Source organism: Paenibacillus glacialis (assembly GCF_001637205.1).
In the GTDB taxonomy this organism is placed as follows: domain Bacteria; phylum Bacillota; class Bacilli; order Paenibacillales; family Paenibacillaceae; genus Paenibacillus_AQ; species Paenibacillus_AQ glacialis.
In genome coordinates this window covers 173,014-230,684 of sequence record NZ_LVJH01000029.1, presented here as the reverse complement: position 1 = coordinate 230,684, position 57,671 = coordinate 173,014, and the positions used below count along the sequence as shown (strand labels likewise).

General features: G+C 40.5%; 52 protein-coding genes and 1 riboswitch (2 of these 53 only partly in view). Of the genes, 14 read left to right on the top strand and 38 right to left on the bottom strand.

The genetic code is table 11. The features are described from left to right. The 3 genes from PGLA_RS17070 to PGLA_RS17060 form a co-directional block, all read right to left on the bottom strand. Positions 1–1,168 carry the 5' portion of a serine hydrolase domain-containing protein gene (locus PGLA_RS17070; protein WP_068535051.1) on the bottom strand. 731 nt of this gene lie to the left of the window's left edge, so only the first 1,168 of its 1,899 coding nucleotides appear in the window; the start codon lies at positions 1,166–1,168; its stop codon lies off the left edge, out of view. Positions 1,169–1,279: 111 nt separating this feature from the next. Beyond that, complete coding sequence (locus PGLA_RS17065; protein WP_245700022.1) at positions 1,280–2,359, bottom strand: sensor histidine kinase; 1,080 nt, start codon at positions 2,357–2,359, stop codon at positions 1,280–1,282. Continuing rightward, a complete protein-coding gene (locus PGLA_RS17060) occupies positions 2,349–3,050 on the bottom strand; it encodes a response regulator transcription factor (protein WP_068535050.1) in 702 nt (233 codons plus the stop codon). The genes PGLA_RS17065 and PGLA_RS17060 overlap by 11 nt, the downstream gene beginning before the upstream one ends. Positions 3,051–3,369: 319 nt before the next feature. On the opposite strand from PGLA_RS17060, the gene PGLA_RS17055 reads away from it, so the two are divergent. Together PGLA_RS17055 and PGLA_RS17050 are read left to right on the top strand one after the other, a co-directional pair. After that, the gene (locus PGLA_RS17055; protein WP_281197402.1) at positions 3,370–4,062 is read left to right on the top strand and encodes a futalosine hydrolase; all 693 of its coding nucleotides are present in this window, start codon (positions 3,370–3,372) and stop codon (positions 4,060–4,062) included. Continuing rightward, positions 4,059–4,907 (top strand): 1,4-dihydroxy-6-naphtoate synthase, encoded by an 849-nt coding sequence (locus PGLA_RS17050; RefSeq protein WP_068535049.1) that lies wholly within the window; start codon positions 4,059–4,061, stop codon positions 4,905–4,907. Before PGLA_RS17055 ends, PGLA_RS17050 begins: the two co-directional genes overlap by 4 nt. Before the next feature lie 163 nt (positions 4,908–5,070). Here PGLA_RS17050 and PGLA_RS17045 read toward each other — a convergent pair whose 3' ends face one another. The 14 genes from PGLA_RS17045 to PGLA_RS16980 form a co-directional block, all read right to left on the bottom strand. Continuing rightward, a complete protein-coding gene (locus tag PGLA_RS17045; RefSeq protein ID WP_068535046.1) occupies positions 5,071–6,249 on the bottom strand; it encodes an AI-2E family transporter in 1,179 nt (392 codons plus the stop codon). Positions 6,250–6,328: 79 nt separating this feature from the next. Then, on the bottom strand, positions 6,329–7,084 hold the full coding sequence (locus PGLA_RS17040; RefSeq protein ID WP_068535043.1) for an ABC transporter permease: 756 nt from the start codon (positions 7,082–7,084) through the stop codon (positions 6,329–6,331). Beyond that, positions 7,072–7,818: an ABC transporter ATP-binding protein gene (locus PGLA_RS17035; protein ID WP_068535040.1), complete on the bottom strand. Its 747-nt coding sequence runs from the start codon at positions 7,816–7,818 to the stop codon at positions 7,072–7,074. Before PGLA_RS17035 ends, PGLA_RS17040 begins: the two co-directional genes overlap by 13 nt. A gap of 196 nt (positions 7,819–8,014) precedes the next feature. Beyond that, the gene (locus PGLA_RS17030) at positions 8,015–8,947 is read right to left on the bottom strand and encodes an SPFH domain-containing protein (RefSeq protein WP_068535037.1); all 933 of its coding nucleotides are present in this window, start codon (positions 8,945–8,947) and stop codon (positions 8,015–8,017) included. Continuing rightward, the gene (locus tag PGLA_RS17025; RefSeq protein WP_068535033.1) at positions 8,947–9,381 is read right to left on the bottom strand and encodes an NfeD family protein; all 435 of its coding nucleotides are present in this window, start codon (positions 9,379–9,381) and stop codon (positions 8,947–8,949) included. The genes PGLA_RS17030 and PGLA_RS17025 overlap by 1 nt, the downstream gene beginning before the upstream one ends. 408 nt (positions 9,382–9,789) lie before the next feature. Next, positions 9,790–10,986, bottom strand: coding sequence for a Ger(x)C family spore germination protein (locus tag PGLA_RS17020; RefSeq protein WP_245700020.1), 1,197 nt, complete (start codon positions 10,984–10,986; stop codon positions 9,790–9,792). Further along, the gene (locus PGLA_RS17015; protein ID WP_068535030.1) at positions 10,979–12,085 is read right to left on the bottom strand and encodes a spore germination protein; all 1,107 of its coding nucleotides are present in this window, start codon (positions 12,083–12,085) and stop codon (positions 10,979–10,981) included. Before PGLA_RS17015 ends, PGLA_RS17020 begins: the two co-directional genes overlap by 8 nt. Positions 12,086–12,111: 26 nt before the next feature. Next, entirely contained in the window at positions 12,112–13,809 is a 1,698-nt protein-coding gene (locus PGLA_RS17010) for a spore germination protein (protein ID WP_068535027.1), read from the bottom strand. 194 nt (positions 13,810–14,003) lie between these two features. Further along, a complete protein-coding gene (locus tag PGLA_RS17005; protein WP_068535024.1) occupies positions 14,004–15,083 on the bottom strand; it encodes a lactonase family protein in 1,080 nt (359 codons plus the stop codon). Between the two features lie 32 nt (positions 15,084–15,115). Then, positions 15,116–16,414, bottom strand: coding sequence for a beta-N-acetylhexosaminidase (gene nagZ, locus PGLA_RS17000; RefSeq protein ID WP_068535021.1), 1,299 nt, complete (start codon positions 16,412–16,414; stop codon positions 15,116–15,118). A gap of 182 nt (positions 16,415–16,596) precedes the next feature. Then, positions 16,597–17,247: a bacillithiol biosynthesis deacetylase BshB2 gene (gene bshB2, locus PGLA_RS16995; protein WP_068535018.1), complete on the bottom strand. Its 651-nt coding sequence runs from the start codon at positions 17,245–17,247 to the stop codon at positions 16,597–16,599. 23 nt (positions 17,248–17,270) lie between these two features. Beyond that, positions 17,271–17,615: a YojF family protein gene (locus PGLA_RS16990; protein ID WP_068535015.1), complete on the bottom strand. Its 345-nt coding sequence runs from the start codon at positions 17,613–17,615 to the stop codon at positions 17,271–17,273. Positions 17,616–17,809: 194 nt separating this feature from the next. Then, positions 17,810–18,409 (bottom strand): nitroreductase family protein, encoded by a 600-nt coding sequence (locus PGLA_RS16985; RefSeq protein WP_068535012.1) that lies wholly within the window; start codon positions 18,407–18,409, stop codon positions 17,810–17,812. A gap of 200 nt (positions 18,410–18,609) precedes the next feature. Beyond that, positions 18,610–19,446, bottom strand: coding sequence for a DegV family protein (locus PGLA_RS16980; protein WP_068535009.1), 837 nt, complete (start codon positions 19,444–19,446; stop codon positions 18,610–18,612). Positions 19,447–19,607: 161 nt separating this feature from the next. Here PGLA_RS16980 and PGLA_RS16975 point away from each other — a divergent pair, with 161 nt between their 5' ends. Then, positions 19,608–20,213: a pentapeptide repeat-containing protein gene (locus tag PGLA_RS16975; RefSeq protein WP_068535006.1), complete on the top strand. Its 606-nt coding sequence runs from the start codon at positions 19,608–19,610 to the stop codon at positions 20,211–20,213. A gap of 54 nt (positions 20,214–20,267) precedes the next feature. On the opposite strand, the gene map is transcribed toward PGLA_RS16975, so the two are convergent. The 5 genes from map to PGLA_RS16950 form a co-directional block, all read right to left on the bottom strand. Next, positions 20,268–21,020, bottom strand: coding sequence for a type I methionyl aminopeptidase (map, locus tag PGLA_RS16970; protein WP_068535002.1), 753 nt, complete (start codon positions 21,018–21,020; stop codon positions 20,268–20,270). 189 nt (positions 21,021–21,209) lie between these two features. Continuing rightward, positions 21,210–22,109, bottom strand: a complete 900-nt coding sequence (locus tag PGLA_RS16965; RefSeq protein WP_068534999.1) for a DMT family transporter — start codon at positions 22,107–22,109, stop codon at positions 21,210–21,212. 33 nt (positions 22,110–22,142) lie between these two features. Further along, positions 22,143–23,762 carry an S-layer homology domain-containing protein gene (locus tag PGLA_RS16960; protein WP_245700017.1) on the bottom strand — a complete coding sequence of 540 codons (1,620 nt, stop codon included), beginning with the start codon at positions 23,760–23,762 and terminating at the stop codon, positions 22,143–22,145. A gap of 95 nt (positions 23,763–23,857) precedes the next feature. Next, positions 23,858–25,657, bottom strand: coding sequence for an oligoendopeptidase F (gene pepF, locus PGLA_RS16955; protein WP_068534996.1), 1,800 nt, complete (start codon positions 25,655–25,657; stop codon positions 23,858–23,860). A gap of 34 nt (positions 25,658–25,691) precedes the next feature. Next, positions 25,692–26,249, bottom strand: coding sequence for a GNAT family N-acetyltransferase (locus PGLA_RS16950; RefSeq protein WP_068534993.1), 558 nt, complete (start codon positions 26,247–26,249; stop codon positions 25,692–25,694). A gap of 136 nt (positions 26,250–26,385) precedes the next feature. Here PGLA_RS16950 and PGLA_RS16945 point away from each other — a divergent pair, with 136 nt between their 5' ends. Continuing rightward, entirely contained in the window at positions 26,386–27,750 is a 1,365-nt protein-coding gene (locus tag PGLA_RS16945; RefSeq protein WP_068534990.1) for a TrkH family potassium uptake protein, read from the top strand. 46 nt (positions 27,751–27,796) lie between these two features. Here PGLA_RS16945 and PGLA_RS16940 read toward each other — a convergent pair whose 3' ends face one another. Together PGLA_RS16940 and PGLA_RS16935 are read right to left on the bottom strand one after the other, a co-directional pair. Then, the gene (locus PGLA_RS16940) at positions 27,797–28,474 is read right to left on the bottom strand and encodes a response regulator (protein ID WP_068534988.1); all 678 of its coding nucleotides are present in this window, start codon (positions 28,472–28,474) and stop codon (positions 27,797–27,799) included. After that, entirely contained in the window at positions 28,471–29,310 is an 840-nt protein-coding gene (locus PGLA_RS16935; RefSeq protein ID WP_068534985.1) for a sensor histidine kinase, read from the bottom strand. The genes PGLA_RS16940 and PGLA_RS16935 overlap by 4 nt, the downstream gene beginning before the upstream one ends. Positions 29,311–29,578: 268 nt before the next feature. Between PGLA_RS16935 and PGLA_RS16930 the strand changes: the two genes are divergently transcribed. Next, entirely contained in the window at positions 29,579–30,655 is a 1,077-nt protein-coding gene (locus tag PGLA_RS16930; protein ID WP_068534981.1) for a DUF418 domain-containing protein, read from the top strand. Positions 30,656–30,819: 164 nt separating this feature from the next. Beyond that, positions 30,820–31,710, top strand: a complete 891-nt coding sequence (locus PGLA_RS16925) for an ATP-dependent DNA ligase (RefSeq protein ID WP_211269568.1) — start codon at positions 30,820–30,822, stop codon at positions 31,708–31,710. A 98-nt stretch (positions 31,711–31,808) separates the two neighbouring features. Here PGLA_RS16925 and PGLA_RS16920 read toward each other — a convergent pair whose 3' ends face one another. The 3 genes from PGLA_RS16920 to PGLA_RS16910 form a co-directional block, all read right to left on the bottom strand. After that, positions 31,809–32,603 carry an ABC transporter ATP-binding protein gene (locus PGLA_RS16920; RefSeq protein ID WP_068534975.1) on the bottom strand — a complete coding sequence of 265 codons (795 nt, stop codon included), beginning with the start codon at positions 32,601–32,603 and terminating at the stop codon, positions 31,809–31,811. Beyond that, the gene (locus PGLA_RS16915) at positions 32,603–33,523 is read right to left on the bottom strand and encodes an ABC transporter permease (RefSeq protein ID WP_068534972.1); all 921 of its coding nucleotides are present in this window, start codon (positions 33,521–33,523) and stop codon (positions 32,603–32,605) included. The genes PGLA_RS16920 and PGLA_RS16915 overlap by 1 nt, the downstream gene beginning before the upstream one ends. A 98-nt stretch (positions 33,524–33,621) precedes the next feature. Then, a complete protein-coding gene (locus tag PGLA_RS16910) occupies positions 33,622–34,671 on the bottom strand; it encodes an ABC transporter substrate-binding protein (protein ID WP_068534969.1) in 1,050 nt (349 codons plus the stop codon). 305 nt (positions 34,672–34,976) lie between these two features. Between PGLA_RS16910 and PGLA_RS16905 the strand changes: the two genes are divergently transcribed. Next, positions 34,977–35,303, top strand: coding sequence for a DUF3889 domain-containing protein (locus tag PGLA_RS16905; RefSeq protein ID WP_068534966.1), 327 nt, complete (start codon positions 34,977–34,979; stop codon positions 35,301–35,303). Between the two features lie 223 nt (positions 35,304–35,526). Next, positions 35,527–35,693, top strand: a riboswitch (cyclic di-AMP (ydaO/yuaA leader). 117 nt (positions 35,694–35,810) lie between these two features. Next, a complete protein-coding gene (locus PGLA_RS16900) occupies positions 35,811–36,251 on the top strand; it encodes a hypothetical protein (protein ID WP_068534963.1) in 441 nt (146 codons plus the stop codon). A 166-nt stretch (positions 36,252–36,417) separates the two neighbouring features. Here the strand turns inward: PGLA_RS16900 and PGLA_RS16895 are convergent, their stop codons facing one another. The 8 genes from PGLA_RS16895 to PGLA_RS16860 form a co-directional block, all read right to left on the bottom strand. Next, complete coding sequence (locus PGLA_RS16895) at positions 36,418–37,449, bottom strand: ABC transporter substrate-binding protein (RefSeq protein ID WP_068534960.1); 1,032 nt, start codon at positions 37,447–37,449, stop codon at positions 36,418–36,420. A 27-nt stretch (positions 37,450–37,476) separates the two neighbouring features. Continuing rightward, a complete protein-coding gene (locus PGLA_RS16890; RefSeq protein ID WP_068534957.1) occupies positions 37,477–38,538 on the bottom strand; it encodes an ABC transporter ATP-binding protein in 1,062 nt (353 codons plus the stop codon). A 37-nt stretch (positions 38,539–38,575) separates the two neighbouring features. Next, on the bottom strand, positions 38,576–40,231 hold the full coding sequence (locus tag PGLA_RS16885) for an ABC transporter permease (RefSeq protein ID WP_068534953.1): 1,656 nt from the start codon (positions 40,229–40,231) through the stop codon (positions 38,576–38,578). 28 nt (positions 40,232–40,259) lie between these two features. Then, positions 40,260–41,306, bottom strand: a complete 1,047-nt coding sequence (locus PGLA_RS16880) for an ABC transporter substrate-binding protein (protein ID WP_245700015.1) — start codon at positions 41,304–41,306, stop codon at positions 40,260–40,262. Between the two features lie 170 nt (positions 41,307–41,476). Continuing rightward, positions 41,477–42,739 (bottom strand): PTS ascorbate transporter subunit IIC, encoded by a 1,263-nt coding sequence (locus PGLA_RS16875; protein WP_068534947.1) that lies wholly within the window; start codon positions 42,737–42,739, stop codon positions 41,477–41,479. Positions 42,740–42,759: 20 nt separating this feature from the next. Further along, on the bottom strand, positions 42,760–43,050 hold the full coding sequence (locus PGLA_RS16870) for a PTS sugar transporter subunit IIB (protein ID WP_068534942.1): 291 nt from the start codon (positions 43,048–43,050) through the stop codon (positions 42,760–42,762). Then, positions 43,047–45,134 (bottom strand): BglG family transcription antiterminator, encoded by a 2,088-nt coding sequence (locus tag PGLA_RS16865; protein ID WP_068534939.1) that lies wholly within the window; start codon positions 45,132–45,134, stop codon positions 43,047–43,049. Before PGLA_RS16865 ends, PGLA_RS16870 begins: the two co-directional genes overlap by 4 nt. A 231-nt stretch (positions 45,135–45,365) precedes the next feature. Further along, a complete protein-coding gene (locus PGLA_RS16860; RefSeq protein ID WP_068534935.1) occupies positions 45,366–47,060 on the bottom strand; it encodes a M3 family oligoendopeptidase in 1,695 nt (564 codons plus the stop codon). Positions 47,061–47,394: 334 nt separating this feature from the next. Here PGLA_RS16860 and PGLA_RS16855 point away from each other — a divergent pair, with 334 nt between their 5' ends. The 6 genes from PGLA_RS16855 to PGLA_RS16830 all read left to right on the top strand — a co-directional run bounded on the left by PGLA_RS16855 (position 47,395) and on the right by PGLA_RS16830 (position 54,679). Continuing rightward, the gene (locus PGLA_RS16855) at positions 47,395–48,144 is read left to right on the top strand and encodes a YheC/YheD family protein (protein WP_068534932.1); all 750 of its coding nucleotides are present in this window, start codon (positions 47,395–47,397) and stop codon (positions 48,142–48,144) included. 5 nt (positions 48,145–48,149) lie between these two features. Further along, complete coding sequence (gene aepX / locus PGLA_RS16850) at positions 48,150–49,049, top strand: phosphoenolpyruvate mutase (protein WP_068534929.1); 900 nt, start codon at positions 48,150–48,152, stop codon at positions 49,047–49,049. Continuing rightward, positions 49,046–50,191 (top strand): phosphonopyruvate decarboxylase, encoded by a 1,146-nt coding sequence (gene aepY / locus PGLA_RS16845; RefSeq protein WP_211269567.1) that lies wholly within the window; start codon positions 49,046–49,048, stop codon positions 50,189–50,191. The genes aepX and aepY overlap by 4 nt, the downstream gene beginning before the upstream one ends. Before the next feature lie 14 nt (positions 50,192–50,205). Beyond that, positions 50,206–51,354, top strand: coding sequence for a 2-aminoethylphosphonate aminotransferase (locus PGLA_RS16840; RefSeq protein ID WP_068534926.1), 1,149 nt, complete (start codon positions 50,206–50,208; stop codon positions 51,352–51,354). Further along, the gene (locus tag PGLA_RS16835) at positions 51,335–52,072 is read left to right on the top strand and encodes a YheC/YheD family protein (RefSeq protein ID WP_068534923.1); all 738 of its coding nucleotides are present in this window, start codon (positions 51,335–51,337) and stop codon (positions 52,070–52,072) included. Before PGLA_RS16840 ends, PGLA_RS16835 begins: the two co-directional genes overlap by 20 nt. Positions 52,073–52,303: 231 nt before the next feature. Beyond that, a complete protein-coding gene (locus PGLA_RS16830; RefSeq protein WP_068534922.1) occupies positions 52,304–54,679 on the top strand; it encodes a YcdB/YcdC domain-containing protein in 2,376 nt (791 codons plus the stop codon). A 98-nt stretch (positions 54,680–54,777) separates the two neighbouring features. Here the strand turns inward: PGLA_RS16830 and PGLA_RS16825 are convergent, their stop codons facing one another. The 3 genes from PGLA_RS16825 to PGLA_RS16815 form a co-directional block, all read right to left on the bottom strand. After that, entirely contained in the window at positions 54,778–55,506 is a 729-nt protein-coding gene (locus PGLA_RS16825) for an AAA family ATPase (protein ID WP_068534919.1), read from the bottom strand. A gap of 193 nt (positions 55,507–55,699) precedes the next feature. Then, positions 55,700–56,041 carry a cupin domain-containing protein gene (locus PGLA_RS16820; RefSeq protein WP_068534916.1) on the bottom strand — a complete coding sequence of 114 codons (342 nt, stop codon included), beginning with the start codon at positions 56,039–56,041 and terminating at the stop codon, positions 55,700–55,702. Between the two features lie 247 nt (positions 56,042–56,288). After that, positions 56,289–57,671 carry the 3' portion of an ABC transporter permease gene (locus PGLA_RS16815; protein WP_068534913.1) on the bottom strand. Its footprint extends 1,086 nt past the window's final position, so only the last 1,383 of its 2,469 coding nucleotides appear in the window; its start codon lies beyond the right edge, outside the window; its stop codon occupies positions 56,289–56,291.

The window sequence follows — 57,671 nt, the reverse complement described above, 5'->3', positions numbered from 1 at the left end:
CTGTCACCTCAGGTTTGACCTTAGAACTCATGTCGACACCGAAAAAATTGTAGATTTCCTCCTCGACCCCGTCGCGCAATGCGCCGTCATCCAGCGTGTTGTAGGTAAGAAAATATCCAAGATTTTCTTTCGGATAGATGGAAAGTTGGCTCGTATATGAATCGACATCTCCGTCGTGCATTAGAATATCAGTATTTTTGTAGTTTTGATAAAATCCGTATCCATACCCCGGCATAGCAGCATGTGCTGTAAAATGAACTTCGCGCATGCTCTTCGCAGTGCTTTCGTTCAGGATCCGACCGTCCATTGTAGCACCATTCTGTAGATGGATCAGCAGAAACTTGGACATATCCTCCGCAGTAGCGACGATCGAACCAGCAGGATACACTAGTATACTACCCGCAGACTTCTCGATAAATTTCTTTCCATCGTACGCGTATCCTTTGGACAGTTCCGACAATAATTCTGGACTCAAGTCGTAGCTAGCCCCAGTCATACCTAACGGCTTGAAAAGATGATCTTGAATGTACTGCCCATATGATATACCACTGACCTGCTCCACGATATATCCAATTAACGCGTATCCATAATTACTATACTGTATGACCTCTCCTGGACGCCGGACCAAGGGAGGCATGTACTTACCGATCGTATCCGACAAGGGTACAGGCCGTTCGAGCAACTTATCGCTATATATGCCCTCCGTGCTCTCCGCGAAGCCACCGGTTTGTGTCAGTAGATGCTTCATTGAGAGGAGAGTATCATAAGGGTTGTCGATCTTCACATTCTTAAGGTATGTATTGACATCCGCATCTAGATCTATCTCCCCATTCTCTACCAGTTGCATCGCGGCCGTCGCCGTAAATAGCTTGGTCACAGAGCCAATCCGAGACAACGTCTGATTAGGATCGAACGGAGTCTGACTCGCCACATCCGCATAACCATACCCTTTTTTGAGTAACACTTTGCCATCCTTGACGACAACTAAGGAAGCTCCAGCAATGTGATTATCCTCCATACTCATATTCATGTAACCATCCATCACCGTTTCTAGTCTCTTCTGCACTCCCTCGGTTTCCTCTGCTGAGACGTAGATACTCATATTACTCACCAAAAGACTAAAGATCAGCAGGCAGAATAATACCTTGGAACCTCTCACAATCTTCATTCCTGTCACCTCATCCATCTAAGTATTGAGGTTAGCTCTGAATTAACTATCCTTACTATGTAGTATACGTGCTATATCTTACCTATTTTGAAACAAATACATACGACTTTCTTACGATCGAGCACTTGGCAACATAATGGAGAATACCGTCTCTGCCTCGGTACTCTTTACAGCGATGCTTCCACCATGAATTTCGGCAATACTTTTAGCAATAGCTAAGCCCATTCCTTTTCCGCCTGTATTCCTGCTGCGTGACTTCTCTGCACGATAATATTTCTCGAATATATAAGGTATATCCTCAGGTAGAATTGGTTTTCCATAGTTAGCAATTTGTATAATGACGTTATCCCCTTCTTCAAATAGGCGAAGATTCATCATTTTTCCAGAATATCCATAGAAAATCCCATTACTGATCATATTTTGCAAAAGTCGAACCAAGAGGGCGATATCCACTTCTACCTGACACGACTCCCCACTGTTCTCAATCGTAAACGCCATGTCCGCCTTCTCCAGTTGGGGAACAAAGTCGATTATGACTTGCTGTAGTAGTTCCTTTATATCAACCCTCACCTTGTTCATAGGGATCCCCTGAAAGTTGATGTGGCAATAATCCAGCAGATCCTGAATCTGGTTTTTAAGATCATCGCACTTCTTTTGACATATATCAACATACTTGGTGCATGATAAGATGTCGCTGTTGATATCTGTTTTGATGAGATCCATATATCCGATAAGCGAGGTAACAGGGGTTCGCAAATCGTGTGAGATGCTAGCTATCATCTCGTTCTTCATATTCTCAGCTTGGTGTTCCCGCTCCATCGATTCCTTCAGCGATTGCACCATTGCATTAATCCCACGTGCCAAATTGCCAATCTCATCTTGCGTCTCCATCTGTATACGAATATCAAGATTTCCTTCTTTCATCAGGTTCACGCATGTGTCGATATGTTTAATACGTCGGATGATCTTTATTGTTAAGACATAAAAGAATATAAACGTCAAAATGACGAAAATGGCAAAGTAAACGAAGGAATACCTCTCTTCCCATCGGGAGATATCCACATCAACGAACACAACACTCTGTGACAATATCTTCTGTAAAATAATAATCGACAAGCCTGCAAAAATGACGCTGGAGGTGAAAATTAGAATTAACTTAAGCCGAATCCCCATGTTCCCGTTAGCTCTCAATTTTGTATCCTACTCCCCATATGTTTTTCACAATTTTTGATTCCTTCGGATTGTCCTCGATCTTCTCTCTCAATCTAGCAATATGGACCATCACCGTATTGTTACCTTCAAAATATTTGTCCTTCCATACTTTCCTGTATATTTCTTCCAGAGTGAATACCTGGCCCGCATGTTGGGCCAATAAGAGTATAATCTCGTACTCGGTCTTAGTCAGTTTGACCACGTTCCCGTATATTGTTACAACACGGGAACGTACATCGATTTGCAGTTCTTTGATTTGGATCACATGCTCTTCATGAGCGACTCCCGGCCTGTGGTTCAGATAGGTATATCTCCGAAGCTGTGCCTTTACCCTGGCCGTAAGCTCAATCATGCTGAAGGGTTTGATCATATAGTCATCCGCTCCAGAACTCAGTCCAACCACCTTGTCTAGGTCAGTCGATTTCGCACTGAGCATAATGATCGGAATATTATCACGCTCCCGAATTCTTCTGCACACTTCGACCCCATCAAGATCTGGCATCATGATATCAAGGATGACCAGACGAATATCATGATGACGCAGCTGTTCCAGCGCATCCATGCCGCTGTGAGCAATGACTGTCCGATAGCCTTCCTTAACTAAAAAGACCTCGATAAATTCTACAATATCCTTATCATCATCAACGATAAGTATCTGTTCCTGTTCCACGCTTGATCTCCTTCCTCAATGACGCAGGCTTCCCTTGTAAGGAGAAGCTTACTGCTGTTTTCTCAAGATAAAAAATTAGGTTGATGCCAATGATTTACACTACTACTAACCATGATATGTCATATCATGGAATCAATAAAGATGATCTTACCTTTTTAATTTCAAAGCTATCGCGTATCTCTTCCCCGTATCTCTTACCTCCCCTTTACAACCTTATCCGTTAACGGTACCTTTATATATTGAGAAGACTAATCGTAACTATATATATTCATTCATACAAGAATAAGCGAGCGAGGGGATCTAATTGAAACAAGAAGTCATTACTCAACCACTCGGGAACGCTGAAGAACTACTTCAGTCAGAGGCAGGCAAGCGAATACTGGTCATGACTGCAGTCGCCGCCGAGAGAGATGCTGTACTAAGAGGCATTCGTGGATCAAGTCAATTCGATGTACGATTAGCAGGGGTTGGTTCGCCGGTAGCTGCTGCAAATACAGCGACCGCACTTGCCTTAGGAGATTATAGTCTAGTGATTAGTGCTGGCATTGGTGGAGGATTTGTAGGACAAGCAGAACTTGGCTCCATAGTCGTGGCGAGTGAAATTATAGCCGCAGATCTTGGGGCAGAGACTGCTGAAGGTTTCTGTAGTGTAGACGAACTAGGATTTGGATCTTCTCGTGTTTCCGTAGAATCCAATCTAGTAACCCTATTAACTGATGCACTTCATGGTGCCGGACTATCCGTTCATACGGGTCCAATTCTTACCGTTACAACGGTGACAGGTTCATCTGAGAGTGCGGATGCTCTGAACAAGCGTATACCTGGAGCTACGGCAGAGGCTATGGAAGGTTATGGTGTAGCTGTTGCAGCTCAGATCTATAACGTACCCGTACTTGAGATTCGAACGATATCAAATGCTGTAGGTCCCCGAGATCGAGCAGCGTGGAAGATGAAAGAAGCCTTTGAGGCTCTTGAAGCCGTAAGTTCCATACTACTGGAGGTATTAACATGAAAATCGTCTTTTCTCCGTGTCCAAATGACACTTTTATATATCACGCTTGGGTCCATGGTTTACTACCCGGTGCGCCCGAGTTAGAAGTCACATACGCGGACATTAATATCACGAACACACTTGCACAAGGAACCGACGGACCTGATATTCTCAAAATATCATACGGTGCGCTACCTTGGGTGTCTGATGAATACGCATTACTCTCATGTGGAGGTGCGCTTGGACGAGGATGTGGTCCATTAGTACTCACATCAAGTAGAGATGAGATCACGAATGATCCCGCAATACTTGCAGGTCGCCGTATCGCCGTTCCTAGCGAGCGTTCCACCGCTTATTTATTGTTCCGATTATGGGCAGCACAGAACATCCCCGGTGGAATAGGTGAAATTGTCGTCATGCCTTTTGACCAGATCATGCCTGCTGTGCGTGATGGACTCATTGACGCTGGATTGGTCATTCATGAAGCACGTTTTACATACCCAGAGTATGGTTTATCGCTTATGACGGATTTAGGAAATTGGTGGGAAGAAGATACGAACCTGCCCATCCCTTTAGGTGCCATAATCGCTCGTAAATCGTTAGACTTAAACAGGATCACGACATGGATTCGCGAATCCGTCGAGTATGCATGGGCTCATCCAGAAGCATCGCAGGAATACGTCCTACACCACTCACAAGAATTGTCATCTGAAGTTGTCCAAGCCCATATTGATTTATATGTAAATCAATTCAGCGCTGACTTAGGTGATGAAGGTTATGGTGCTATCAAGGCATTACTCAACCGGGCTTCTCAAGAGGGAATTATTCCTCCCTTCGATATCGATGCGCTGCTATGGCAGGGCTAACTATTCTCTTAAATCTATAATCGGTTACGTACGCAGTTAAAGCTGTGTTCCTTGATTTCACCCAAGAGGAAACACAGCTTTAAAGGCGGACCGTTAATGTTTGGTGTTACGCCATCACAACAAGAATAGCTATGTTACTTTGAATAGAATAGATGTTAGCCTATCAAATATCTTTATCCTTTGGTTCCTCAGCCACAAAGGGTTCTGGAAGAGGTTCATACCAATCAGTTGTGTTCTTAAACCCTTGAAATAGGTTCATCATAATGACTTTGAATACGGCGTAACCGGGAACAGCTAGTATAATGCCGACAACTCCGAATAATTTCCCAGATACGATAATGACAAAAATAATCGTAATCGGGTGAATGCTCAACGTTTTCCCCATAATTTGAGGAGATATAAATTTCCCTTCGATCAATTGTACAATCGTCCATACCACAACCATCTTGAGGAGCATGATCGGTGACGTTACTAATGCAATAATAATAGCAGGAGCGATTGCAATCGTTGGCCCTAAATAAGGAACCATACTTGTACAAGCTGCAATAATAGCAAGCACCACAGGATAATCCAGTCCAATGGTTAGATAACCGAAATAGAGTAGGACTCCAATACAGAAGCTGACGATAATCTGACCACGAATAAAAGAACTGATCTGATGGCTAATTTCGCTTAGCACTTTTGATGTACGTGGACGAACCTTCGTTGGAAGAAGCTTAAGAATATACGGAGGCAGTTTCTTTCCATCCTTCAACAGATATACCAATATGAATGGCGCAATAATAATGGCTAATATGAATTCTGATACTACCCCTACAACGGTGCCAATCCCTTTAAACGTATTATTAAAAAATGTAGAAGCCTTCGATGATATCTCACTCATAAAATCTGGAGCATTAAATCCAATACTCTGTTGGATCTGCGTGAATAAGTCGCTTCCAATCCAGTGCTCAAATAACTGCTGAGCCTCTTTACTATACATTGGCAAATACTCAACAAACCCCATAACTTGATCGCGTATGACCGGAATGATTACTACAATAAGAATCGTCAATAGCCCGATAATAAGTGCGTAGAGAATAAGTATCGAATAACCACGTTTTATCTTTTTTCTTTCCATAAAATCCACGATTGGATTGAGCAAGTAATATGCCACGGTTGCTAGTATAATCGGTATCGATACCGTACTTAGAATGATTTTGATTGGTGTGAAGATATAAGAAATTTTGCTAAACACGAAGATAATTAACCCAATCATCAAGATAACGAACAACAACATTAACTTTTTTTGCTGGAGTAATACTTGATACTTCTTCTTCGTCTCTGTTGGTCTATGTATCATAAGGCTTATCATTCCCTTTTGTGAAAATTGAATTTATTATTCATTATAGCGTATTAACCTCTTAAGATTCCAATGAATACTAATCTCTTAATGGAGCCATTCGTAGGTCTTTAGTGAACCAAAGGCGGTAGCTTACTAGACTTAATATAATACTCGTAATAGCTGCTGATGCTGTAAATGCAAATACGATCAAAATCTGATAACGTACAGCCTCGACTGGATCGGCTCCTGCCACGATCATCCCAGTCATCATCCCAGGTAATTGGACAAGTCCAACTGTCTTCATCCCATCAATCGTTGGAATCATACTTGATTTGACTGATCTCTTGAGTGAATCTTGAATCGCTTGTCTCGCACTTGCACCTAAACAAAGTAAAGTCTCTATTTCCCCTTTATTAGATTCTACTTCCCGCTTCATATGATTTAAGTATAGACCCGATACGACCATTGCATTACCAATCGTCATGCCGCTAATTGGGATAATATACTGGGGTGTTGCCTCGATAATTTGTAGTCCTAAGAGTAAGGCCATCATCAATACTTCCGTACAACCAATTGAAAGTGCTATACGCCAGCGTATACCACGCAATCCTTTACCACGTTTACCAGCGTTCCATGATGCGACGCTAACCATCACCGAAAGAATCGCAAGGATAAAGATCGGATGATTAGATTTAAAGACAAACATTAAAACATATCCGACAAGCAGCAGTTGAATGGCCGAACGTATCGTTCCAATCGCAATGTCTTTTTCCAAATCAAGCTTTTGCCACATCGAGACCAGCATCGTAATCATCACAAAAATAAGCGTGAAGCTGAGAGCTACATAGGACATGAACTTCTTCCCTCCTTAGGAACGAGTTGTAAATAGTTTCTGGCACTTTCTGTTCTAGGATTCTCGAAAAAGTCATGACTGTCGTTATCTTCTAATAAGGACCCTCCCTCAATGAACCATATCCTATGGCTTAATCTTTGCGCTTGTTCAAGATCATGCGTAATCCAAACACAGGTTGCACCTTCTTGCTCTTGCCAATCCTGTAGCAACTTCTCTACCGCTTGTTTGCTCTGCATATCTAATGAGGCCGTAACCTCATCTAACAATAAAATTTCCGGTCTTAGAAGTAGCGAGCGTACGAGAGCTACTCTTTGTTTCTCTCCCCCTGATAAATCTGCGGACTTCTTGTTCCAATCCATATGATCAAGATCTAACGATGTCATGAGTTCCTTCGCGAACGACATATCGAACGGTGTCTTATGAAGCTGACTCACCGTTCTTAAGTTATCCTCTACACTTCCAGGAAGCATATACGATTGTTGAGAGACATAACATATCTTCTTTCGCCATTCTTTAGGATCTACCTCTTCATATGAACGTCCATGGAATTGAATTCCACCTTGATCCTGTGCCTCTAATCGGCACAGAATTCTAAGAAGTGTACTCTTTCCTTGACCCGACTTACCAAGAAGTGAGATCATTTCAGGTTTCGCAATTTGGGCCGTGAACGCATTTAATATAGGTTTATCTCCGTAGCTCTTACTCAACTGATTTATTTCCAGTATGTTTGTCAAAGTCAATTGCCCTCCATTTGTGTATACAGCACTACTCTCGTCCTATTGAGAATATATAATTATATTATCATATTAGCTGGCACACCACTCCATTGTTCCACACATCATCAACACGAGCCGTCCACACTTTTTTTCACATAAAAAAGAGAGACTAAATTTCAACATCCGTTTAGTCCCTCTTTACATGTTATCTATATTATTTCTTAGCTTTAAAAATTTCTCCAATAGCGCCTAGACTACCGAGAATCTCCACGGCATTCGAAGGAATAAACACCTTATTAGCAGGTCCTTTAGAAATCTCAGTCAAAGCTTCGAATGAACGATAGGCAAGGACGTTCTCGTCAAGTCCAGCTTCACGAAGCAACTCGATACGATTCTTCTCCGCCTGCGCAACGGATAGAATAGCTTTCGCTTGACCGATCGCTTCTAACTCTTGAGCCTGACCTAACCCTTCAGCTTCACGAATACGGGCTTCTTTATCCCCTTCGGCTTTCAGGATTTTACTTTGCTTGTCTCCTTCAGCACGTAGAATCATGTCTTGCTTAGCAGCTTCTGCTTCGAGAACGATGGCACGTTTGCTACGTTCAGCTTTCATCTGCTTATCCATCGCGTCTTGAATATCTTTTGGCGGCTGAATATCAATAACTTCAACACGTTCAATCCGTACGCCCCACTTCTCTGTCGCTTCATCTAGAGCAACACGGATCTCCATCGATATCTTCTCACGGCCAGATAATGTTTCATCTAACTCCATCTTTCCGATGATCTGCCGCATCGTAGCAGTGGATATATTTCGAACACCATAGACATAATCAGATATGCCATATGTAGCCTGATCCGGTCCAACAACTTGATAGAATATAATCGTATCAATCTGAACTTGCACGTTATCTTTCGTAATAACCGTTTGCGGAGGAACATTCGCCTGTTGAATACGCAAATCGTGATATACCCTTACATGATCGATAATTGGAATAAGAATATTTAGTCCTGGTGTTAATAAACGGTGGAACTTACCGAGACGTTCCACAACCCCAACGCGTTGCTGAGGTACTATTTTGATAGTCAAAGAGATAAATACAACAACGATAACAAGAATAATAATTGTAATTACTAGTGAAGCACCCATTAAGAAACCCCTTCCCATTTTTGAACTTCCAAGACGGTGGTACCACGTTGTATAACGATAACGATATCATCCTTTTGTAGGGCTTGGTACGAAGTAGCACTCCACGTTTCGTTACCCACTTTAACAACGCCATTTCTACCTACTTCGATTGTCTCAACAACAATGCCTTGCTTTCCAACTAAATCATCAATAACATCCGTATACCCTTTAGATTTCCGAATAAATCTTGTAAGGGGTTTCGTGAAGAAAGTCAACCCCAAAGCCACAATACAACCAACTAATGCCTGTACGAAGAATAAATCAGGTGCTACCAAAGCAATAAGCGCCGCCGCAATCGCCCCGATCCCAACCCATAACAGATAAAAGGTTAATGTCAGCATCTCGATGATAAATAGTATGATACCGATGACGAGCCAGATTGCCCAAAGTTCCATTGTTCTCACCACCTTTTGCTGGATTATATGGCACCAAGCAAACAAATAGTACACACAACACTCAGATAACGTACTTATAGTTGTTATCTGTATTATGTAGTCATTCAACCACGTTGTTACCCTCTCGTGGATGATTCCTAACATCATTATAACTCAACATACCATTATTTAGGTTTATTTACGATGTAGAAATTTACTACCCGTTATAGTTAAACGCAATATACTGTGAATCTTCACGATTGATTCATAAGTAACGCCTATTTTCCGATCTATACTAGAGTAATCCAGCATTAAATAAAGCCCTGTCATATTCAATGATAGGGCCTTCACTTATATATTACCTCTATTTTGACTCTTCGCTCTATTGGATGGGAAATACCCTTCATTTCTTCTCACTATTACGATCTCTTACTTCGTTGAGGAACCGTAATCCGTAATATTCAACTTAACATCGTACGTGATATCAGACTGACTAAATGTCTCGTCCCACTCCTTTTTGACTTTTTTCCAAACCTTAGGGTGTTGTATTCGAAGCTTATTATTGAAGCCCCCCACATCCACATGATAAACTTCTTGTATCTTATGAATAGTTTTATGTAACATCTCTTTTAATTCTTCTTCGAAATACCCCTCTGCTTCTTTCAAAAATTTGTCGTCCGTAGGAACTTGTGACGTATCCCAATTCTCAATTAACCGCCCATCCGATTCTATACTCACATGAAAAGAAATATCGTTTCCTTGTACCTTTGTTTTAATTTTGGTTTTTGCAGATTTGATTTCATAAGCAAGAACTTCACCCGACTTATCATATGTTTTGATTACCCCACCTTCTATTTCTCCCCTAATCCAATTCAGTCCTTCGACCTCGTGCTCATTTAAAGTTCCGATCCATTTATTAATTTTCCCTTTAATAACACCAGCCCCAGCGAATTCAACTTCACCTTTGGCAGAAACCAAATTTTGCAAAATAAAACTTGACCCTGAGTTCATGATTCCATCTAATTTAGTAAGAATCATAGGTGCCAATATTTTATTGTTTCTAAATTGATTCTCTACCATACTTCTGAGATGGAACGAGGGAATGTCTCCGGATTGACTTGAGATTAGAGCTTCGCTTGCTTTTTCTTTACTTATTAATATAAGGCAACTAGGTCTGATATCGTTATCTCGAGAAATAAATTTTAATAGCTTGTTTAAATCCATTTTACGCGAAAGCTCAGAAGAGATAACAATCACTTTTAAATGATGCCCGATAATCGGGCGATACCTCCTAAGAGAAAACTGACGATACAATTGAAAGATCGAATCTCCTGTTTCCTCTGTGTTCAAATACATCGGGGAGGATTTTGAGCTGCCCGATTGTTTTTCACTTTTCCCTTTAAGAACGGGTACAGTTTGGAGCGTTGCTGTAATGAGGTTTTTTTTAGGATAACTATCGCCTTCTTTAGCCAATTCTTGTTCTAATTCAGACTCCTCTCCAACATCAAGTGCTAGCCCTACGTTAACACTCAGATCTTCTATCTCCCTATTACCCCAGCATCCAGTTAGACAGAGTACGAATAGGATGGATAGTGCAAATAAGAAATAGCGTTTCATGCTATCCATCTTCCTTCACAGCTCCTTTTTTGAAGATTTTTGTGATTAGGAGAAGGAGTACAGGCAATAACCCGAACAAATAGATAGACACACTACTAACGAAATCACCAAAATCAAATAGTTCATTCATATTTTTGGGTAGCAGTGCAACGATGTATATGATCGGAATCAAGCCGTACATGATAGGTTGAATATTTTTTTGAAATAATTGAGCCAGACCCAATGATCCCGCATAAAAAGTAATCGTAAATGTCGAGAATATTTGCATGATCCAGATAACTAGCAAGAAGAACTCAAATCTTTCAAAGAGGAGACCCGTAATTTCAAAACTTCGCATGAGATCAAGCGTTGGCCAAGTACTTCTTACGACTCCATCAACAGACAATGCACCCACAACCATAATAAAAGTGATTAAGTACAAAACTAGAGGAATTGAAGTACCTATAATCAATGCCTTTACGCCTTTTTGGGGATGTTGCATAAACGCCGGAAGAATGATCATGATCTCATAGCCTAGAAAAACAAGTATTGTTGTTTTCAACCCCCTAATGACAGGAAAGAGCCCCTCTCCTAACACAGGACGTACATTATTAATATCAAATATTTTACTACTCAAAAACATACAAATTAATAAAACAATGATCGTAATCGGTAGTATAATCTCAAACAATCGCGCAATTGAATTGATCCCGCTCGTAATTAGATACAATCCAATCCACATGAAAGACATAACAATTGCCCATATAGGTGTACTTTCAAGTAAATAAAGCATAGTTACTTCAGCCATCACCCTGATCTGAAACGCAGATATAGCAACAAAATAAAGGATCATCAGCATGCTCAAACAACTACCGATCCAACTTCCTACAATTTCTTGTACGAATTGATAGATGGTTTTACCAGGAAATTGCTGACACAGTTTCACGATACATATTCCTGCGAGCATTATTATCAACCAGCCTAAAATTAGTGATATCCAACCATCTGCAGTTTTAACTCTCTCGGTTAAAGTTCTTGGAAGTGTAAGAACCCCAGATCCAAGCATATAGCAACTAATGATTACGACCGTTTGAGCCGTTGTTATCTTATCATCCGTCCGGGTAAACACAGAATCCTCCTCCTTTGCGCTCTCATTTATTTTTTACGGTCAGAATCCTTAGTCTTCATCATGAGCGGTCGGCGTTTCATCACCTTAAAGGGCAAACGAAATATAAAGTCTTTCCAATCATCTAATCTGTATGGAACTGCAGGACTAATGTACGGCACTCCAAAACTTTTCAGCTTCACTAAATGGCTGAATAATAACAGAAAAAACAAAATTGTTCCATAAGCACCTAAAACAGCAGCGCTGAACATGGCCAGAAAACGTAATAATCGTAGCGTTATGCCTGCACTATACGACGGAATCGCAAATGAAGAAATAGCAGTTACGGCTACAACGATAACTAGAAAGGGACTAACTAGACCCGCATTTACAGCTGCATCACCAATAATTAGACCACCCACGATACCCATAGCAGGACCAATAGGTTTCGGTAATCGGACTCCTGCTTCTCTTAATATTTCAATGGATGTTTCCATAATTAATGCCTCTATAAGAGATGGAAAGGGTACTCCTTGTCTCGCATCAATAATAGACATAACCAACTTCGTAGGAATAAGCCCAGGGTGATAAGAAATAAACGATATATACAATGCAGGGGCGAATAAAGCAAAAAATGTAGCTAGAAATCGTAACATCCGCAGGAGCGTACCCGGTATCCATCTTTCATAATAATCCTCGGGTGACTGTAACAACATACTAAAGGTTACCGGCACAATCAGTGCAAACGGACTCCCATCCAGTAAAATTGCAACTCTCCCTTCCAACAATGAGTTAATGACTCGATCAGGTCGCTCAGTGTTTTGAGCTTGTTGAAACGGACTTAAAGTATTATCCTCAATCAATTGTTCTACATATCCTGACTCTGGCAAATAATCCATATTTATAGCTTCAATCCGGCGTTTAACTTCCTCCAGCAATTCGGAATTCACTATATCGTTCATATAAGCAACGACAAGGTCTTTTTTGGCCCGTGTCCCTACTTGAAATTTAATCATTTCCAGACTTTCATTCTTACCATGACGCCTTAGCACAGCGGTATTATCGCTCAATATTTCTGTGAATCCTACTCGTGGGCCTCTCAATAGCCCTTCTGATAGAGGCTCCTCTATACTTCGTGTTTTCCCCGTTGCTGAACCTAGAAGTAATACTTCTACGATTCCATCAATCAGCATTGCTGTAGATCCAACCAATATATCCGAAATTAACTCCTGTAGATTGAGAGCCTCCCTTATTTCACTAATAGGAAGCATTTTATTCATAAGATATGTTTTTGTAATCTTCGTGTCATCAGATGATTTCTTCGTGTCATCAGATGGCTTCTCCGTCTCTTCAGCATCATCGAACATCAAAGACTTCATCACTTGAACCTCTATAAGCTCCTTATCATAAAGTCCTTCGACATATATAATAGCTGCCTTTTTACCAGTAGCCATCGTAAACTCTCTAAAATGAACATCACAATTTTTAGCTATCTTTTTCTTAATAGATGCTAAGTCTGCTTCATATTTACCCGTAAACGAAAGAGTAGCTTCTGTCTCAGCCTTACCATTCTCAGGTGTATTCTCTTCAGATTTATTCTCTGTCGGAGTATCCTCAGAAGGTCGAGTGCCCAAAGCAGACTGAAGCCATTTAGATGTAAAGTAAATAATTATAGGAACGATCAAGATCACTAGAGCTTGAACAAAAACTATCCCATCCGGAATATAAGAAACAATCGTTTTCCACATATACATCCTCCCATCAGCTACAAGCTTAAGAGTAGACAAGAACAAGTCATGTCATTTGTACAAGTAGTGTTACCATAACTCACCAAATCATACGAGAAAAGATGATACAACTAAAAAAAGCACCCATCACTCAGCATAATGCCGATTCGAATAGGTGCTACATCAAGTTACATGGTTATCTCCATGATAAGAATTTACAAATAATAAGGCAGTACACACACAGGTTTAGACACGGTTTCACTTATTCCTGTATATTGCAAACTTCCTGACTCTTGATCCACTCGGAAGGTTACAAGATTGTTCGTATCCCGATTGGCTACAATGAGATAATCTCCATTTGGGGTTATCGCGAAATGACGTGGATGTCCACCTTCTACAGAAACATGTTCCACAAGGTTTAGTTTACCTGTCGCTTCATCAAATGCATAGACCACGATACTATCGTGTCCTCGGTTAGATCCATATACAAATTTGCCATCTTGAGATATCGTAATCTCCGCGCAACCATTGTCCCCTGTGAAATCATCTGGGAGCGTAGGCACCGTCTCCTGCTCCTTTAATTCACCATTCTCAGCATCATACATAAAAGACGTGATCGTCGAGTCAAGTTCATTAATGACAAAAGCATATATTCCATGTGGGTGAAACGTTAGATGTCTCGGTCCCGCACCTGGATGAAGATGGGTTTTTCCTTTTTTTATCAACTGCTGTTTATCCGAATCGATGCTATAAGCTTGAATGATATCTAATCCAAGATCTTGTACAAACAAGTAATTTCCGTCTGGACTAAAAAAAGAAGAATGTGGATGCGGTCGGTCTTGGTTCTGGTGCACACTGTGTCCCTCATGCTGCTGAACATCTAACAATTCGCCCAAGCTACCATCTTGTTCAATAGCCATCATACCGATCATACCACCATGATAACTAGTAACTGTAAGGAACTTACTTTCAGAATCTCTTTGAATATGACATGTAGTCGATTGTACGCTATTCTTTCGATTGATTAATTTCAGCGATCCTGAGATAGGATCAACTGTGAATGCAACAACTTCACCGATCTTAGCACCTTCCTCGGATAACGTCTCTGAAATGGAATATAACTTATGTTCATCCAGATCTACATTTAAAAATGTCGGATTCTTAAGTCCAGTAACCTCATCTAAGCGTGTTAGTTGCCCTGTTTCTTCATCTAAAGAATACACATATACACCGCTATCTTCCGATTCAGCGTATGAACCTACAAATACAAACAGTTTCCCGTGATTATTTACCATATTATAATGCCTCCCTTAGTTGTATGTATCGTTTATTTCGTTGCCTTACCAACCTTGTTAAGTATTTGTTGAATGTCCCCATTCAGCGATTTAACATCGGGGCCCTTAGCAGGAGCGTTGGTTAATCCATATTTCTCTTTCAGCTTCAATATCGTATAGACACGACTATCCAACAGTTCCTCTGAAATTTTCCCATGATTCACAGCATCTGTCAAAGCTTGAATAACTGATATACCTTTATTGGCATCATGACCGACAAGCACAATATTCGTGCCCGCAATTACGGTTTGGACAGAAGCTTTCTGTAGATCATAATTTTCCCCGATAGCTCCCATTGTCATATCATCGGTCATCACAATGCCATTGAACCCAAGCTCATCCCGTAGAATATCCGTAATAACCTTCTTCGATAAAGATGCAGGAGCAGTAGGATCTACTTTCGGCATCAGTATATGCGCAATCATAACCACTTCCGCTTGGTTCTTAATCGCATCTTGGAAAGGAACCAATTCAAGCGTGCGTAACCGTTCTAGATCATGCTCAACAACCGGTAAACCGATATGTGAGTCAATAGACGTATCTCCATGACCTGGGAAATGCTTAACAACGGGTACAACACCTTGAGATTGTATCCCCTTCATCGTGGCAATGCCAAGCGTGCTTACAAGCTTCGCCTGATTTCCGAAGGAGCGATCCCCAATAACCGAATTCGTCGGGTTACTATTGATATCAAGCACAGGCGCGTAGTCCATATTCAATCCAAATCCTTGTAACTCGCGACCTAGAATCTGTCCAATTTCATGAGACAACTCGGAATCCTTCTTCTTGCCAATCGCTTTATTCGTGGGCATCTTAAGGAATTCCTTTGGCATCCGCGTCACTCGGCCACCCTCTTCATCCACACTCATCCAGAGAGGGACTTTGTTAGCCACATTACTGCTCTTCAGATCGTTAAATAAACTTAACGCTTGCTGCGTATTCTCAATATTATCTCTATAAAAAATAAACCCACCGACATGGTAGTCTTCAATGAATTTCCGACTATCCTTATCCACTATTGTTCCTTCCATGCCAACGACAACCAATTGACCTACCTTTTCCGCTGTAGTCATACTCTTCAAGAGTTCTTTCACAGCATCTGTTGGTTCTACTGGTACTGTTGGTTCTTGAACTACGGATCCTGTGCCTTCAACCGAAGCCTGAAGGGGAGTATTCGTATCTGAGTTCGTTCCATTGTTTACGTCTGCATTTTCACCAGCACTTTGACTTGTACTACACCTTCCAAGAACAAGGATTACACACATCAAGATCATTAATGTATTTATTTTCATGTTCGATTTATCACCCATTTCTTATGAAATAGTTGCCAACATTTTTATATTGTACAAAAATCTAACTGAAAGTAACAGTAATCCTACCTTAATTCAATCATATTTCCCGAAACATACTTCATGTTCATTGATTTAAGGGGTCCCTGAGCGAATGCCAGGGACCCCTTCGTCTAACCTATATATTATTCAATTGAATATGTCCAGAAACGTTCTGTTCCGAATCTATCCTTCATAGCTTGACTCTCAACCATTTGGCTGTCTACTGGTAACTGCCACTGGGAGCGATGAGCTTGTATAGATCCGATCTTATGTTTAAGGAAAGCAGTAACATCTACTTTCACATCTGGAAGTCCTAACATTTGTTCACAATCTTTTGTGAATGCCATAACATGGAGCGTTGGTCTTTGGTCCTTCGGCATCTTAGCAATCGTACGTATCACCGCAGCACCTGTAGCATCATGATCTGGATGAACACTATACAGTGGGTGAAAGGTAATCACGAGCGATGGGTTCAGTTCTGTAATCAAATCCCCAAGTCTCTTACTCATTGCCTCATGATCCTCAAATTCAATCGTTTTATCGTGATAACCCATCATTCTTACATCGGTTATTCCAATAGACTTACATGATTCCATCAGTTCCAATTTACGAATCTGAGGAAGAGTTACCCGATTGGCAAACAAGGGATTACCCATATTACGGGCCATCTCTCCTAAAGTTAGGCAGGCGTATGTTACTTGCGTGCCTTCACTGATGTGCTTGGCTAACGTTCCTGAGAGACCGAAGCATTCATCATCTGGATGTGGAAGTACTACTAATATCTGACGTTCCATATGAGTTAACCTTCTCTCCCTAGTTAAAATGGTTCTTTACTTAATTGTAGTGACACGACCAGTTTACCTTCATTATCATGACCCGCAAGGATAAGGCGTTCGCTATCGCTTTCATCCCAGTGCGTCAACCCCTGAGAGTATACCCATCCTTCATTAATCTTGAGTCCGACACGAAAGGGACCCGTCCCTTCAATAGAACCTAAAGTATATCGAATAATACCATTACGAATAAACGTGGACGCGGTTAATTTTGAATCATCGTTGTGGGAAGCATAAGCTCCCGTAGTCATCTCAAGATGAATATAAAGGTCTTGGTTTTTCAATTGATCAATGACCAACTGAACGCTTGCCTGATTTATGGGTTGCATTATCTTCTACTCCTCCGTCTGAATCGCTTACTGCATTTAAGTATGTTCATTATATTATAGACTACATGACATAGTTTTCTCAAATAATAATGAAAAAAAAGCCACCCCTTCTTCTGTTACCACATAAGAAAAAGGTTTGGCTTCTTTTATGATGAGTATTGATTCTAAATGAATATACTCGTTATGGATTTATTTTACTTAAATACTTTAACGCGGTCTTCCAATGGTTGGAATTGCTTCTCGCCTGCTGGAACTACTGTTTTACCAAATGGCATTTGAGCAATGAGTTTCCATGATGCTGGGATGTTCCATGTTTGTTTCACTTCATTATCAATGAGTGGGTTGTAATGCTGCAAAGACGCTCCGAAACCTTCGATTTCTAATGCTGTCCACACAACCAGTTGGTGCATTCCTGAAGATTGATTAGACCAGATAGGGAAATTATCTGCATATTGCGCAAATGATTCTTGAAGTCCTTCAACGACAGCTTGATCCTCAAAGAATAACACCGTTCCATAACCATTGCGGAATAACGTCATTTTCTCTGCTGTTGGCGTGAATTGATCTGCTGGAACGACACTTTTAAGTGTATTCTCAGTAATATTCCACAGTTTATCATGTTGTTCTCCAAGAAGAACTACCACTCTAGCACTTTGTGAGTTAAAAGATGATGGCGTATGTTTTACTGCTTCATTAACGATTTCTTGGATTCTTTCATCGGATACAACTGCTTCCTTACTTATTACATAAACGGAACGTCTATTCTTAATTGCTTCAAAAAAATCTTTAGACATAATTCAAGCAACTCCCTTAATGTGATTTACTTACTTTTTTATTATATATGAGTTTTACTCACAATGCAAATTTATATATTCAATGGACAGCATGAGACTATTATGTGCAAAGTTTGTTGTCATTAATCTAATGAAAGACAACAAAAAAAACCAGAGACCTCATGGCCCCCAGTTTCTAAATATTGTTATGAAATGATGGATTAATAATTCTTTATCCACGATAACCCAATAGTTCCTTCGCCAGCAAGAATACCAACGACAGGAATGAATGTCATAATCTCTATTTTGATATTCGGATGATCTGTAGCAATTTCCTGCTTAATCTCTTGCGCAACTGTTATATTATTTGCATGCATTACACATACCGTCTTTATTTTTTCGATATCTGTTTTTAAATGTTCGATGAGCCTCTGCTTGGCTTTCTTGAAGGTACGAATCTTCTCATCTACAAGAACCTTCCCCTCATCGAAACGGATAATCAAATTTATTTTAAGCAAATTACTAATAAGCAACTGAGTACCTGATGCTCTACCACTACGATGAAGCTGTTGCAGGTTGGCAGGAATAAGGAAAAACTTAGTATTATCAATCATCGGTTGAATACTCTCTTTAATCTCTTGCGCAGAAAGTCCCTCATGTTGCAATTTAATGCCATGCATTATCATTTCTCTAAATGGGAATGCACCTGCCTGTGAATCAATTCCAACGACTGATGTTTCAGCAATTTCGGCAGCTTGTATCGAATTATGGAACGTTCCACTAAGTGCAGAAGAGCAATGAATGGCAATTATTTCATCATATTTATCTTTTAAGTATTCATATAGTTCTATAAATTCTCCAATTGGAGGCTGTGAACTGCCTGCCTTTTCAAAGATTTTAAGTTTCTCGTATACTTCTTCGCTAGTAATATCGATTGTCTCTTTATAAGTTTCATTTCCAAAAATAAGACGTAAGGGTACAATATAAATATGATTCTCTTTAGCAAAATCCGGGTCAATAGTACATGTACTATCCGTAACCCAAGCAATTGATTTCATTTTCCACTTCTCACTTTCAAAGATGATATAGTCTATGTAGATTCATTTAAACAAACATAACAAACTAACACGAGATATTCAACTTTACTTTCAATACCGTTAGAACACCCTTTTAAACACAGATAATTTCATTATAATGAAGCGTATTAGGAGATGATATGATGTTTATCCATATAGATCAACAGTATGATCATGTAGATTTCAGTAATTCTGATTTATGTTACGGGGAACTGAGAAATTGCACATTTCATGAATGTAACTTTAATGGCACAGCATTAGAAGAAGTATTAACGACGAACTGCCAATTTATCAATTGTAACTTTTCGAATGCCAATCTTAATGCTTCACAGCATATCGGTTCTGCTTATACTAATTGCCGATTCCATGGTAGCAATCTATTTGTATCCAAATTCGATAACTGTAAAATGGTAGGTTCTGACTTCGCTGAAGCAAGAATGGATGGCATCACCATTCTTGAAGGTGATTGGTCCTACACCAATCTTCGGCATGTGAACTTTGGCAAGCAAGATTTACGCAAAATTCGCTTTATGGAAGCCGATTTATATCAAGCCAATTTAGAAAAGGCAGATCTTAGAGATGCCGATTTAACTCGGGTTCAACTGAGCAATGCCAGACTACAAGGATCTGATTTACGAGGTGCTATTCTCGATGGGATTGACTTTAAATCACTTGATATTAAAGGCGTTAGAATGGATCTCATTCAAGCTTCTTCTTTCGCTCGGTCTTATGGAGCACGAATAGACTAACTAATAATAAAAAGGGAGGCAACAATTGTTGCCTCCCTTTTTCGTTAATTCAACTTATACGTTCTGATCCGTCAAAATGATTGGACCATCCGCAGTGATTGCTAAAGTATGTTCATATTGTGCAGACAAACCGCCATCAAGCGTTCTAGCTGTCCAACCATCTGCATCTATTTTGCTACGGTACGTACCTGTATTAAGCATCGGCTCGATCGTAATAACCATGCCTTCCTTCAGTCTTGGACCTACATTTGGTGGACCATAATGAGGAACCTGAGGTTCTTCATGCATATCCTTACCAATACCATGTCCGATGAATTCTTTAACGACAGAGAACCCTTCCGCTTCCGCATAGACCTGAATGGCATGTGAAATATCTCCAATTCGGTTGCCTACCACTGCCATCTCGATACCCTTATAAAGAGATTCCTTTGTTACATCTAAGAGTTTCTGTGATTTCTCAGATACTTGACCTACAGGGTAAGACCAAGCTGAATCAGCAAGCCATCCGTTTAGATTAACGACCATATCAATGGTAACGATATCGCCTTCTTTTAACTTCGTATGCGTTGGAAATCCATGACATATGACATCATTCACGGATGCACAAGTTGCAAATCGATAACCATTATACCCTTTTTGTTCAGGTGTAGCTCCGTTCTTAATCATAAACTCCTCAGCGAATTTATCGATCTCCAAAGTAGCTATTCCAGGAACAATCATCTTACTGATCTCTCGATGACACGCCGCTAATATTTCACCAGCTAACTTCATCTTCTGGATTTGTTCTTTCGTCTTTATCGTAATCATGTTCTTATCCCTCATTCTATTATGGTCTTCTTATTATAACCAGACTATGTCGAGTTGGTGAAAGAAAATTAAGTCCAAACAATAAGATTATACACCATCTTCGTATAGCATACAAAAGTACTGACTAAAAAATGCATGAATAGAACAGTATCATTGTCTATTTTATAACATTATTCAATCCATCCATCCCTAATCTATTGCTTCACTTTTATTCTTACTACCCGTTACTCGCATGAAAAGAATCATACCGGCAATAGCCATTAGACCCCCACTGATTTGTATCCAACTCATGGTCTCATTTAACAAAATAAATGCAAGCAAGCTCGCGCCAATCGGCTCCCCCAGAATACTCATCGAAACAGTCGTTGCAGATATATACTGTAGTAACCAATTAAATAACATATGTCCGAACACCGTTGGAACGATGGCTAATAGAAGGAATATCCCCCACTCTTGGTCATTATAATTCGTAAAGGATACTCCCCTCATCACATTATAGAGAGCAAAGACGACCACTGCTGCGGAGAATACAGACAAGTTGTATACATATGCCGATACTTGTGACATTAATTTCTGTCCGATTAACATATGAACGGCAACGGCCATGGTACCTAAGAAAGATAATAAATCCCCATATAGATTAGCACTTGAAATACCAACATCTCCCCACCCGATCAAGGCAGCACCTGCAACAGCAATTAGCATTCCTATCTTTGCGAATGTGGATATTCTTTCTTTGAATATAAAATACGCCCCACACCAGATAAATACGGGCTCAAGTGCCAATATAATCGTTGAACTCGACACCGTCGTATACTTTAATGAACCCATCCACAACAAGAAATGTAATGCTAGGAAAAAACCGGATGCTCCTAAAAGGAGCCAGTTCTTAAATGATACCGCTCGGAACTCAGATACTCGTCGAATTCCGAAGGGCAACATAATTAATACCGCAAATAGAAGTCTATACATCCCCTGAATCGATGCAGGTGCGCTAGACCATTTCACGAATATAGCAGAAAAAGAGACTGCAATAACGCCGATGAGAAGCGGTATGATGATAGGAATAGGTGATGATGATTTCTTCATTGTTGATTCCTCTCGTGTTTGGGTTTCAATCATTTAGTAGGCTGAATATTTGACAACATTCCTCAAGGCAGCCCAAATATCACGGCTTTCAGCGCCCATGTACCAATACCCATATCCCGCGATGCCTTTCTTTGCAGCCATATGAGCTTTAATCGAAAGAGAGCGACTATCTTCCGCCCAAATGCTATGTTTCGTACCTTGTTTTGAATACGTAGCTACATATTGACCCGTAGTATTGTTCCATGAGAGCTTGGCGTTCATGGCACTAATCCGTTGATTCTGTAGTAATAATGATAATTCATCGGATACGACACCCTTTGAAGTATAAGACCAATCACGTGTATAGAATGGCAGTGCAACAATCACTTTTTTAGCAGGTACAGAAAGGATCAATTTGTTCAATGCCTTCTCTACCCAAGGAAGTGAGGACACAGATCCGGCTTTTGGAGATGTTGACCAATGCTCATCATAACTCATCAGGACAACATAATCTGCGGATTTCCCGAGTTTCGCATAATCGAACCCATCCGTCCAATCCGTCCCTAAATCGGGAGATACATCAATTGATGTAACGGCACCTATCTTGTGCAATTCATTGGATAACGCTGATATAAAGGCAGTTAGATTGTCACGATCAATAGGATCAACACTTTCAAAATCGACATTAATACCGGCCAGCTTATATTTTTTAACATAGCTAGTCAATTGTTGGATCACTTTATTCCTCGTTATTGAACTTGATAATATCGTATGGGTCAGTTCGGAATTCGAACGATTCCCAAGCATAGCCCATATCTTCTTGTTATGCTTTGATGCGTATGTCATTAACTCTTTATTGGAATTATCCGATACCACACCGTTATTCTCTAGATAGAACCATCTAGGCACCAACGTGTTGATGTTAGACGATTCAATTTGATTGATGAATTGCGTTGTTGTGCTATCATATTGCCATCCCATTTGAATTACAGAGGTTTGTTGTCCCTTACTGACTTTAACTCCGAATGGTGAATCAAGGATTCGAGCTAGTACGACTGCTGTTTCTTGCCTCGTCATAGCGTCATTTGGACGGAATTTGTTCCCTTCCCCTGACATAATTGAATTCTTGTGAATCGTATATACGTATGGAATAGCCCACGAAGCGACCTTGTTGGAATCAACGAATGGAAGACTGCTTGATGTGGACCCAGCTTTCATCTTTGTAGCTCTCACAATCAGCGCAGCAACTTCTTGACGACTGATCTGCTTCTGAGGTTCGAATATCCCCGGACGGACCCCATCGACAATACCTAAGTTCAGCCCCGCTTGTATCCACCCATAATACCAATCATTCTTACGAACATCAGTAAACGCAGCAATAGCGCTATCTACCGCTTCCAATCGTAACAATCTATTGATCATAACTGTAAATTCAGCCCTAGTTACAGGTTTCTGAGGGGAAAATGTTCGGGGGCCCGTACCATTAAGAATATTTAGGCTAGCTAACCGAATAATTTCCTTCTGAGCATAACTATTCGTAATATCGTCAAAAGGAATTTTGTTACTTGCATTAGCTGCAAGGACCGAAGGAATAGATGTGATGCTGATAGATATTATTAGTACCATTAGCGTACTAATCTTAAAGATTACTTTATGTATGCCATTTTTGTTCAAGAGAAAAGCCTCACTTTTTAATAGAATAGAGTGCTAGTCTATCCTATCAAATTAAAGCGAAGGCTTTTATGATCAAATAATGGAAGGTTTGACCGTTAAAAGAGAGATTCAAGTTCATCTATCAAAGAACCCACATAGTTAACCGCAGAAATAATTGGATACTCGTCTGACATATCTACACCTGCTAGCTTCATAAGCTCTAGCGGAGTCATGCTTCCACCCGCTTTGAGAACTTCCAACCATCGATCAATGGCAGGTTGTCCCTCTTCACGAATAATCTGTGCAACCGCTGTAGAGGCGCTCAATCCAGCTGCATAGGTGTACGGATAAAGACCCATATAATAATGTGGCTGGCGCATCCATGTCAACTTCGCATCTTCGTCAATTTCAACGGAGTCTCCCCAGAAGGAAGTCAGAATCTCTCCTTTTAGTTCTGATAGAACTTTAGCCGTGATAGGCTCATCGTTCATCGCTAATCGATAGACACGACGCTGAAGTTCTCCTTCAAGTAAATGTGTCACAAAGTTATGATAGTACGTGTTCAGTAGTTGTAGAATAACCCACCTTTTCATACGATCGTCTTCTGAATTCGCCATCAAATGGTCGGCGAGTAGAAGTTCATTCAATGTCGATGGCGCTTCAATAAAATACGTCGATGGACGGGCGTTCGTTAAGCGCTGATTCTTAGCTGCAAGCATCAGATGTCCAGCATGTCCCACCTCATGCGCTAGTGTGAATGCCCCTCGCATATTATCTGCCCATGTCATTAGGATGTAGGAGTGTTCTCCGTAGGCTGAAGAGCAAAATGCCCCCGTCGACTTACCTACATTATTCGCATAATCTACCCATCTATCATTGAACGCTGAGTTCACAATCTCACCATATTCTGATCCTAGAATGCCAAGTGCATCTTGGATCAACTGACATGCTTCTGAATAGGTCGTACTTGGACTGAATTCAGGATCAAGTGGTGCCTTTAGATCAGCAAAGTACATTTGATCAAGCCCTAACACACGTTTCTTCAAATTGGCGAAGCGACGCATATGTGGTGCCAATTGTTCTTGTATCGTATCAAGGACCTGGTCATACATTTCTGTAGTTACTTGTTGTGGTTGCAGAAGCATCTCAGTTACAGACTCATAACCACGTAGACGAGATAGTACGACCTGCTTCTTAACTTCCGTCGCGTAGGCTTCAGCGAATGTATTCTGATATGTACGAAGAGAGCGACTAAAGGAAGCAAATGCAGAACGTCGAAGCGTCGTATCTGTCGATTGCTCATATGTATTCTCGTATAATGGAAATGATACTGGCAAGGAGTTGCCACCCTCATCCGTTACATTTTCAAACGTCATATCAGATAACTTCGCTCGCAGATAAACACGATAGGGTGAGTTAAAGACCTCACTCATCGATGCAAGCACACTCTCGGTTTCAGAACTTAGACGATGAGGTTTCGTCTTGAGCAACAGGTGAATACTTCTCCGGTAATCTGATAACCCCGCATTCTCTTCAAGATACCCTTCTACAGTACCATCAGGTAATGCAATGATCTCAGAATTGATAAAAGTTAATTGAGATGCAATATTCGATACCATATCTCCCGATTTAGCTGAGTTCACGAGATGATCTGGGTTCGTTCCATCCTCTGTCTGACGTAAGTGTGCAAATGTCGCCGCACGAGAGACTCTCATATGCAATGCCTCTTGCGCATTAAGACATGCTAACAACGTTTCTGAGCCTTCATTTAAACGACCTTTATACTTTGTTACAGACTTTACGTCCTCGCGGATAGAACTAAGTTCAATCTCCCAAGACTCCACACTCGTAAAAAGATCGTCTAAATTCCATGTCATTTCTTCAAGTACTTCTGAACGTTTCATGATCTTCTCCATCTTCTCGTGCCCCTCTCATACAAACATTTTATCATTATATTGACTTCACCATATGATAATACATGTGATCGTTGATCGATATTTCTTTATCCACGATATATCCTGATCTCTGATACAAAGCATATGCGCCCGCGTTATCAATATCTACAGCCAATGCAATTCGAGTGAAGTTTCGATCTCTCGCTTCATTCTCAACGGCTAACATAAGTTCCTTACCGATACCTCGTCTTCCGTATGCCGGAGATACAGAGAGGGTATCTATATAATATTCATCCTCATCGGCTTCCTTGTCTAGCACGATATTCGGATCATTCTTTACGTTCCGTAAGTATTCAATAATCGGTTTATCCAATACAATAGCATCAGAACCTGCGTAAGATACGACAACCCCAGCTACCTCATCATTCACTTCTTTCACTAGCATTTGATGATAACTTAAGCGGCCCTCTTCTTGAACGAAGAATTTCTCCAGAACATCAACGGCATCAGCTTCACTCTCTTGCCCTGTCAATTGGTGCGCAATGTCATGTATTGCATCATAAAGTAATCTTGAAACCTTAGGTCCATCTTCCTTTTTTGCGTGTCTTAACATGATGTATCCCTCCAAGTTTTTAGTGTTTATATTAAATTATAACTTACGATAAGAAATAATGGGAGTCGGGGACTGTCTTATCAATCTTGGGTACACTATAATGGAAAGAATGACATTCTAGAAAGTGAGAAATGAAATGAATTTCACGAAGAAAAATAAAGTGTATCGCTTCTTATTAACACCTCCCAAAATACTAGTAATCGGCTTCGCATTCATTATTCTAATAGGGACTATTCTACTATCGTTACCCATAGCATCTTCTACAGGAGTATCTTTATCCTTTATGAATGCCTTATTTATGGCTACATCAGCAACGTGTGTCACTGGTCTTGCTGTTATCGATCCGGGTACAGAGCTATCTACTTTTGGGGAATTAGTGATATTAAGCCTTTGTCAAATTGGCGGACTTGGTTTTACAACCATGGCTACGTTAATTGCCTTAGTGTTTAACAAACGTATATCTGTTAAAGAGCGCCTCGTTCTACAACAAGCTATGAATCATGGGAGTATGGAGGGGATTGTGCGCCTCATGCGCAAAGTCATTTTCTATTCTCTATCCATCGAATTGGTCGGAGCGTTACTTCTTTCCATTCGTTTTTCATTGGACATGTCTATCGGACAAGCTTTATATTATGGGATATTTCATAGTGTCTCTTCATTTACAAACGTTGGTCTTGATATCTTTGGGAGCATACACGGTCCTTTCAGCAGCTTCAGTCCTTATGTAAATGACCCTTTTGTAAGTATTGTGATTATGTTACTTATCTTTCTCGGAGGCATTGGTTTTATCGTTATTTCCGATTTACTTGGATTTCGCAAGTCGAGAAAACTTTCGCTTCACAGCAAAGTCGTCCTCTCCGTCTCAGTGGCGCTGGTTGTGATTGGATCCATCGTTATTTATATCTTTGAATATTCTAATGAACATACATTACAAGGTCTTAATCCTTCAGACAAAATAATGGCCTCTACCTTACAATCGGTCACTACACGTTCTGGCGGGATCACGACATTAGACATCCCTATGTTACGGCAATCTACTCAATTCTTTATGATCATATGGATGTTCATCGGTGCAGCACCAGGTTCAACAGGTGGAGGGATTAAAGTGACCACCTTTGCCATTCTCATAGGTGCCATGTATACCATGGCTCGAGGAAGAGAAGATGTCGTATTCTTCCGCAACCGAATTTCGAAGGAAGTTGTCTACAAAGCCATTACATTAACACTATTATCTTTTCTACTTGTCATCGCCTTTACCATGGTATTATCCGTTACAGAAGATCGTCAATTTCTGACCATTCTATTCGAGGCAACTTCAGCTTTCGGAACGACCGGTCTCTCTATGGGACTAACACCCGAGCTTTCAACTGTAGGAAAAATTGCGATTACATTCCTGATGTTCCTAGGCCGACTTGGCCCTTTAACATTAGCTTATGCATTAAGTCCTAAGCCACAGAAAGAATCATTCCGATACCCAGAAGGTAAAATTACGATAGGATAAAATGAAAGAGCTTCTCTGATCCTTTGCAGGACAGTGAAGCTCTTTTTTATAAACGCTTTCGCTTTGGGAATAGTCCCGCTTTACGGTTAACTAATCCTTTGTCCAGAGCATAACGAGTTAATTGCACACGATTCTCAAGATGAAGCTTCTGTAGTATATTTTTCAAATGATTCTTAACCGTCTGATCCGAGATACCAAGTTGAGCTGCAATTTCCTTATTCGTCATGCCTGATGCAACCCAGTTTAATATTTCTCTTTCTCTTGTAGTCAATGGAATTGGATCATCCTCATTTGCTACGGAAATCGGAAATTCCTTCAGAATTTGATAAGCAAGTTCACGGCTAAGGGGAGCATCATCTCTCATAATCGCGTGTAAGTAGGCAAGCCATGTTGACGGGGATAGATTTTTCAGTAAATAACCTTGAGCCCCCTGCTTAAGCGCTTCAAATAAATGAGCAACATCATCCGATACCGTGATCATCACTATTTTGACATAAGGGTATTGTAATTTTATGATCCGAGTTGCCTCAAGACCTCCCATTCCCTGCATTTCAATATCCATTAGGATAAGATCGGGCATAAGTTGCTCCGTTACAGCTATCGCCTCTTCTCCACTTGATACAATCCCCACGACTTCATAATCGTCATCTTCAGCTAATATAACAATCATGGCCTCTCTCGCATGCTGTGAATCATCAACAATAAGTACGCGATATATACTCACTGTGTTATTGCCTCCTTTCTAATCTCAACTACCGCTCCATGGGAGACCTCTGGTAAGGACACTTTCCATCCAAGATCACGAGCTCTTTCTACCATAATACGTAGACCATAACGGTCTTGATAATAGTCAAGGTCATCCATCATCCCTACTCCGTTATCTTCGATACGGACCTTCCATGACTCATCCGATCCAACCCCACGAATAGAAATAACGGTTGCTTGTGCATGTTTAGCAATATTAAGAAGGGATTCACGGATACAGGCTAGCATCTCTATTTTTTGTCTTGAATCAAGGCAATGATCAGGAATCGTCCATTCAATGAACGGTTGGATCGTTAATGTCTCATCGGCAATATCCATAATTCTAGCTTTCATAGAGTCTTCAAATTCATGCATTTCTGTCGTGGCTGGATAACGTAAATTCGTGATAGCCTGACGCGCATACCGGTTGACTTCATGAACCGTCTTACGTATTTCTTGGATCTCCCCCTGCTCCTGAGGCGTGATTGTTTTAGTATCAACACGGTCGATCTGCACGGACAATAAGAATAGCGACTGAGCGATCCCATCATGCAGTTCTCTTGATAATAGTTCTCTCGCTTCAAGCGCCGCTTTCTCCGCACGTTCACGGTTTAATTCCTCTTGGTTATGTTCTAACATCCGAAATAAAGGCATCAATAACGTCAGACTCGTAAGAAACACAATGACAGGGCTTAGAAAATTCCCTAGGTCCATCGATATGTAATTTAGTAAGTGACTATGACGTAAGTATTCCCATAAGCCAACGGTTACCGTAGGTAGAAAGAGGATCATCCATTTAATCTGTTTGTACGACATTGTGTCCTCCTATTAAAGATAATCCATTCATTATAACTGAGATGACTTCTTAAAACATCTAAATGGTCTCACACATGGTAATTATTTAGCAGTTTAACCAGATGTCAAAGCATTTCGCTATGGCTTTGGCAGTTTTACCTGGATGTATCAGGGAGGTAACCACATAAGATTCAACAGTCTATTGCAAAATAGATCGTTATGCATTAGTATTTATTTTACCGACCGGTAAGTAAACTAATAAAGGAAGTTAAAAGGAGATGTCGAAAGAATGAATCCATCCACACAGCGTATTACAGCCTTTGATTTTGCACGAGCCTTGGCAATCTTCGGAATGATTATCGTGAACTATAAGCTTGCAATGCAAGCTGACAATGATGTGGCATGGTTGGGATCCATTGCAAGTCTATTTGAGGGAAGAGCAGCAGCATTGTTTGTCGTGCTGGCAGGCATTGGCGTGTCATTAATGACCACGAAAGCAAGAAGTTCAACAAGCAAAGAAGTCATTCGTCGAAGTCGGAACAACTTGTACCGGAGAGCTGCTTTTCTGTTCATCATGGGGATGTTCCTTCTAGTAATGGGTTGGAATGCCGATATTTTGCATTATTACGCGGTTTTTATGCTTGTAGCTGCAATCTTGATTGTAGCGTCAGATAAGATCATACTTAGCTTATTTACCGTTATTCTATTAGCATCGCAATCTTTTTTGATCATGTTCGATTATAGTAAAGGTTGGGACAGTAGCTTTCACGAATATACTGAATTTTGGACGATAGAAGGATTTATTCTTAATCTTATATTCAACGGCTTCCACCCCATTTTTCCTTGGGTGTGCTTTTTCCTAATCGGCTTGTGGCTTGGTAGAAAACACTGGTTATATAAGGGGAATCGACTACGGATATTCCTCTATTCGTTGTCAGGGGCTGTTATTTTCGAGGCCATTTCCTATGGTCTTATTAAAGGGACCACTTCTGTACTTGATACCGATTCCGCTAACTATTTGTTTACAACGAAACCGATGCCACCTACGATGCTATACGTATTATCTGCAACATGCTTAGCGGTGGCCGTCATCACGATTAGTTTTTATGTGGTCGAACACTTAGGACATTTCCGGTTGACACAGGCGTTAATCAATACCGGACAGCTTTCATTAACTCATTATATTGGGCATGTCATCATTGGATTAGGTTTTCTTGAAATGGTTGGCTATCTGGAGAATGGAAATCTTTCTTTTTCAATCGCGTATGGATGCAGTTATTTCCTTATTGCCATGATCTTTTCATATGTGTGGAGAAAATGGATAGCTAGAGGCCCGGTTGAACTTATCATGCGAAGATTGTGCTGAGTCGTATAAATAGTAATTACATCCTAGTACAATCACCGGCTTAATTGTAAAAGCTATTAAGAGCTTGTTTACAGATGAATGCTTCCGTTAATAACTTAATCTAAAGAACGAACTTCCTGTGAGCAACGAAAGTGAGGACTACTAATATGCATCCATTCACTCCCATGTCACCTATTCTTCAATCCACCCTACCGGTTGGCGAGGAATGGATCTATCAACTGAAATGGGACGGTTACCGAGTTATAGCGAAGGTAGAGGATAAGAAAGTTAACCTTTACTCCAAAAAGATGTTATCCCTAAATACCGTCTTCCCTGAGTTAATAGAAGCACTTTCAGTATTGAATGGAAATTATATTTTAGATGGGGAAGCCATACTTTTAGATAAATCTACGGGTAAACCTAGTTTTCAACAATTACAGAAGCGTGGTAGAATGCGTGACACTAAGCTCATTAAGAGTGCAGCAGACCGCGAACCCGTCAGTTATATCGTGTTTGATGTACTACAGTGTGGAGAACAGAATGTTAGGAAACTTCCATTTGTAGAACGAAATCAACGATTGAAATCGTTAGCCAAAGACTGGAAGCACCCTCTTTATACCACCGATGTATTTAATGATGGTGAGGTATTATGGAATTGGGTGGTTGATCAACAATTAGAAGGCGTCGTCGCTAAGAAGAGTTCGAGTCCTTATCGAGAAGGCAAACATCATCACGACTGGATCAAGTGTAAGACTTCCGTTCAAATGGAAGTGGACATTGTAGGTGTTCTGATGAAAGAAGGGGTCGTATCCAGCCTTGCGATGAGTAAAGAAGGCGAATATTTCGGTAGAATATCCTCCGGTCTTAATCATTCATTAAAGCAACAATTAGCATTATTGCCAACTACTGCAAAGCCGCAAGATTATTTCGACGCCATGCCAGAAGGATTGCGGAGAACAACGATACATTGGTTAAATAACTCCTTAAAAGCAGCAGTCACTGGCTTGGAGGTAACTACCGCTGGCCAGCTCAGGCACCCTAAGCTAATTTCAATTGAGGGAATTTCGAACTCCTAGTTGGGTTATCAGTTTAGACACGAGCAATCTCAAACAAAAAAACAAGCTATAACCCACACCCTCCGTTGTGAGATTATAGCTTGTCTCTTACCCTAGAACTATCCTAATACGAGACGATCATCGGATAGTTTATGTCCACTAATTTGTTCGAATTCACCTAGTAACCGCTCGACCGTTAAGTCTTTCTTTCGTTCTTCATCAATATCTAATATGATGCGACCACCATCCATCATGATAAGTCGATTCCCCAGACGTATAGCCTGCTCCATATTGTGAGTTACCATAAGTGTTGTCAGGTTCATCTCCCGAACGATACTCTCCGTAAGTCTAGTGATCAGCTCTGCCCGAGCAGGATCTAGTGCAGCCGTATGTTCATCCAACAACAAGATTTGAGGATTCGTGAACGTAGCCATAAGTAGACTCAACGCCTGACGTTCACCACCCGAGAGCATCCCTACTTTAGCGTGAAGTCGCTGTTCTAGACCAATACCTAAGCGTGAAAGATGTTCACGAAATAAGATTCGTTTGCTCGCCTTCACACCCAATGATAATCCGCGTTGTTTACCACGTGCGTAAGCCATCGCTAAATTTTCTTCAATGGTCATACGCGGAGCCGTTCCAGCCATCGGATCTTGAAAGACTCGTCCAATCCATTGACTTCGACGGTATTCTGGTAAATGACTGACGTCTTCATTATCAATTCTTACATTACCGGTATCCGGCTTCATAACGCCCGAAATAATATTCATCAAGGTCGACTTACCTGCCCCATTACTACCAATAACCGTAACAAAGTCTCCTGGTTTCATATGTAGTTGTATATCAAAAAGAGCAATCTTCTCATCCGGTGTGGCTGGATTAAACAATTTAGCTACATGGTTTAGCTGAAGCATTACACCTCACCCCCCATTGTTTTCTTTTGCCCAACATGTAATATTTCTGCTGAACGTTTCTTAGCCATTTTCTTCTGTTTATACACACGTCGTGTGGATGGAAGAACAAGTGCAATAATAACAATAATAGCGGTTATCAGCTTCATATCCGAGGCTTCCAACCATTCTACTCGAAGTGCAAGAGCAACAACAATACGATATATAATTGAACCTAGAACGACTGAAATCGTATGATGAATAACATTCCTAGCTCCAAACACAGCTTCTCCAATAATGACGGAAGCCAGTCCAATAACAATCATACCTACGCCACCATCAATAGCAGCGAAAGAAGATTGCTGAGCAATGAGAGCCCCCGAGAGCGCTACCAACCCATTCGATAAACTAATACCTACAATCTTTGTGAAGTCTGTATTTGCACCGAAGCTTCGAATCATCCGTTCATTATCTCCAGTAGCTCTTAGAGCCAACCCAAGATCCGAATACAAGAAACGATTCAATAGACCCAATACGATAATAGCAATAATCGGTACAATAATGAGTGGTTTTACCGAAGTGAATATTGAATCCATGCCATATATAGAAACATTAGGTTTACCCAATATTCTTAAATTGATGGAATAGAGAGCAATCATCATCAGGATACCAGACATTAGCCCATTAATTTTACCTTTCGTATGCAACAGTCCTGTGCATGCTCCCGCAACAAGTCCTCCAGCAAACCCTGCAAAAGTAGCCATAATTGGGGAGTACCCATTCGTAATCATTACCCCGGTAATCGCAGCCCCTGTCGTAAAACTACCATCCACCGTTAAATCAGGGAAATCCAAAATTCGAAACGTAATATATACGCCAAGTGCCATAAATGCATACAACAAACCTGATTCTACAGAGCCCCATATCCATGAAGAATCGCTCATAATGATTACCTCCTCTTAGACGTAAAGGGAGTGGACGATAGAAATCGACCACTCCTAAACCAGCTTACAACGAACATACTCAATTCAATTAACTCTGATTACTGGATAATATTCTTCTCTGCATCTTTCACTTGCGCTTTCATCTCATCCGTCACATTGATTCCTTGAGCAGCTGCCGCTTTTACATTCAAGATAAGATCCAGCTTTTCTTGCATTCCTACAGGCATATCTCCTGGATTCTTGCCATTCTTCAATATGTCCACGGCCATCTGGCCCACTTGGTAACCATGATCGAAGTATTTAAACCCTACAGTTGCAAATGCACCCTTCTCAACCGTATCACGATCACTGGAGAAGAAAGGAATATCCTTTTCGTTCGCTACTTGAATGATCGCATCTGCACCACTCACTACGCTGTTATCAAGCGTAATATACAACGCATCTACACGACCGATCAGAGATTCTACTGCTTGTTTCACTTCAGATGTATTGGTAATAGCTGCCTTAACTAACTTAATACCATGTTTAGAAAGAGCATCCTCTGCCAGTCTAGACATCATGACTGCATTAGGTTCCCCTTCATTAATAACGAGACCCACACTCTTTACATTAGGAAAACTTCCCGCTACGAAGTCCATCAGCTTAACCGTTGCTTCAGGGTTCGTATCGGAACCTCCCGATATACGACCTCCGGGTTTCTCTAGATTGGTTACAATCTTTGCATCAAGAGGATCTGATACAGAAGCAAACAATATATTCTTATCCTTAACCTTATTTACAACTGCTTGTGCCGACCCCGTTGCGATAGCTAGGACCAGATCTGCATCATCCGAATTAATCTTCTGAGCAATGGTCATATTATTCGTTTGATCATTTTGTGCATTATTATAGTCTACCTTCAAGTTCTCTCCCTCAGTAATTCCAGCATCTTTCAAGGCTTGCAAGAATCCCTCACGCGTAGCATCCAACGATGGATGTTCAACAATTTGAGAAATGGCAATCTTGTACGATTTGTTGTCACTATTTTCTTTGCTGGCTGCGTCTGTTCCAGTGGTGTCATTCGTTCCCTTAGCTGCGTTATTTCCGCAAGCCACCGTTGCCATCATAACCGCAGTCAAAATTAGTGAGACCCATAGTTTCTTTTTCATTCAAAATCCCCCTTTTTCATCTTCCTACGATTCAGTAACATCATTCGACTAAAACAGACAAGCTTCACCGCTGTAAGATTGAGTCGCACTAAAGCCTTTTCACAAAAAAAATGACCTATTAATTACTACTTATAATATATGCCTGTACTATATACGTCAATTACAATATATTTTAAAAATCCGTTGCTACCATAGGTATTTCGCTACATATACAAAAAGAAACTATCCAATCCATTCTTTATGAATACGATTACATTTTTTTACAAATAATAGATTCAATTCTCGAAACAAGGAGGTTATCGTGCATGTCCACAATCCAGAAACTTGTTACATTATTCATACTCAGCATGATAACGTCGATAACGATCATATCCTCGGATACCATACCAACAGAACCTTCTTATGCAAAATGGGGGAGCATCGCAGTGAAAGAGACGCACAAGAAGTACAATGCCCCTGTTACAGACTATCTACATTTGGGTAGCGAGAAGATCTCAGACACCATCACAGAAGAGAAATTCAAACTTATTCTCACTAAAGATAGTAAGGAATTTGCAGTCATTGTGAGCGTTTCTTTCAATCCCAACAATAATCAATTACTTACAATACGTTATGATGAAACGAATCCCTAAGCAGGCCTTCAATTTACGATTCACTTCTCCCAATTTCTCCTCTTTACTATCAAACCACGCAAACCATAGTATGGCGCAGTATTTATATAGATAACATACGACAATCCCAAATGAACCCGTTTTCATTTACCCATATAAGCTGAAAATACGATATTTGCATCTGTTTTGGAATTTTACATTATCTTGCTGTCAGCGTATGATTCATCTCAACAACGTAATATTTTCCAATCAAACGCTGAATTCCCTTAAGTGGGAAACGGGGGACCCAACCGAAACTAACGCCAAAACGTTTCATGGGGTGAATCCTTCTGCTTACTAATAAGCGCTAGGTAGGGTACTCTCAAGCCCGAATCCGACAGCTAACCTCGTAAGCGTATTGAGAGAGAACCACGCCCCGTGCTTCCACAGCTCGTATTATTTACTGTGTAAAGCTCGAGAGTAGAGATTCTCTGCTCTTCGGGCTTTTTATGTTATCTATCCATTCCATATCCATGAGGAGAATGATACATGTTAAACTTAACCGACCCGTTGTCCGGATTGAATACAAATGAACTATCCAATTTCGAGATTGGTAATCTAGAGATATATCAATTTGATAGCACACTAATCGAAAACACGGTTGTAGGAGATAACGAAAAGTGTACCTGTGGATTGTTTAAAATTTCAAGTGCCGGCATCGATGGTTGGGCTGAGTACAAGATATCAGACGTGCAACAACATTTCGACCTTATCCACTGGGCTTCCGTCTTTATGCAGTTGAGAGGCCTTTCCATCTACGAAGGGATGAACTTCATTCAGAATAACCATGAACCGTGGGGCGCAGTCAGAAAGACGCTTGCTGAATCCGCTCTGTTGAATCTATCATCGAACTTACAGAATCCATCGTTAGGTATATCTCTTGAACGTTCCTATCTGTTTTCACGTTCACAATCCTATTTCTCTTTTTAATAATGACCGAATTCCAAGTGCTGAAGTTACATTTGGATAAACATAGTGAGCTTCTTGTTGGATCTCCTTAGCAACATCCTCAATCAAGGTACTTAGCACACAAAAACCCACATATGCTTTTACACATGTGGGTTTCATTGAACGACTAGATTAGCCAACAATCCATTTATTTTGCAGATTTCACATGTATAATTTTGGTTATCCATGTGTTGATCAGACGTTCTCTATTCTTACCAGCCCAATCCAGATTATAGGAAATTACGTTGAGGTTATTAAGTGGAAAAGCTTCTTCTGGAGACTCCGCATTACTATTCGTGAGCAGTTGGTAATTCCCTACCTGCTTACCAAGCTCTTGTGCTTGCTTGGTCAAAGCCCAGTCCACGAACTGCTGCGCCTCTTTGTTGTTAGGCCCCCCCTTAATCATTCCAACCGCCCCAATCTCATATCCTGTTCCTTCGATAGGGAAAGTAATTATGAGATTCTGAAATCCTTCTTTGTAGAACTTGAGTGCATCATGTGAGAACATTACAGCTGTTCCGACTTCACCCATACCTACCGTACGTCCTGGTACGCTACCAGATGTAGTATAGACAATGTTCTGCTCATGGAGCGATTTCAAATATTTAAAAGCCTCATCTTCACCGAATAATTGTACCAATGTTGCAAGAGTCGTATACGCTGTGCCAGATGATCGTGGATCAGGCATGGAGATCATTCCTCGGTAAGCAGGCTTAAGCAAATCGTCCCACGATTCAGGTGCTTTCATTCCTACCTCTTGCAACCAGGTCTTATTGGATACGAAGGCCATAGATCCGACATAGATTCCCGTCCAGAATCCATCCGGGTCACGATACATCGGATCTATCATTGAAGCATTGGGAGACATATAGGGCTCCAACAATCCTTCGGACTTGGCTTGAATAAACGTATCCGCGGGTCCACCGAACCACACACTCGCTTTAGGATTGTCATGCTCTGCTCGTATGCGTGAGAGAATCTCGCCACTAGACATGCGAACATAAGATACTTTGATACCGGTCTGCTTCTGAAAGGTCTCAATCGCTTTAATAGCATGATCTTCATACAGACCAGCATATATCGTGAGTGTCCCCTTTGTTTCTTTAGCACAAGATGAACATAATAATAAGAGAATACTGAAGAGGGAAAGCCTTAGCATAATACTCACCGAACGTTTCATGCGTCCCCCCTCTTTTCACTGAAAGTATCAAATAATATGCAATGAATCTTCAGAGAATTGTAACGATACTTCATGACCTACCTGAAATACATGTTCTTGAATCGGATTATGCTCCGTAATCTGAAGGTGTTGACCATCATATTCTACCTCGTATTCTTGTGTTTGTCCCATAAATATACTTTTAGTAATTTTACCCAAATGTGTTGTACCCTTCGTAAGCGTCACAGCTTCTGGACGAATAACGACTGTTACAGCCTGACCGATCTTGAATCCATCGCGACGAACCTTCAGTATTCCGGAATGAGTCTCTATTAATAATCTCCCATTATCAATCCCTTTAACTACACCTTCCACGAAATTAGCCGAACCGATGAAATCAGCTACGAACTTTGTCTTAGGACGCTGGTAGATTTCCATTGGGCTTCCCATCTGCTCGATTTTCCCTTTATTCATTACAATGATCATATCACTCATACTCATCGCTTCACTCTGGTCATGTGTGACATATACGGTCGTAATCCCAATTTGTTGTTGGATCCTACGAATCTCATCTCTCATGACAACTCGAAGCTTAGCATCGAGATTGGATAGAGGTTCATCAAATAGTAGCACGCCTGGTTCCATCACTAGTGCTCTTGCTAAGGCGACGCGCTGCTGTTGACCTCCTGACAGTTGCGATGGCATGCGTTCCAGATAATCATTTAAATTCATGATATTTAAGACGGATTCTACTTTCTTCCGAATGGCCTCTTGAGATAATTTCTTGATGCGAAGACCGTATGCTATATTCTCGAACACATTTAAATGCGGAAATAAAGCATAGGATTGGAATACCATTGTACAGTCTCTCTTATTCGGTGGAACTTCATTGACATTCTCATCGCCGAAAAAAATATCACCTGATGTTATATCTTCAAAGCCCGCGATCATCCGAAGTGTTGTCGTTTTACCACAACCGGAAGGACCAAGAAGGGTCACGAATTGTCCCGCTTCGATTTCTAAATTGACTTTCTCAACAGCGTAGGTTAGTTTCCCTTTGTCATCGGTAAATGCTTTGGATATTTGTTTTAAACTAACAGTCTTAGCCATGACTTTTCCCCCATCTCATAAAGGTTCTGTTGTTGTATTAAGTTGTACGTCTAGGTCCACTCATCCACTTCACTAGTAGGTTTAACAAAATCATAGCAATAATCATAATAATGATTAGAATCGTACAGTATGCACTTGCCACACCAATCCGACCCGCTTCCACTTGCGCAAGAATAGATGCTGTAATAAGGTTATACTTCGCAGAAATCAGGAATATAACAGCACTCATTGCAGTCATACTCTTAACAAAACTGTTCACCAATCCACTGAAAAAGGCAGATTTAATGAGTGGTAAGACGACACTTGTAAACACTTTGGCTTGCTTCGCGCCCAAATTAGTAGCTGCTTCTTCAATACTAGGATCTATCTGCTGTAATGCAGCAATTCCTGATCGAATTCCTACAGGCATCGCCCGAATAACAAATGCTGCAATGATAATCACAGCCGTCCCTGTTAACGCTAACGGAGCTTTGTTGAAAGAAAGAATGTATCCGATACCGATAACTGTCCCGGGTACCGCGATCGATAACATGCTGATGATTTCGAGAGCTTTTTTCCCAAGAAACTTCTTCCGTACAATTAAGAAGGCAATAATCATCCCAAGTAAGCCGGATATCGGTGTTGCGATTAAGGCTAGTGTTAGTGTATCTTTCATGGCCTTTTGTCCAATAGAGAACACATATTTATAATGATCTAATGTGAAGCTATTATTAATCCCCCACAATTTAATAAATGAACCTATAGGGACTAATGCATAAAAAGCAATGACGATACAAGACATAATGATACAAAATGCGAACAGTATCATTTTAATAGGACCAGATTCTATCAATCTTCTCTGTCCAGTCGGTTTACCTGTAACTGTGACATAACTCTTCTTGCCTACCCAGAATTTCTGAAGCACATATACGATCAAAGTAACCGTGAGCAATACTATCGCAAGTGCCGCACCAGACTGCATATTATAACTACCTACAGCCTGTAAATAAATTTCTCGTGCAACAGTAGAGTAATTCCCACCAATGGTCATTGGATTTCCAAAGTCAGCAAGTGATTGTACAAAAACAAGTAAGAATGCATTTGCAATTCCGGGTACGGACAACGGAAGAGTTACCGTAACAAATGTCTTTAGCTTATTCGCACCCATATTCTGACTAGCTTCCTCTAGAGAGGGGCTGATTGAACGAAGTAGCCCCGACAGAGTAAGGAATGCAATAGGAAAGAATGATAATGTCTGAACCAACACCAGACCATGAAGCCCATAAATATTAGCATTATCAAGACCCAACAAGTTTTTGGTTATTAATCCTTGTTTACCAAGCAACAACATCGCCGATAATGCAATAACAAATGGCGGTGAGATAATTGGTAGGATGGCAATGCCGTTAAACAATCGTTTGAATGGCACTTTTACATAAGCGAACGTGTAAGCGAACAAATATGCGATGACTGTTGAAAGTGTCGCCGACAGGAACGCAAGGACTAAGGAGTTGGTCAAGGCGGTGAATAACCCACCACCTGACAACACCCTCTTGTACCCATCGAAGTTAAACATACCATCCGTAGTCACGAAACTCGATTTAAAGATTTGAAATAAAGGATAGACAATAAATACAAGTAAGCTGAGCATAACTAACACGATTAGTATCGGCAGGAGTGGCTCACGCTTGAATCTTTTGAACTTAGCGCCCATTTAGCTCTCCCCTCTCAAGATGATTTAATTACTTAACTTCTGTACTCCACTTATCGATCAAGCGTTGGCGCTGTTTACCTGCTTCTGCCACATCATAATCAATAGTATTTATTTCATCTAATTTAACAGCTTGTTCCGGACCAACAGCATCAGAGTTCGTGATGTTCTGGAAACTACCTACAGTCTTACCTAACTCCTGTGCTTCAGGAGACAAAGTCCAATCAACAAATTTCTGTGAAAGTTCTTGATTCTTTGAACCCTTAATGATACCAATAGCTCCTGTTTCATAACCTGTTCCATCTTCAGGGATCGTCAAGACAAGATTCTTAAAGCCTTCTTCTTGATATTTGATAATATCATGTGCGAATAGAATACCTACACCAGCCTCGCCCATTCCAACCATTCGTCCTGGTGCCGCACCACTTGTTGTATATTGTTGCACTTGAGGATGAAGTTTTGTTAGATATTCAAATCCTTTGTCTTCACTGCCCATTACATTTAATACGGTGTAAAGCGCAGTATAGGCAGTACCAGAAGATGCTGGATCAGCCATGACTACTTCGCCTTTAAATGCAGGGTTTAGCAGGTCCTCCCATTTCTTCGGAGCTTCTAATCCTTTCTTTTCTAAGAACTCTTTGTTAGAAGCGAATCCAACAGCTCCAACATATACACCAGTCCAATATCCATCTGGATCTTTATATTTCGCATCAATCTTATCCGCAATTGGAGATTTGTAAGGTTCAAGCAAACCTTCGGAAACCGCTTGGACGTACGTATCTGCAGGACCTCCGTACCATACATCAGCTTTAGGGTTATCTTTCTCAGCACGAACCTTAGCCAAGATTTCTCCAGCCGACATTCGAATCATTTCAGCTTCTATACCTGTGTCCGCAGTAAACTTCTTCATTGCTGCAACCGCATGATCTTCTTGGAGACCGATATATACGGTAATTTTCCCAGTTGGTTTGCCTTCCGTTCCAGATTTGCTTTCAGAGCTACTGTTAGAGTTACAACCCGTGATCATTGCAGCTACTAATGCCAACGCTGTAAATGAACTAATCCATTTTTTCTTCATATCCATATCCCCTTTTCTCTTGATGTCCTCATTATAGTGGATGCGCTTACAACACTGTTAGTCCAAGGTTCTGCCGTTTGCATCGGCAAGAAGTTGGGTGTATTATTCTAACGCAAAGAGCCTACCTCAAACTTCTTCTTGAGATAGGCTCTTTGTGTTAGTGTACCAACTTAGATCCAACTGAATATCGCATGAACGATGATTCCAATGATGGAGAAATCACTATCAGCAAAGGTTGTCCGTAAATAGCCCAGATTGGACAATAACGGAATGAGAAACATCGGTAGAAACGTGATGACAAATCCATGGACGAGAGAAGACGTGATTAAGCCCCGACGTCCCCCAATTTTATAAGCAATAACCCCAGCAGCACCCCCAGAGAAAAAATGTGGAATGACACCAGGAATAATGACTGTATATTGTATATTCATCATTATGATCATAGCCATAATCCCACCCGTAAAACTAAGTAAAAATCCGATCATCGCAGCAAATGGTGAATATTTGAATAGCACTGGACAATCGAATGCAGGAATGGCACCCGGTACAACACGATCAGCAATCCCTTTAAAAGCGGGTACAATCTCGGATAACATCATTCTAACACCCGCAAGAATGACGTAACATCCTCCTGCGAACCACGTTGCCTGAAGGAGTGAGACGCTAATGAAATGACGTCCAGAGAACATTTCTTCGATACCTCGTGTAGTTGCAAACAAGCTTGAGACTATAAATAAGACAAATGTAAATACCGTAATAACCACCATATTGTCTTGAAAAAAGGCACGCATCCTCTTCATCTTATAGGGTTCCTTCGGCTCTTCCTTCAGCTTAAACCATGATGCAATAAACCCACTCAAGAGGTATCCTCCACTATTAAAATGCCCTATGGCAATTCTTTCGTCTCCTGTTACTCTACGAATATAAGGTTGTGAAATTAAAGGTGCGAATGACATGCATATAGCCAGCACAATCCCGCCAATCACCATGACCTGCCATGTTGACATGGACAGAGACATGAGCGTCCCAGCTAATAATGAAGCCATGAACAACATGTGATGGCCTGTAAGGAAGATGAATTTAACGGGTGTAAATCGAGCGATCCCTAGATGTAGAATCATGCCAATGAGCATGATTATGGCAATCTCTTCACCATAATTAATTTGGGCTAAACCAGTAATGGTCTCATTATGAGGAATAATACCAATGACTTGAAATCCATTTTGAATGATGGCTGATAAATTAGACAAAGATGTACCGGCAGCATTCGCTCCGATCTGTAGGAGTGTGTACCCAAGCATGGTTCTAATCGTCCCATTTAACAGACGTTGTATTGGCTCCCGCTGAATTAATAAACCAAGAAACGCTATAAACCCCAGAAGTAGCGCAGGTTCACCGAGTAATCCTTTACTAATTAATTGTGTAGCATTCATATTCACTCACCTTTACTCGGTCAACCAACCCACAGTTGAAATGTCGTACTTTCCGTTAGCATTTTTTTAAGATATTGACGATCAATTAAATCCTCCAACCCAATCATTTCAATCCCTGATATAGAGTCTAGTGAGTCTAAAATATAGCTAGATCCAATAATTAAATCTGCGTCATGTGCTTCCATCGACGTGACGTCTGTATGTTCAACCCATGCTTTCAGCCCGAATTCTTTCAGTAGTGCTTCCACATTCATACGGATCATAATGCTTGTTCCTAGTCCACTGTTGCATACCACGATGATTTTTCTCATAGCTCCTCCTTCTCTCGAAATGATCGCCATATATCATACGAATTAGAAGATTGCTGTAAGTCTGTCATAAACATTTCATCATTGAGTGCATCGAGTAGCGTACTAAGCGCACCTACGTGTTGCTCTTTGTCAACGGCTGCAAGCGTAATAATTAGCCAGACAGGATGGGCTAGCGGACCAAAAGAAATAGGCTCTCGGAAAGTGACTAGGCTAAATCCAGTCTGCCTAATATCTCCCGGCATATTCGCATGTGGAAAAGCAACGCCATCATGAATGATAAAAGAATGTATATTCGAATCGATCATCTCAACTAATCTCTCTTCATAGTTTAGGCCTGATAAACTACGTTCGCTTAGCAGTTGACATCCCATTTGTATGGCAGATTCCCAGTCCATAGAATCTAATTGCAAACGTATGGATGTACATGGTAGTAAATCGCTTAAACGGTTCGTATATTCTGGTCCCTGTAAATGTCCACCTTGGATCAAAAACAGTAACTCCTCTAAAAGCTTGTTACGGTTATGAATATCCGCATTGCGCTCCACAACTCGAAAGATGTCATTGACCGTCTGAATGGTTGTCGCTGTTCCAGCCTCTTCCATGATAGTGACTCCGAGGAAAGCAGCAATTTCTTGCTGATCCTTTGATGTTAATAGGGGTGACACCTTTAGCCATGGCACAGGGATCGGATGTCCGATATCAATAGTTGTTAATACAGCATCCGCATCATTAAGCGTAATATCTCTAGACTCCTTGTATGAGTAGTTATTCACAACATCCACTTGAGGACAAATATCTGATAAGCGACGTTTGATAATGGCTGAAGTACCGAAACCGGAACCACATACGATGGCAACTCGCTTACGAATCTGAGCGACATGAGGAACTATGCCACTACCAATATGAAGCATAATATATCCAACCTCATCCAGGTCGAAGGTAACGGAGATGGGTTCCATAACTTCATTGACGATTTGTTCAAGAAGTGTAAGAAACGAACCATATTGAATTTTCAATTGATCAAGTAACGGATTTTTAGATTGTAAATCGAATTTAGCACGATAGACCGCAGGTTTTAAATGAATCACTAATCCCTGGACAATCTGTTCAATCATTTGTAGTCGATGTCCCAATGCCTTTTCCGTTCTAGAGACGATTTGTTTGGCTAGCCCGATATATAACTCTTCATCTGCGGGGACATTTTGTTTCTGTGCACCAAGAACGTGTTGTGTTATATATCCAATCTCAGAGGCAGGTAGTTTAACTTGAAAATGATGCTCTACTGCAGGTACTACTTCAGCTTGAATGACTTGATATACATGCTGTGTTTCCAATTCGTGCAGTAATTCTAGATCCATCTCAATGGCATGAGCATGCTTCAATCGTTCCATCGCCATCAACAAATGTAAGGTTAGTGTTGAGTAACCTGCATCTGTCAACTGTATTCCGAGGAGTTGCTCCAAATGCTGAATAGAATCAAATAACATCATGGCATCACTTGATTTAAACCACACATTCCAAGGAACGATAGATAACTTATCCTCCGATGGCTGACTGAGCATATATCCCAATAATTTATCATCCGTAACTTCGGCACGAAGCAACTCTAAATATGCGCTTCGCTTTAATTGTTCGCTTCCATCAATACTCAATGTTCCTCTTTCTTTCTGTAACGTAAGCCTTCTTTGTTCGAGCCACACTTTAATATCACTCAAATCGAGAAGTAGCGTATTTTTACTAATCTCAAATTCCGCTAACATTTCCCCCATAGATAGGTTTGTTTTTTGTAGTAGTTGCTTCAACAATAACGTGATACGCTGCTTAGCATCCATATAGATTGGGCGCTCTCTCATCTGTATGGCCAGACTCTCTGACTGCTGTGAATCTAGTTGCAAATACACTCCTGCAGAACGGCTACGTTCAAGTACAACATCATGTTGTCGTAGCCAGTCCTCTAATTGTAGTAGATCATGACGAACCGTTCGTAAAGAGATATCGTATTCATCCGCCAACTGCTGCAATGGAATATACTGTCTTGCTTCCATCAGTTGTTTAAGTAATCTTTGTTGTCGACTAGATATCATGTATGTCACCTATCCATTTGGATTGTATTCGTTTACATAAATATTGATTATTGCATATTATATAGCTCTGTCTAGTACTAGTCTAGCACTGTCGTCCTCATTTGTTAATATCACAGCCTATCCACAACAAGAAAAGCTTATGTAACTATTGTGTTATATCATAAGAAACCACATATGCTTTTTCACATATGTGGTTTCTTAAATGAAATATTCAATTCTATTTATCCAATATTACAGCTTACCATCCTCTACCCCGTCTAACCAACTCTCAATGTCACCGATAACCGATGTTACACAACCATCCTCGAAAGGAGATATTAGACCAGCTACTTTCACAAGGCCCAAGAAGGATTGACTTCCTCCCTGTTGACATAACTTCAAATAATCTGCCCAGGCTGATTTGGAATCTTCGTTCATCTTCTTCCAGAATTGGAATGCACAGATTTGTGCCAATGTATAATCAATATAATAGAATGGGGATTGGAAAATATGGGCTTGCTTCTGCCAGAACGCACCGCTCTCCAAATAATGATTATTCTCATAATTACGATGCGGTAAGTACTTCTTCTCAATCGCACGCCATGCGCTCTTACGCTCCGTTGGTGTCGCTTCTGGATGATCGTATACGAAATGTTGGAATTCATCAACAGCTACGCCATAAGGAATAAATAACAATGATTCAGCTAAATGGTTGAAGCGATATTTATCTGCATCTTCCTTAAAGAACAGATCCATCCAAGGCCATGTAAAGAATTCCATACTCATCGAGTGGATCTCACATGCTTCAAATGTAGGCCAGTTATATTCAGGAACGCTATAATGGCGGCTCTCATATACTTGGAAAGCATGCCCCGCTTCATGTGTAAGCACATCAATATCCCCAGATGTTCCATTGAAATTGGAGAAGATAAACGGAGCCCCGTTCTCGCTCAAGTAGGTGCAATATCCCCCGCCTTGTTTACCCTTTTTACTCACTAGATCCATTAGTTCATTATCAACCATAAACGTGAAGAATTCGTTCACTTCAGGTGAAAGCTCACGGTACATCTTCACACCATTCTCAAGAATCCAATCAGGATCTCCTTTAGGTGTCGCATTTCCGCTTTTGAAGCTAAAAGCTTCGTCATAGAAAGCCAATTGTTCAACATCGATTCGACGAGTCTGACGTTGTCTTAACTTCGTAGCCGCTGGAACGATATATTCCGCAACTTGATTTCTAAAGTTCGCAACCATTTCTGCATTATAATCCGTACGATTCATACGGGCATATCCTAGCTCCGTGAAATTAGCGTAACCAAGTTTCTTTGCAATCTTCGTACGTACTTTAACCAAGTCGTCATAAATACGGTCGAACTGCTCTTCATTCTCAGCCATGAACGTATATCTAGCTTCAGCAGCAGCACGTCTCATTTGACGATCCGTTGATTGCTCAAATGGTGTCAACTGAGTTAACGTTCTTTCTTCCCCTTCGAATGGGATTTTAGCAGATGCGATAAGCTGTGAATATTCCGTCGTTAGCTTATTTTCCAATTGAAGGTCTTCAATGATTTCCGGTTTAAATGTCTTTAATGAAAGTTCTGCCAATTGAAACAGTTGGCTTCCCCATTTGGTTTCCAAATCCGCTCTGAACTTAGAGTTGACTAACCCACGATAGTAATCTGTTTCATATTCCTGAAAGACGGGTCCGAATTCATCGAAGAAATCCTGCTCTGCCTTATAGAATTCATCATTTGTGTCCACAGAGTGTCTGATTGATGCCAATGTTCCTTGCGTCGCAACCTCACTACGCAATTTGTTAATCGATGTCATGATCTGATCTTGCTGATCGAAACTGTCTGCTGTATTAAATGCAGTTAGCAATGACTTGAACTGCTCTTCAACTACCTGTACATCCGGTCTTTCATAACGATATTCACTAAATTTCATATGTATCTATCATCCTCTCTTTATGAGCTTCACTTCTATTATAATAAATTTCCACGTGAAATCCCATAAAATATGGTCAATCTTCTTACATATAACCAACATTCTAAACCAATTTTAAATTCGGATGACGAAAGACATTTTCTTGAAATAGGCTTATGCAGTGTTTGGGTTTAGTCTCACCTCCATAGTATGTTATTGAGAATTGGGTTAGTAAAGAAATGAAGGAGGCTAATATGAATACATTGCCTACTCTAACAACATCGAAATGTAGAATAAGCAATCATGAAGTTTGTCTTGAACTGCTGATATGGCCTTTGAGAAGGTTGTGGTATCCATGTCACATTACAAGATAAAAGGAAAAATGATTAAGCATAAGATTCTAAGCAAAATCCCTTCCCTACTCCCCCATATACCAGCAACCAAATGGCTCACACACTCCGATGCTCTTCACATGCTTAATTCACACTCTACAGTCTTTCTAAAACCAGACAGCGGTAGTGGTGGATCTGGCATCCTCAAAATTAGAAAGACATCTACCGGTGAATATGAGATTAGATACGGTAAGATACGCGATCGTGTGGGGCTACACACCTTATCTCGAACTTTAAGAATGTATCAAAGATCGTACAATAACTATATCGTTCAAGAGGGGATAGATTTAGGCCGATATCATGGCCGTGTATTTGATATTCGCATGTATTTGCAGAAACCTCGCTCTGAGTGGGGTATTTCTGGCATGGCCGCTCGAATTGCACCTCCTCACCATTACATTACTAATTACACCAAAGGAGGCACGGCGGCAACGTTAGAAAAAGTACTGTTACCACTATTTGAAGGAAACATCGAGAAGATGAATGCATGTATTCAAAATTTAAAAAACATATCACTAACGATTGCCAGAACGCTCAACAAGAAGTTTAAAGATACTCGCGAGCTTGGCATTGATCTAGCCGTAGAAAGTAGCGGACAAATATGGATTATAGAAGCGAATACAAGGCCTCAGCACAAACTATTTACCAAGCTACCTTCCTCAGAAATGCTCAGAACCATACGGCATAACAAAAAGAAGATAAAGAAAGGATAGGTCCGATGAATAAATCGACTCAATTAAAGCGTCTGTTTCAATCTCAGAGTACCGAATATTTAATGGAAGCCCACAATGGCTTATCTGCGACAATCGTGGAACAGACCGGATTTAAAGGCATCTGGGCTAGCGGACTATCTATTTCATCATCGTTAGGCGTTAGGGACAGTAACGAAGCTTCATGGACACAAGTACTTGATGTGCTTGAATTTATGAGTGATGCGACAAAGATACCCATATTACTTGATGGGGATACAGGTTACGGAAACTTCAATAATGCAAGAAGATTAGTCAAAAAATTAGAGCAACGAAATATCGCAGGCGTATGTATCGAAGATAAACTGTTTCCGAAAACCAATTCCTTTATTGACAGCGGAACACAGCCGCTTGCCGACATCGATGAGTTCTGCGGAAAATTAAAAGCGATGAAGGATACCCAAGACGATAAAGACTTTATGGTCGTTGCTAGAATTGAATCCTTTATTGCAGGCTTTGGTCTCGAAGAGACGCTACGACGTGCGGAGGCGTACGAGCGTGCCGGAGCGGATGCTATTCTCATACACAGTAAGAGGCGAGATCCATCGGAAATCGAATTATTCATGAAAGAGTGGAAGAGTAAAACCCCCATTATTATCGTACCCACTAAGTATTATTCCACGCCAACGTCTCTGTTTAAAGAGCTCGGGGTTAGTACCATCATCTGGGCCAACCATAATCTGCGAGCTTCCATTGATGCGATGCAGAGAATATCCCAAACCATTTTCCAAGATGAGAATCTGCTTGCTGTGGAGAACAACGTAGCCACCGTAGAAGAAGTATTCAGATTACAGAAGGTAGAAGAATTAAAGACTGCTGAGGCCAAATATCTTCCTTCTTCACACACACTTCGAGATGATTCCTTATGATAGATACCAAGCAGTTTGGAGAAGAATTGAAACAATCGGGATTTGCATTTTATACAGGGGTTCCTTGCTCTTTCCTGAAAAATTTGATCAATTATGCAATTAATGACTGTGAATATGTAGGAGCGACAAACGAAGGCGATGCACTAGCCATCGCCAGTGGCGCTTATTTGGCTGGAAAACACCCCGTTGTTCTCATGCAAAATTCAGGGCTAGCCAATGCCGTCTCTCCCTTAGTGTCGCTTAATTATACGTTCCGGATTCCCCTACTTGGGTTTGTTAGTCTTCGCGGTGAACCAGGGATTCCAGACGAGCCACAACATGAACTGATGGGCCAGATCACAACCCGGTTACTGGATCTGATGGAAGTAAGTTGGGCTTATTTATCTTCAGATATTGCAGAGGCCAAAGACCAGATACAACAAGCAATTCAGGTTATCCAACAAAATCGTCCTTTTTTCTTTGTCGTTAAAAAAGGTATCTTTCAAGAGGAAATCCTACGAACTCAGGAACTGAAACCCGCATCCAATCCATTTAAACAAAGAAAAAATGCCTCCGATCAGTTACCCAGACGTTACGAAGCTCTCGCCACGATTCAATCACTAACAGACAATAACACCGTGCAGCTTGCCACAACTGGAAAGACCGGGCGTGAATTATATGAAATCAAAGACATCGCTGGAAACTTCTATATGGTGGGTTCTATGGGATGTATCAGCTCTATTGGGCTCGGACTGGCGCTATCCAAGAAAGATAAGGACATTATCGTTATTGATGGAGACGGTGCGCTACTCATGAGAATGGGATCTTTAGCTACAAACGGATATTACAATCCTCCGAATATGCTCCATATTTTACTAGATAATAACGCGCATGATTCGACTGGTGGGCAAAAAACCGTGTCTGACAATATTGACTTCATCGAGATTACAGCAGCATGTGGCTATACGAAATCCATATATGTTCACAACCTTGAGCAATTAAAGTCCTCCATTATGGAATGGAAGAAAGAGAAAAATTTAACCTTTCTTCATCTCAAAATTTCTCCGGGTTCCAAGAAAGACCTCGCTCGTCCTCATATCAAACCATACGAAGTCAAGGACCGACTACGGCTATTCTTGAAATCAGGTACCTCAAGTCAATAAGGGGAAGATTAATCATGCGAAATGTAAAAAGAAATATTCTGCTTACCCCCGGACCTGCAACTACGACAGACACCGTCAAATTTGCTCAAATCGTACCGGATATTTGTCCCCGTGAGCTTGAGTTCGGACAGTTGATGGAATCAATATCTACCGATTTAACAAAAATTGTAGCGGACGAGAAACAATACACTGCCGTGTTATTAGGCGGTTCTGGAACAGCAGCTATGGACTCCGTTCTAAGTTCAGTCATCGGTGAAGATACGATAGTTATCATTAATAATGGTGCATATGGACAACGCATGTGTGAAATCGCTGAAGTATATGGATTACATTTCATTGAATTTGTAAGTCCTCCAGATAATCCAGTGGATTTAGTCGCTCTAGAACAAATATTGAACCGCACCCTCAATCCAATTTCCCACCTTATTGTCGTTCATCATGAGACAACTACAGGTTTACTAAACGATGTTAAAGCCATAGGCGAGTTATGCAATAATTACAAGGTTGAATTGATCGTAGATGCCATAAGTTCATTTGGTGCGGTTCCTATTCAAATGGAAGATATGAAGATTAGTTATATGATTGCTAGCTCCAACAAGAATATTCAAGGACTCCCTGGTGTATCTTTTGTTATTGCCCACAAACAGAAATTTGAGGGTCTCCAACATGTTCGTCGGAGAAGTTATTACTTGAATCTGTATGATCAATATAAGTACTTCCTTCAACACAATCAGATGCGATTCACCGCTCCCATTCAGACTCTTTACGCTCTCCGACAAGCCATTAACGAATTCATGCTCGAGGGGATTGAGCAACGATATACAAGGTATACTCAATCATGGGAATCGTTAACCCAGGGTATACATCGATTGGGATTGAATCATATCGTTGCCAAAGAACATCATTCCAAATTGCTCACTTCCATTATCGAACCCATTTGCGACGGATACGATTTCCAGAAGATGCACGATTTTTTTTACAATAAGGGATTTACGATTTATCCCGGAAAAGTCGAGAAATTAAATACTTTCAGAATAGCGAATATCGGTGATATCACTCATCACGATATTGAAGCATTCTTAGTTCTACTTGAAATCTATTTGCGGGATATCGGATTCCCTCTACGAGAGGCGGTTATTACCTATGAATCTAAGCAAGAATAAATGGCTTAAATATAAGTATTTGGAACATTCCTCTTCATTGATTCCCTACCTTCCACGCACAAAACAATTCTCACACCATAATTTTCTTAGAATGATGGACAAATACGGTCAAGTTATCGTAAAACCGATTGGTGGCAGTCGGGGACGTGGTGTTTATCAAATAACCAATTTAGGTGAAGATCTCTACGAGATCCATATTGAGAATAGACAACTTCAATTTACTGGTCTGAATGCTGCTTATAGATACCTAAAGGAGCACGTCAGATATCACAGATATATGGTGCAACGTCTGATTACTCGTGCCACAGTTCATGGACGTCCCTTTGATATGCGGGTGATCGTACAGCGTAGACGACACCATAGTACATGGAAAGTTACAGGTAAGGTGGCCAAGGTGGTCGGCCATGGTTACATCGTATCCAATATTGAAAGAAGCAACGGGAAACTAATGCGGGTAAGTTCAGCACTTTCGGAATCATCGCTCAGAGACATGTCCAAAACCATGTTAAAACACAAAATCAAACGTGTAGCAATTCGATCCGTCAAGCGGTTGGACCGCTTATTCTTAGGACATCGCATCTACGGGTTGGATATCGGATTGGATCAAGAGGGTCATGTCTGGATTATCGAAGCCAACCTATTTCCATCTAGATCCCACTTCCGGATGCTCAAAGACAAGAGCATGTATCGTCGAATCTCCTCTTATATAAGAGGGTGATAGGAAAAAGGCGCTCCATTTCCAGAACTAACGTAAGAACAATAACATATGAAAAATGCAAAAACAGGGGAGCTTTGGTTAGCTTCCCTGTTTTTAATGATGTACTCATCCTTCACGCATGAATTTATAAATTTACAATATACATATCAAGGAACTGTAATAAAATTAGAACTATTAACCAATATGAATTACAATGAATTGGAAGATTTCACTTTGAAAGGATGATATATTTTGGTAAACGGAACTAGTCGTTCGTACTATCGCGTATCTAAAGTAGCACTTGTAAGTGCTATGACCTGTTCACTTCTCTTACCTCAGAGCTTTGTGTTTGCAGATAACGGCGGTTCATTTCACTCTGAAACGGTCGTACCGGATCGAGTAAAATTAGCCATCGCATCAGGACAAATTCCAATACCTGGGTCTGTGACTTCAGATCCCACCAAGGCTAAATTCACGAAAGAAGAAGCCATTACTAAGGTTAAATCCTTATTCCCCATCCTTAAGGATGCCACACCGTCTAGTGTCAGCTTCGCGAATAACCATTCCTTCCCTGCCTCAAATAATCAAATGGTCTGGGATATTCAGTGGAACTATCAGACTGGAAATACAAGTAACGGATTTAATTCTTATGTAGATGCAATGACAGGGGATCTAATTAGTACATACCTCTCATTCCCGATCGATGAGAACGTAGCCTACTATCCTCCCAAGTTTTCTAAAGAGCAAGCCCTTAAAGAAGCAACAGCTTTTATTACAAAAGCCGCTACATCTATATCCGTAAAGGACCTTCAATTGGACGATGATATTAATAACATAGAGAATCGAACTCTCTTCGGACCTGTACAATATTCATTCTCCTTCACAACATTGAAGAACGGAATCCCTTCTCAATCGGACGCCATTACTGTAACCGTTGACGCCAATGGAAATGTTGTTCAATTTAGCAAACCTTCAGATATTCTGAAGTATCCCTCTTCAAAAGCAACGATTACTCAATCCGAAGCAGATAAACAATTCACCGCAGACTTAGATGTTGGTCTATATTATATTCCAATTATTAAGAATGGACCGTCAACAGACTGGGTTTTGGGTTACCGTCCCTTAGAATATTCAATGTACTCCATCGATGCGCTCACGGGTAAGAGAATTTCCTATGAGGGTACAGCTATCTCTAACTCACCTGTCACTTATTCGGAAGTACCTTCAACTAAGAATAAGTTTAAACCTCGTAATGCAAAGGATCAGCTTTCTGCTGAAGAAGCCGCCAAACTTGTACAGGAAGTAGCTATGTTACCCAAAGAGCATACATTACTTAATACAAATTTACATCCCAATTATATGAATCCTAAGCAACAATCATGGAATTTAAATTGGGGAAATAATACTGGTAATGCTCCTCAATCTATCTTCCCTGAGCAATCATCTGCTGATATTGATGCTGATACCGGTGAAATATTACAATTCCGGGTTGACTCTTTTAGGACTACCACTTCCATCAAAGATGTATCTATCCCAAGTGGGCTTACCAAACTATCGAAAGAATCAGCCAAACAACGAGCCATTGACCTCATTAACCGTTTATATCCTAATGCAAGCAGCGAATTAAAAATAATCAACCATGAAGACGCCTGGAATTTCCTCGCTGAAAGTAACCAATATCAATATGAGTTTCAACGTTTTTACAAAGGAACTCCGGTAAGTGAAACTTTAACTATTAGCTTCGATATTTACGGTAGACTACAATCCTATTATGCAAATCGTTCAACAGGATTAGAGAAACTAAAAGACACCCCTGTCCTCAAAGTTACCAAAGCTGAAGCATTAGAAGCTTATCGAGAACAATATAAAAAACTGAAGCTGCAATACTCACGTTTCGGTGGAAGCAACTACATTGACAATATGAATTCGAAAGTGGAGATGCGACTTGTCTATACGCCTACGCCAATCGACATCACTAAATCTTATCAAGTCCTTGATGCTGTCTCTGGTAACTGGGTATCTCCCTATGATACATCAGGACAAATTGGTTCCAGAATCACTCCAACAGATATTAAAGATCACTTAGCAGAAAAAGCACTTACCACGCTAGTTGAATATGGTGTTCTGACGCCTGATGCAACTGGGATATTAAAGCCCGATGCAGTAATAACTGAGAGCGATTGGTTATCTATGATCGTTAAGTCGATAACACCTTATTACGAGATTTATAATAATCTAGAACGCAAGCCAGTAGCCGGTGTTAATCCGGAAGATCCTATTTATAATATTGTAAACTATGCAGTCGAACGAACATGGATTAAGAACGACACTACATTCCAAGCTAAGAACGAACTGACCCGAGAACAACTAGCGGTTCTTCTGACTTCCGTTGTGAACTATAGTAAATTGTCGACTTACCTGAGTAAAGATACAACTGTTAACCAATTCAGTGACGCCAAAGATATCAATAATAAAGGTGCTGTCGCGACTGTCATCCATCTTGGGTTAATGGAAGGTGAGAACGGTAAATTCAATCCACAACAGAAGGTCACGAAAGCACAAGCTGCAACTGTCATTATGAAGCTTGTTGAGATTCAAGGTAAGACTGATCAAACAATTGGTCAATAGTAACGTTCCATAGTAAACCAATGTTTATAGGCCTAACAAACAATGGATAGAGAAGTAGACGAATGATCTACTTCTCTATCCATTGTTCTCATTTTAATCTAGATGTCATCTTCACGCTCAGCAAATAACTCATTCAAATATTGTTTCTTATTCTCAAGGAATCTTCTAGTGAGCTGATAATGCTCTGTCTCCTCATATTGAACCTCTCGTATTCGTGAATGATCGAAGCTAAGAATTTGTGCATCGGGGAACCCCAAAATAATGGGAGAGTGTGTTGCAATAATAAACTGTGATGTATCTTGTAGATCGTATAATACTCTAAGAAATGCGAGTTGTCTTGCGGGGGACAATGCCGCTTCTGGCTCATCCAGTAGATAAATTCCTTTTCCACTAAATCGATTAACAAATAAACTCAAAAAGGACTCTCCATGGGATTGTTCATGTAAAGATCGTCCTCCATAGTATCGCTGTCCATCGATGGAGTCGATATGTGTAGCAAAGTTATAATACGATTCTGCCCTCAGGAAGAAACCATTCGTTATTTTGGGTAACCATGACAATCGAATGTGCTCACCTAATGCAGATTCTGAAGCCTCAAGGTTATAGTTGTTGTTCCTGCCACCTCCAGCAGTATTAAACCCACATTGATAGGCCATCGCCTCAAGTAACGTAGATTTACCCGAACCATTCTCCCCAACGAAAAAAGTTACGTTACTCGTCAATTTAATAACATCCAAAGATTGAATTGTGGGAATCGAGAATGGATATTGATTCTGATCATCTTGTGTTATCTTTTCTCTTAATAATTCAACACTACGAAGGAACATCATTTCTCCTCATCGGTATTCCATATTTATTCTTGTCATTTCCAAGATTACATCCATTATACATGATACTTCGCCACAGAATTAATCACATTATGACTGAGATCACTTTATATCATTAATAATACGATCAAAGGACATCCCTTAGTCAGATTTGACTAATAGATGTCCTATTTTCCACAGTTATTTTAGCTTCTTATATATCCTGAGCATATTTATCATTTGGAATTTTACTAAGCACGACATAGAGACTTGTCGGAGTGACTCCAGTATTTTTGAAAGAAAAATGCTCGTCTCCTTCACAAGAAATAACATCATCCTTAATTAAGACAGATTCTTCTCCATCTATCGTTACAGTCCCGCTTCCATCAAGTACAAGGATAAATAATGCTGTTCCTGGATGTTGGTGTGTAGGTAGTTCTTGTCCAGGCATAAAGTTTAGTACAAAGACAACACTCTCCCCACTTTTAAACAGAATCCGTTTGGTGAATTTGTCCTGATTATAGTCTTTGACTGTTTGTAACTCTTTCTTTTCCATTATATAAACCTCCTATTTTATTAGTTCAATGTATTGATCTCATTCAAATGCTAGTTAAGGTCTTAAATTCATCTTAAAGAAGATATGAAGATTGACTTGTGATTGAAATCACGATTCATGAGAATCTTTCTCAACTAGTCAATCTTTATGTCCGACTTATTACTTCACACAAAAAAATGAAGTACGGATTAACCGTACTTCGTATCTTACTCCAATCTATGGAGATCACTAAAGTAATCTATTCTCTCTAATCTAACTCCCTCAACCTTTCCACAATCGTATGCTTGTTCACACCATGATAAACAACAAATGGAATGATAACAGACACAATAAGTAATACGGGATAGGACAACAGAAGTGGTGAAATAACAAATGAATAGCTGAAGAACCACAAATTACTGACGATACCGTTAATGATGAAATAAGAGAATAAAACTCCGAACGTTAGTGAAATGACTATGGTAGCTAGAGCATAGAATAAACTTTCAAATATCAGTAGTTTGTTCAACTGCTTATCCGTCATCCCTATACTTTGAAGCATCGCAAATTCCTGCCGTCTAGCAATAATGCTGGTGAGAATCGAATTGATAAAGTTCAGAATACCAATTAAACCAATTATAAGACTTAACACGCCACCAACCGTCAACAGCGTATTCTGCATTTTTTTGAATTCTCCCACAAATAAATCTTTAGATTCGTAATCCATAGCAGGTTCCACATTTTCCGTATAACTCTTAACAAACGCATTCATGTCGGACAAGTAGATCTCTTCCACATTGAATTGATAACTCATAACCGTCGGGTTCAGCACGATCGACGTGAACTCCTTCGCAGGAAGATAGAACCCATAATCTCCCCAAGAGCGTACATGATTATTTAGACCCATTCTTGTTTTTGCCATGACCTCATATTCATGGACCCCACTTTCGGTAGTTATCTTAACCTTCTCACCAATATCGTAGTGTGATTTATTCCAATAGATATTGCCATTATCATCATCTGATAATCCCTCAATGATATATTTACCAGACTTGAATTTAGCAATATGGAACTCTCCTTCTACAATTTCTAATTGATTAAGCGGGAAGTCTTCCAATCCAAATAACTGTAAAAGTTCCTCTTTATTGTTATCTAATATCGTTCCCTCATGGATGTTGTAATACAATCTACCCCCATCTTTAAAGCCTTCTTTAGCACTGACCTCTTTAATAAAGCTTTCGCTTATAGCATCCTCCTCAAACCGAAAACCATTAAGTGTATTGAAATAGTTGGCGTGCCCAATTAGGAAATCTGTTTTAACAAAGTTACTGACGAACTTATCCATATCCAACCCTTTAGAGATCGTAAATATTGAATTAAGTAAAATTAGACTGAGTGACATCGAAATGACTACTATAATCGTTCTTTTTCTATTTCTACCAAGGTTAGAAAGAGCCATTTTGTACAATTTACCACCATCGGTAGATTTCTTCATTATACGTTTTGTTCTCAAGGATACACCACTAAATCGTACCGCCTCTACAGGTGAGACCGATGCCGCGATCTTTCCTGGCTTCCGACAACTGATATATACTGTGATTAGAGAGAACACAATAGATCCAATGAATATCATAGGACTTGCTGAAGCGCT

Bases quoted from the DNA above. Each gene is read 5' to 3' on its own strand.
- PGLA_RS16825 (WP_068534919.1), bottom strand. From the start codon at position 55,506: ATGTTCCTTCGTAGTGTTGAATTATTAAGAGAAAAGATAACACAAGAT.
- PGLA_RS16900 (WP_068534963.1), top strand. From the start codon at position 35,811: ATGTTAAACTTAACCGACCCGTTGTCCGGATTGAATACAAATGAACTA.
- PGLA_RS17030 (WP_068535037.1), bottom strand. From the start codon at position 8,947: ATGGGTGCTTCACTAGTAATTACAATTATTATTCTTGTTATCGTTGTT.
- PGLA_RS16945 (WP_068534990.1), top strand. From the start codon at position 26,386: ATGAATTTCACGAAGAAAAATAAAGTGTATCGCTTCTTATTAACACCT.
- PGLA_RS16925 (WP_211269568.1), top strand. From the start codon at position 30,820: ATGTCACCTATTCTTCAATCCACCCTACCGGTTGGCGAGGAATGGATC.
- PGLA_RS17005 (WP_068535024.1), bottom strand. From the start codon at position 15,083: ATGGTAAATAATCACGGGAAACTGTTTGTATTTGTAGGTTCATACGCT.
- PGLA_RS16820 (WP_068534916.1), bottom strand. From the start codon at position 56,041: ATGGAAAAGAAAGAGTTACAAACAGTCAAAGACTATAATCAGGACAAA.
- PGLA_RS16920 (WP_068534975.1), bottom strand. From the start codon at position 32,603: ATGCTTCAGCTAAACCATGTAGCTAAATTGTTTAATCCAGCCACACCG.
- PGLA_RS16950 (WP_068534993.1), bottom strand. From the start codon at position 26,249: ATGTTAAGACACGCAAAAAAGGAAGATGGACCTAAGGTTTCAAGATTA.
- PGLA_RS17050 (WP_068535049.1), top strand. From the start codon at position 4,059: ATGAAAATCGTCTTTTCTCCGTGTCCAAATGACACTTTTATATATCAC.
- map (WP_068535002.1), bottom strand. From the start codon at position 21,020: ATGATTACGATAAAGACGAAAGAACAAATCCAGAAGATGAAGTTAGCT.
- PGLA_RS16930 (WP_068534981.1), top strand. From the start codon at position 29,579: ATGAATCCATCCACACAGCGTATTACAGCCTTTGATTTTGCACGAGCC.
- PGLA_RS16865 (WP_068534939.1), bottom strand. From the start codon at position 45,134: ATGATATCTAGTCGACAACAAAGATTACTTAAACAACTGATGGAAGCA.
- PGLA_RS17020 (WP_245700020.1), bottom strand. From the start codon at position 10,986: ATGGATAGCATGAAACGCTATTTCTTATTTGCACTATCCATCCTATTC.
- PGLA_RS16890 (WP_068534957.1), bottom strand. From the start codon at position 38,538: ATGGCTAAGACTGTTAGTTTAAAACAAATATCCAAAGCATTTACCGAT.
- PGLA_RS16905 (WP_068534966.1), top strand. From the start codon at position 34,977: ATGTCCACAATCCAGAAACTTGTTACATTATTCATACTCAGCATGATA.
- aepY (WP_211269567.1), top strand. From the start codon at position 49,046: ATGATAGATACCAAGCAGTTTGGAGAAGAATTGAAACAATCGGGATTT.
- pepF (WP_068534996.1), bottom strand. From the start codon at position 25,657: ATGGAGAAGATCATGAAACGTTCAGAAGTACTTGAAGAAATGACATGG.
- PGLA_RS16835 (WP_068534923.1), top strand. From the start codon at position 51,335: ATGAATCTAAGCAAGAATAAATGGCTTAAATATAAGTATTTGGAACAT.
- PGLA_RS17045 (WP_068535046.1), bottom strand. From the start codon at position 6,249: ATGATACATAGACCAACAGAGACGAAGAAGAAGTATCAAGTATTACTC.
- PGLA_RS17040 (WP_068535043.1), bottom strand. From the start codon at position 7,084: ATGTCCTATGTAGCTCTCAGCTTCACGCTTATTTTTGTGATGATTACG.
- PGLA_RS16915 (WP_068534972.1), bottom strand. From the start codon at position 33,523: ATGAGCGATTCTTCATGGATATGGGGCTCTGTAGAATCAGGTTTGTTG.
- PGLA_RS16870 (WP_068534942.1), bottom strand. From the start codon at position 43,050: ATGAGAAAAATCATCGTGGTATGCAACAGTGGACTAGGAACAAGCATT.
- PGLA_RS16965 (WP_068534999.1), bottom strand. From the start codon at position 22,109: ATGAAGAAATCATCATCACCTATTCCTATCATCATACCGCTTCTCATC.
- PGLA_RS17010 (WP_068535027.1), bottom strand. From the start codon at position 13,809: ATGTGGAAAACGATTGTTTCTTATATTCCGGATGGGATAGTTTTTGTT.
- PGLA_RS17025 (WP_068535033.1), bottom strand. From the start codon at position 9,381: ATGGAACTTTGGGCAATCTGGCTCGTCATCGGTATCATACTATTTATC.
- PGLA_RS16935 (WP_068534985.1), bottom strand. From the start codon at position 29,310: ATGTCGTACAAACAGATTAAATGGATGATCCTCTTTCTACCTACGGTA.
- PGLA_RS16885 (WP_068534953.1), bottom strand. From the start codon at position 40,231: ATGGGCGCTAAGTTCAAAAGATTCAAGCGTGAGCCACTCCTGCCGATA.
- nagZ (WP_068535021.1), bottom strand. From the start codon at position 16,414: ATGAAAATAAATACATTAATGATCTTGATGTGTGTAATCCTTGTTCTT.
- PGLA_RS16875 (WP_068534947.1), bottom strand. From the start codon at position 42,739: ATGAATGCTACACAATTAATTAGTAAAGGATTACTCGGTGAACCTGCG.
- aepX (WP_068534929.1), top strand. From the start codon at position 48,150: ATGAATAAATCGACTCAATTAAAGCGTCTGTTTCAATCTCAGAGTACC.
- PGLA_RS16840 (WP_068534926.1), top strand. From the start codon at position 50,206: ATGCGAAATGTAAAAAGAAATATTCTGCTTACCCCCGGACCTGCAACT.
- PGLA_RS16975 (WP_068535006.1), top strand. From the start codon at position 19,608: ATGTTTATCCATATAGATCAACAGTATGATCATGTAGATTTCAGTAAT.
- PGLA_RS16895 (WP_068534960.1), bottom strand. From the start codon at position 37,449: ATGAAACGTTCGGTGAGTATTATGCTAAGGCTTTCCCTCTTCAGTATT.
- PGLA_RS16980 (WP_068535009.1), bottom strand. From the start codon at position 19,446: ATGAAATCAATTGCTTGGGTTACGGATAGTACATGTACTATTGACCCG.
- PGLA_RS16860 (WP_068534935.1), bottom strand. From the start codon at position 47,060: ATGAAATTTAGTGAATATCGTTATGAAAGACCGGATGTACAGGTAGTT.
- PGLA_RS16880 (WP_245700015.1), bottom strand. From the start codon at position 41,306: ATGAAGAAAAAATGGATTAGTTCATTTACAGCGTTGGCATTAGTAGCT.
- PGLA_RS16910 (WP_068534969.1), bottom strand. From the start codon at position 34,671: ATGAAAAAGAAACTATGGGTCTCACTAATTTTGACTGCGGTTATGATG.
- PGLA_RS16990 (WP_068535015.1), bottom strand. From the start codon at position 17,615: ATGCAACCCATAAATCAGGCAAGCGTTCAGTTGGTCATTGATCAATTG.
- PGLA_RS16855 (WP_068534932.1), top strand. From the start codon at position 47,395: ATGTCACATTACAAGATAAAAGGAAAAATGATTAAGCATAAGATTCTA.
- bshB2 (WP_068535018.1), bottom strand. From the start codon at position 17,247: ATGGAACGTCAGATATTAGTAGTACTTCCACATCCAGATGATGAATGC.
- PGLA_RS16985 (WP_068535012.1), bottom strand. From the start codon at position 18,409: ATGTCTAAAGATTTTTTTGAAGCAATTAAGAATAGACGTTCCGTTTAT.